The sequence below is a fragment of the Mesorhizobium sp. M0208 genome, from assembly GCF_040322015.1.
In the GTDB taxonomy this organism is placed as follows: Bacteria; Pseudomonadota; Alphaproteobacteria; order Rhizobiales; family Rhizobiaceae; genus Mesorhizobium.
Window position 1 is genome coordinate 1 of the sequence record NZ_JAMYSP010000039.1, and the last position, 54,489, is coordinate 54,489.

Here is a 54,489-nt window from a genome sequence, read left to right on the forward strand (position 1 = left end):
CCCCCCCCCCCCCCCCCCCCCCCCCCCACCCGCCCCGCCCCCCCCCCCCCCCCGCCCGGGGGGGGGCGCCGCCCGGCGCGGCCCCCCGCCCCGCCCGGGCCGGGGGGGCGCGCCCCAGGACCGGTCCGCAAGCGGCGGATGGCGATGCCGGCGACAGCCAGCTCGTGGGCGGCCCGCGATGCCGGCGGCAGCGGCGAGGGATCGAAGCCGTCCAGCCTGCGCTCGGCTTCGTCGAGATGGCCGATCAGCAGCAAGCGCCGGACTTCGAGGTTGCGCGCATGTGCGGCATTGACGCGGTCGCCATGCCTTTCAAGCGTCGCCCGCGCGGCGTCGAGTGTCTTGGCCGGCCAGGCGAGGTCCCGCGAGACGAGCGCGATCTCGGCCTCGGCGACTATACACCTCGCGCGGGCCACGGCCTCCCTCGGGCTGAATGCGTGTGCCGCCCTTTTTAGAAGAACCTTCGCCCGAACCAGGTCGCCAAGCTGCGCCATTGCGATACCGCGCAACGCCAGTGCCGGCGCATCGTCGCGCAGCGCAACCCGCTTCAAGGCGCCGAGCGGATCGCCCGCCGCAAGCGCATGCGCCGCGGCCGTGATCAGCGAGTCCATCGGAATCCCGTCACACTTGTCACTCCCATGGCTTCGACATCCGGCGCTAAGTCCATCTCACCAACCAGTCGTATCGACAACGGCGACTGTAGCCAACCTGAGTTGCGGCGCGCCAACCTTGAGTCGCGGCTAGATTGTGCACTGGGCTCGAACGCAACGATAAGCACTAGGAGAGACGCAGTGAAGATCGAAGGTACAGCCATCCTGGTGACTGGCGCCAATCGGGGCATCGGTCGGGCACTGGTCGAGGAAGCCCTGAGCAGAGGCGTAAAGCGCGTCTATGCCGCAACTCGCCAATCCATGGCCCACCCGGACCGGCGTGTGACGTCCCTGACCATGGATGTGACCGACGTTGCGCAGATCCGGGAGGCCGTCGAGAAGATCGATGCTCTCGATATCCTCATCAACAACGCCGGCGTATCGCCCTTCGATGACCTCAGCGACCGTCGTGTGCTCGAACAACAGCTCGCCGTAAACCTCTTCGGCTCGTACGACGTTACCCAGGCTCTGCTGCCGTTGCTGGCCCGGTCGCGGGGAGCCATCGTCAACATTCTGTCGCTGGCCTCGATTGCCGCCGTGCCGTTCAGTCCGGCTTACTCGATCTCCAAGGCGGCCTCGTTCTCGCTGTCGCAGTCGTTGCGCACGCTCCTGGCCGGACGGGGTGTCAGCGTCCACAGGGTCCTTCCCGGCCCGGTGGACACGGACATGACACGGGGCCTGGACATCGCGAAGGCTTCTCCGGAGTCTGTCGCGCGGGCGATCCTGGACGGCGTGGAGAATGGCGAGGAAGAGATCTTCCCCGATCCCATGTCGGAATCCGTGGCGGAGGGCTGGCGCAGCAGTGCGGTCAAGGCGCTTGAGCGCCAGTTTGCAGCCTATGCGGAAGCAAGTCCGTCAAGTGAAGCAAGCCCGTCAGGCAGTGGGCATGAAAGAAGCAGCGAAACGATTGCCCGCGAGCCCCATCCTTGCTGCTCGGCCTGAAACTGCGGACGCTTATGCAGGGGTCGCGGCATCGCCGCCCCTCGGCGCCGCCCCGACCCCTCACGGCGCGCAGAGATGCCTCCTGATGTCCGGAGCAAGTTGACCGATCAGTTGCGGTCGTCGGGGAAACTTGGAATAGGCAAGAATTCGACGCCATCCTCGGCGAGGCTCTTGGCCTCCTCCAGCGTCGCCTCGCCATAAATGCCGCGCGGATCGCTCTCGCCAAAATGGATCTTGCGCGCTTCCTCGGCAAATTTGTCGCCAACATAATCGGCGTTCTCGCGCACCTTCTCGGCAAGCGCCTTGAGCTGCGCCAGCGCCTGCTTTTGTGCCTCGCCCATGGCCAGCGCGATCTTCTCCTGGCCGCGCCCGGTCGAGACGGCAGGCGCCATCAGCGCCTTCTCGACCTTGTGCGAGCCGCAGGCCGGGCAATCGATGAAACCGCGCCTCTTCTGTGTGTCGAAATCGTCGTTGCTGCGGAACCAGGCCTCGAATTCGTGCTCGTGTTCGCAGATCAGGGAAAAGCGGATCAAGAGGCGGCACCCCTGAGCGGCATTGCCTCCGCCGAACCGGCGTTTACGGCAAAATCGCGTGCGTTTTTGAGATTCGGTATCTTCTTGCGCGCGGCGACTGACTGCACCGGGTCGATCTCGGCGACAATCACCGCCGGCTCGTCATGCGCCGCCTCGGCGACGATGCGGCCCCAGGGATCGACGATCAGCGAATGGCCATAGGTTTCGCGGCCGTCCTCGTGCACGCCGCCTTGCGCCGCGGCAACCACATAGGCGCCGTTCTCGATGGCGCGCGCCCTGAGCAGCACATGCCAATGCGCTTCGCCGGTCTGGCGGGTGAAGGCGGCGGGCACCGAAAGCAGATTGGCGCCGGCCAGCGCCTCGGCACGGAACAGCTGCGGAAAGCGTAGATCGTAGCAGACGGCAAAGCCGAGCTTCACGCCATTGATTTCGGCGACGACGGGCTCGGTGCCAGGCTCATAGGCGGCGGATTCGCGCCAGCTCTCGCCATTGTCGAGATCGACATCGAACATGTGGATCTTGTCGTAGGTGGCAATCGTGGCACCGTCCGGCCCGAACAGAAGGGCGCGGTTGGCAAGCTTGCCGTCGGCGCGCAGAATGGCGGTCGAGCCGATATGCAGGAAGATGCCGAGCTCCTTGGCCAGCCTCCGCGACGTCGAGACGACGATGTCCTTGTCTTCGGAGGTGAAGGAAGCGGCCCGCGCTTGGCTGTCGCGGATCAGCGCGCCGGTCATTTCCGGCGTCTGGACATAGGACGCGCCAAGACCTGCCGCCTCGCGGACCAGCCGTTCCAGATCGACCGCATTGCGCTCCGGACTGGTTCCCGAACGCATCTGGATCGCCGCGGCCTTGAAAGCACCCATCGTCATGTCCTTACCTGGTCGAGCCGTTGGCGAGCAATCCGTCCAGCCGTCCTTCCGCCTCCAATTCGTGGAGATCGTCAGAGCCGCCGACATGCGTGTCGCCGATGAATATCTGCGGAAAGGTGGAACGGCCATGGGCCCGGGAAATCATTTCCTGGCGCAGTTCCGGCGAGAAGGAGGCGTCGTGCTCGGTATAGGCGACGCCCTTCCTGTCGAGCAGCCGTTTGGCCGCGGTGCAATAGCCGCACATCATCCGCGTGTAGATCGTCACATCGACCATCGGTCAGCAATCCTGCCTCGTTCTGCTGTCATATAGGCTATATAGGCGCCGATTCGTCGGCCCGAAAGTCCCCCGGCAGCACGCGCGCGAAGGTCAGTACGTCGACCGCGCCGGCACCGCCCTTCGTCAATGCCCTGGCAACCGCGCGGACGGTGGCGCCGGTGGTGTAGACATCGTCGATCAGCAGCACCCGGCGGCCGGCGATTTCGATCTCCGCCTCATCAGGCACTTTGAATGCGGCGCGAACATTTTCCTCGCGTTCCCGCCGCTCCAGCCCGACTTGCTGGCGCGTGAGTTTGACGCGCTTGATGGCTGATGGCGCGAAAGGCCGCTCCCCGAGCTGCGCCACCGCCCGCGCCAGTTCCGCGGACTGGTTGAACTGCCGTCGGAAGAAACGCCGCCAGTGCAGCGGCACCGGCACGACCACGTCGGCCTCGGCGATGAGCTCGGCACCGGCGCGAAGCATCCAGCGCGCCATCCACGGCGCCAGATCGGTGCGGTCCTGGTATTTCAGCCCTTGCACCATCTGGCGGGCAACGCCGGAATAGGCAACCGCCGCTCGCGCGCGTTCGAACGGCGGCGGGTCGGCTATCGCCTCCGCCGACAGGAAACCCTCACCCATACTGTGGGTGAACGGCGTGCCCATCACCGGGCACCACGGCCGTTCCAGCAGCCTGAGTTTCGGCCAGCAGGCGCCGCACAACACGCCGGGCTGCGAGACATGGCGGCGGCAGCCGGCGCAGACCGGCGGGAACAAGAGGCGCGCTGGCCAGCCCAATGCCTTGCGGGCAATGCTCTTGATCGCAATACGCTTGATCTCTGGCATGGGATCGGCCACGTGGTTGGTCCTTCGCATCACTATATCAGAGAGCGAAGCACAAGGACCTGCCCATTGCAGCCTGTAATCGACACCTCGCTCTGGCTGGCGCGCAAGCGCCGGGCACTGGCCCGTCCCATCGTCGGCGCGGATTTCCTCATGCGGCGGGCGGCCGAGGATCTTGCCGACCGGCTCGACGCCGTCGAACGCAGGTTCGGCAAGACGGCCTCATTGTTTTGCCAGACGCCGGCAGCAGCAGAGGTGCTCGCTGAAAGCGGCAAGGTGACGGAAAACGTGCGCGTCGAGGCCGACGCCGCTTTCCTGGCCGGCCAGCCAGGAGTGGTAGCGCCGTTGGAAACCGTGCCATTCGAACCGGAAAGCCTCGACCTCGCAGTCTCGCTGCTGTCGCTGCAGGCGATGAACGACATTCCCGGCATGCTCGTGCAGATCCGCCGGGCGCTGAAGCCGGACGGGCTTTTCCTCGGCGCCTTCGCCGGCACAGGCACGCTCTCCGAACTGCGCGAAAGCCTGCTTGCCGCCGAGACCGAGCTCTATGGCGGCGCTAGCCCGCGTGTGATCCCGTTCACCGACGTCCGCGACGCCGGCGCGCTGCTGCAGCGCGCCGGCCTGGCACTGCCGGTGGCCGACGTCGAGACGATCACGGTGCGCTACGATTCGCTATTTGGCCTGGTCGCCGACCTGCGCGCCATGGGCGAGACCAGCGCGCTTGTCGACCGCAGCAGGCGGCCGGGCACGCGAGCGCTGTTCGCGCGCGCCGCCGAAATCTATGCGGAGCGGTTTTCGGATGCCGATGGCCGCGTCAGGGCGAGTTTCTCGGTGGTCTGGATGTCAGGCTGGGCGCCCGATGCCTCTCAGCAAAAGCCGCTGAAGCCGGGCTCCGCAAAAATATCGCTGAAGACAATCCTGGAAAACCCCGGCGGCCCCTGAGCGTATCCTTGCGCAAAAGCTAAGCGTATCCCATCAAAGCTAAGCGGGTCACTGCGCAAAAGCGTTGGCAAGCCTGCTGCTGTTGTCGCTGAACAGCCACTGAATCGCATCGGCAGCCTGGCCAATACCAGCGACAATGGCAAGCGACAGCACGGCGACGATCAAACCATATTCGATAGCCGTCGCACCCCTCTCGTCTTCTAGAAATCGTTGCAGCAAGATTTTCATGGGCGCCCATCCCTCTTGCCCGAACCTAGCGCCGACCCGTTAAGAAAGGTTAATGCGACAGGCTTAACGCGCGGTGAACCAGCTGCATTCTAGGAAACAGCCGAATCCTAGAGATCTGTTGAGGAGTCAGCAGTCGCCGCTGCTTCTGCCATCGGCCCGTATAACGCAGACCGAACTGGGCAGCGGCTGCAGCACGCTCTTGCGTAGCGTATAGCTATCGCGCTGGCCGATCGAGCCGGTGCTCATCGTATCAAGCCCGTCGCGGGCAAACTGCGAGCGGGTCCGGCTGTCGAGGTAGGGCGTCGCGATCAAGGCCAGAGCCACCGCGGCCGAGCCGAACAAGAGGGCGATGCGCAATATTCCCATGCCGGCATTGGCGGCGCCAGGAAGGCGGTCGGGCCAAGGCGAGTCCCAGTCCTTTTCAAGGCTCATGCAAATCGCTCCCCAGCGGTGGAATCGGCGTAACCGCCTAGCGTCAATTTTTCACGGTCAGATAAATCTTTCATTAACGCTGCTGCCAGCGCGTTGCGGCGCTGCCCGATTTACGGCAGGTCGGCCGTTACAGCAGATCGATGAGGAACTGGATCAGCGGGGCATCGGCCGGCGGCATTGGAAAATCGCGCATCTGGCGCGGCCGCACCCATTTCAGCACTTGGCCTTCCTTCGGCTGGGCAATGCCGCGGAATCGACGGCAGACGAACAGCGGCATCAGCAGGTGAAAATCATCGTAGGAATGGCTGGCGAAGGTGAGCGGCGCCAGACAAGGGATGTCGGTCTCGATGCCGATCTCCTCGTACAATTCGCGGATCAGGCATTGTTCCGGCGTCTCACCGGGCTCGACCTTGCCGCCTGGAAACTCCCACAGGCCGGCGAGTTGCTTGCCTTCGGGCCGCTGCGCCAACAGCACGCGCCCGTCGGCATCGACCAGCGCGCAGGCCGCGACCAGGAGCAGGCGTTTGCCGACCGTATCCAAGCCGCTCATGCGCCTTGTGGCCGGCGATAGTGATAGCGATAGACTTCGTCGAATCCGAGCGAACGGTAGAGCGCCAGCGCCGGCGCGTTGTCCGCCTCGACCTGCAGCCAGGCTTCCCGCGCCCCGCGCAGCCGCGCCCATTTCAGCGCCGACCGGATGAGATGGCGGCCATGGCCCTGGTTGCGCACCGATCTGTCGGTGGCAATCTCAAACAGGCCGGCAAGATCGCCGTCATGTACGCAGATCAACGTTGCCAGCGGCTCGCTGCCGGCCTCCAGCGCAAACAGTCCGGCCTCCGGCTGGATGGCGCCGATGATCTCCGACAGGCCCGGCCGCAGCGACACATCCGAGCCGCTCACCTTGAGTGCGGCACCGATGAAACGGCTGATGTCCTTCAACGGAATCTGGTCCATGGCGTCGTCGAGCGTGGCGTCCGCCAGCGGCAGCCGCATGACCAGCGATTCGGCGAATATGCTCCAGCCCTCGCTGTCGAGGTACTTTGAAAGATCCGGGCCCGACAGCGGCGAGATGCGAAAGGTCAGCGGCCTGCCATAGGCGTCGAAGCGGCGGCTGGCGCGACCGATGCGCTCAGCAATGTGCTGGATGTCGCCCGGATCGAGCGGATTGACCGAGTTCAGCCGCTTGGCCGGGTGGCCGGCCGTCAGCCGCACCACCCAGGTGCCGTCATAATGGACGGCGGCCGCCGGCCAGGCGCGAAAGCCGGCCGCCTCATAGCGGCGCACGATCGCCAACACGCTTGCCGGATGTCTGGAAGCCAACGCCATCAGCTCCGATAATCGCCGTTTATGGCGACATATTCCTTGGTGAGATCGCAGGTCCACACCGTCGCCTTGCCGCGGCCGATGCCGATGTCGGCGCGGATGCGGATCTCGTCGCGCTTCATATACGCCGAAGTCGCCTCCTCGGAATAGGCGGCGTCGCGCTCGCCCTGATAGGCCAGGCGGTTATCGCCGAACCAGATCGACAGAAGGTCGCGGTCGGCCGGTTCGCCGGCCTTGCCGACAGCCATGACGACGCGGCCCCAATTGGCGTCCTCGCCGGCGACTGCCGTCTTGACCAGCGGCGAATTGGCGATCGACAGCGCGATGCGCTTGGCCGAGCGGGCCGATTTGGCTCCGGTGACGGTGACCTCGACCTGCTTGCGGGCGCCCTCGCCGTCGCGCACCACCTGTAGTGCCAGCGATTTCAGCACCTTGCCGAGGGCACGGCGGAACGCGCCGAGGCGCGCATCCTTGGGGTCGGAAATTGCCGGCGAGCCGCGCCTGGCGGCAGCACCCGTGGCGAACATCAGCAGCGTGTCGCTGGTCGAGGTGTCGCTGTCGACGGTAACCGCGTTGAAGGTCTTGGCCGTGCCGCGCGACAGGAGGTCCTGCAGCACCGGTGCTGCGATCGGCGCATCGGTGGCGATGAAGGAAAGCATCGTCGCCATGTCGGGCGCGATCATGCCGGCACCCTTGGCGATACCGTTGATGGTGACGTCGGCATCGCCGAGCTTGACCGTCGCGGTCGCCAGTTTGGGATAGGTGTCGGTGGTCATGATCGCCTTGGCGGCTTCGGTCCACAATTCCGGCTTGCCGTCCTTGACCAGCCCGGCCAGCAGATGGCTGAACTTGCCGGCGTCGAGCGGCTCGCCGATCACGCCGGTCGAGGCCAGGAACACCTCGCCCGCTGTGCAGTCGGCCGCTTTCGCCGCCACCTCGCCCGTGAGTGCCGTCGAGGCGCGGCCCTTCTGGCCGGTAAAGGCATTGGCATTGCCGGAATTGACCACCAGCACGCGTGCCTTGCCAGCCACGAGGTTCTGCCGGCAGAAATCGACCGGCGCCGAAGGGCATTTCGACCTGGTGAACACGCCGGCGACGGTGGTGCCGGCGTCGAACACCATGGCCAGCAAGTCGGTGCGGTTCTTGTATTTTATGCCGGCCTCGGCGGTGGCGATGCGCGCGCCCTCGATCACCGGCATCTTGGGATATTTCTTCGGCGCGAGCGGCGAAACCTGTGTGGACATGGAAGACCCCGGGCGGGAAAAATCGCGAAAGGAACGCCGGTTTGCCCGATAGCACGCGCTGGCGCAAGGCGTTTCACAGCCGTTACGGGTGCCGGAAGCCTGACACCGCCTCATGCAGCAAGCAGGCTGTTGCAAATTTGTTGGCGTCGCTGCGACCGATAGCGCTATGATCCTGCCCCATGGGCAGGCTTGTGGTCTTGGCACTGGCGTTTCTGGGCTTTCTGCTGCTGCGCGCCGATGCGCAGACGGCGCGGCGCGTCGCGCTTGTGGTCGGCAACGGCAGCTACGCCGAAGCCGGCACGCTGGCCAATCCCGTCAACGATGCGCTCGACATCGCCGACAAGCTGCGCGCCATCGGTTTCGAGGTGATCGAAGGCAACGATCTCGGCAAGCGCGAGCTCGAACGCAAGATCGGCGAATTCTCCGATGCGCTGCAAGGTGCCGGTGCCGGACTGTTCTACTATGCCGGCCACGGCCTGCAGGTCGACGGGCGCAACTTCATCGTGCCGGTCGACGCCCGGCTGGACATGCCGGTCAAGCTGCAGCTCGAGGCGGTGCCGATCGACGAGGTTCTCGACATCATGGAGCAGCAGACCAAGGTCAGCCTGGTCTTCCTCGATGCCTGCCGCAACAACCCGTTTGCCCGAAGCCTCAGCCGCAGCACCATCACGCGCTCGGCGACGGCTCTCGCCGGCCTCGCCCAGTTCGAGTCGACACGCGGCTCATTCATCGCCTTCTCGACTGCGCCCGGCGCCGTCGCAATGGACGGGACGGGGCGCAACTCGCCCTTTGCGGCGGCTCTTTTGCGGCATATGGCCGAGCCCGGACAAAGCATCAACGACATGATGATCGCGGTGCGCCGCGACGTCGTTTCGGCAACGCGCGAGGCGCAGCGTCCCTGGGAGCAGGGGTCGCTGCTCGAGCGTTTCGAATTCGTTCCGGGCGCAGACACTGCCCGGCAACCGAAACCGGCTGTCAGCCCGGCTCCCGCGTCGCAGGTGGCTGCGCTCGAACGCTCCGTCGGCGACAAGGGCGCCATCGAGCAGTTTCTGCGCCAGGACTATCTGGCGCTGGATGCCAAGAGGATGCGCGAAACCGTCAAGCGGCTTTACGGTGCGTCGGCCACCATCTACGGCACGCGCTACGACAGCGAGGCGATCGTCAAGGTCAAGACCGACTGGTTCGCGCAATGGGCGTCATGGTCGTTCGCTCTCGAGCCCGGCAGCCTTGAGGTGACGCCGCACGGCAAGGACCGTGCCGACGTGGTTTTCGCCATGCGCTACGACTATGTGCCGAAAGACAAATCGGCGCAGCGCCTGACCGGCAAGGCGCGGGTGACGCTGGAACTCGTGCTGGCCGATGGCGCGTGGCGCGTTGCGTCGGAAACGTCGCAAGCGCTGGAATGAACATCAGCGGACCGCTGGGTTGATGAACCCGCGAAACGCCCGCTGCACGCCCGGAATCAGTCCCCAGATCATGATCGAGACCATCAGCGGCGCGATGACCAGCGTACGCTGCCAGATTTGCCATTCCTGCATCAGCGGAAAAACCACATACAGAATGGCAGTGATCAGCGGATACACGCCGAGCAGCACAAGCAGGGCGAAGCGCAGGCGCGAAAAGCGGGTCACGGCGGTCGAGTTCATCAAACTCTCCTTATCGTTACGGAACGTTCCGTTACATATAAAACGGATCGTTCCGTTTCGTCAAGAGTTGTATATGATGGCTGCTGAAACCGCGGGTAAGGAAGAAAAGATGGGCGAAATCACCGATCCCGGGCGCAAGTCGGCTGGCGCACGGCGCAGCCCGGAAAGCGCCGATGCCATTCTCGATGCCGCCGAGGCGGTACTGGTCGAAGCCGGCTATTCCGGCTTCTCGATCGAGGCGGTGGCGCGCCGCGCACGCGCCGGAAAACCGACGATCTATCGCTGGTGGCCAAGCAAGGCCGCCTTGCTGCTCGACGTTTACCAGCGGCAAAAGCGCGTCGACAATCCCGACACCGGGAACCTTGCGGAGGATCTCGTCGGCTTCCTGAAGAGCTTGTTCGCGCATTGGCGCGAGACGTCGTCGGGTAGCGTGTTCAGATCGCTGATTGCCGAGGCGCAGTCGGACGAAAAAGCCGCCGCCGCCCTCGCCGAATACGCAAGAGGCCGTCGCATCCACACCGGCCAGATGGTCGAACGCGCCAAGGCAAGGGGAGAGGTGACAGCCGATGTCGATGCCACTGTCGTCGCCGACCTGATCGCCTCGTTTGCCTGGGCGCACCTTCTGACAGACCGCCTGGACGAGGACGAGGCGATCTTGCGCAGGGCGGTCGGCTATGTCTTGAAAGGCATCGTCGCTGAGGATGCCGGCAACGCCACGGCGGTCCGGCGGCGGCGTTAACGCATCATCGCTCGCCCTACCAAATAGAAGCGACAGGGCGGCAGCGCGCCCTGTCGTAGCCCAATCTGGCCTATTTGGCGCTTTCCAGCGCGTCGACCGTCTTCTTCAGGTTCGCATCGGGGATGTCGACCTTGGCGTTGGCGCGCAGCGACTTGACCAGCGCGAAATACTTGTCGCGGATGACCGCCTGGCGCGCCTGGTCCTTGACCTGGTCGAACGCCGGCGGCTGCTTGGTGCGCTTGTCCTCAACCTTGATGACATGCCAGCCGAACTGCGACTGCACCGGCTGCTCGGTGTATTTGCCGACCGCCAGCGCAAACGCCGCCTTGTCGAACTCCGGCACCATCTGGCCAGGTCCGAACCAGCCGAGATCGCCGCCGCTGGTCTTGCCGCTCGGATCGCTGGTGTGCTCGTTGGCGAGTTTCTGGAAGTCGGCGCCGCCGTCGAGCTGCTTGATGATGGCGTCGGCCTCTTCCTTCGTCTTCACGAGGATGTGACGGGCGTGCACCTCGTTGGTGGGCGGCGTGTTGGCGATTTCCTGGTCGTAGCGGGCGCGGACCTCGGCATCGGTAACCTTGTCGATGACGCCCTTCTCGACCATTTCGCCATGCAGCGCGCGCTGCTGCAGGAAGGCCATGCGGCGCTGGAAGTCGGGATCCTTGTCGAGGCCGGTGGTCACCGCCTGAGCCGCCATGACGCGGATTTCAATCGCCGCCGACAGTGCCGCCGCGCGGCGCTGCTCGGGCGGAAGCTGCGCGAACTGCTGCGACAGCTCGCCCTCGGCAAGCCCAAGGTCTGCCTCGGTCAGCGTCTGGCCGTTGACGGTGGCGACCACGGCGTTCGGATCGACCGGCTTGGCCGCCGGGGCGGGTGCTGCCGGCTGGGCAGGGGCGGCTTCCTGTGCCATCAGCGGCGACAGCGAGAGGGCCGACAGCCCGAATGCCAGACCAAGGCTGGCGAGCGACGCACGGCGGAACAACAAGGACATTACGATTATCTCCAAAGCGGGGTAGCTAGAGCGGAATGGCTTCCAGACCAGCAGGATTGTGGCGGAATTTGGCGCGGTCGACAGGGCGAGCGCGGCGTTGACATCGAATGAGCCCCCTCTTATCTGTCCAACGACTTTGCGTCCAGAACCGTTTTCCGGGCGCTTTTTGCGTTTGTCCGCGTTCACGTGGATTTGATGGGGCCAGCCGGCGCCTGTCGCAACGACTTGGAATGCTATCGAAAGGGCCATTGGATGGTCAGTCTCGGCGGTCTCGCCCGTAAGGTTTTCGGCTCCTCCAACGATCGTCGGGTCAAATCGACCCGGCCCCGCGTCGAGGCGATCAATGCCATGGAAAACGAGATGCGGGCGCTCTCCGACGCCGAGCTTCAGGCCCGCACCGACAAATTCCGCCAGGACATCGCCAACGGCGCCAGCCTCGACGACCTTCTGGTGCCGGCCTTCGCTACCGTGCGCGAGGCCGCCCGCCGCGTGCTCGGCATGCGCCCGTTCGACGTGCAGCTGATCGGCGGCATGGTGCTGCACAATGGCGGTATTGCCGAGATGCGGACCGGTGAAGGCAAGACGCTGGTGGCGACGCTGCCGGTCTATCTCAACGCGCTCGCCGGCAATGGCGTCCATGTCGTCACCGTCAACGATTATCTGGCCACGCGCGACTCCGAATGGATGGGCCGCGTCTACAAATTCCTCGGCCTTAAGGTCGGCGTCATCGTCCATGGCCTGTCCGACGAGGAGCGCCGGGTCGCCTACGCCGCCGACGTCACCTACGCCACCAACAACGAGCTCGGCTTCGACTATCTGCGCGACAACATGAAATACGAGCGCGCCCAGATGGTGCAGCGCGGCCATAGCTACGCCATTGTCGACGAGGTCGATTCGATCCTGGTCGACGAAGCCCGCACGCCGCTGATCATTTCCGGTCCGCTCGAGGACCGTTCGGAAATGTACAACACCATCGATACCTTCATCGTCCAGCTGCAACCGCAGGACTACGAGATCGACGAGAAGCAGAAGACCTCGATCTTCACCGAGGAAGGCACCGAGAAGCTGGAGAACATGCTGCGCGATGCTGGCCTGCTCAAGGGCGAGTCGCTCTATGACGTCGAGAACGTCGCCATCGTTCACCACGTCAACAACGCGCTGAAGGCGCACCGGCTGTTCCAGAAGGACAAGGACTATATTGTCCGCAACGGCGAGATCGTCATCATCGACGAGTTCACCGGCCGCATGATGCCCGGCCGCCGCTATTCGGAGGGCCTGCACCAGGCGCTCGAAGCCAAGGAGCATGTGGCGATCCAGCCGGAGAACCAGACGCTCGCCTCGGTCACCTTCCAGAACTATTTCCGCCTCTACAAGAAGCTCGCCGGCATGACCGGCACGGCGCTGACCGAGGCCGAAGAATTCGCCAACATCTACAATCTCGACGTCACCGAGATCCCGACCAACCTGCCGGTCATCCGCATCGACGAAGACGACGAGGTCTACCGGACGGTCGAGGAGAAATACAAGGCGATCGTCAAGGAGATCAAGGAAGCCCGCGCCAAGGGTCAGCCGACGCTGGTCGGCACGACTTCCATCGAGAAATCCGAGCAACTGGCCGAGCGCCTGCGCAAGGAGGGTTTCAAGGATTTCGAGGTGCTGAACGCCCGCCACCACGAGCGCGAGGCGGCGATCGTCGCCCAGGCCGGCAAACCCGGCGCCATCACCATCGCCACTAACATGGCCGGCCGCGGCACTGACATCCAGCTCGGCGGCAATGCCGACATGCGCATCGCCGAGGAGCTTGGCGACATGCCAGCGGGCCCCGAGCGCGAGGCCCGGGAAAAAGAAATCCGCGACGACATCGCCCGGCTGAAGGAAAAGGCGCTCGCCGCCGGCGGCCTCTATGTGCTTGCCACCGAACGCCATGAATCGCGCCGCATCGACAACCAGTTGCGCGGGCGCTCAGGCCGTCAGGGCGATCCCGGGCGGTCAAAGTTCTTCCTGTCGCTGCAGGACGATCTGATGCGCATCTTCGGTTCCGAGCGCATGGACGGCATGCTGCAGAAGCTCGGCCTCAAGGAAGACGAGGCGATCATCCATCCATGGATCAACAAGGCGCTGGAAAAGGCGCAAAAGAAGGTCGAGGCGCGCAACTTCGACATCCGCAAGAACCTGTTGAAATATGACGACGTCTCCAACGACCAACGCAAGGTGGTGTTCGAGCAGCGCCTCGAATTGATGGACGGCGAAGGCCTATCCGAGACCATCACCGAGATGCGCGAAGGCGTCATCGAGGAGATCGTCGCCAAGAACATTCCCGAAAACGCCTATGCCGAGCAGTGGAACGTCGCCGGGCTCAAGGCCGAGATCGCCGAATTCCTCAACCTCGACCTGCCGGTAGAAGACTGGGTCAAGGAAGAAGGCATTGCCGAAGACGACATCCGCGAGCGCATCAGCCAGGCCGCCGACGCCGCCGCCAAGGAGCGCGCCGAGCGCTTCGGCCCCGACGTGATGACGTATGTCGAGCGCTCCGTGGTGCTGCAGACGCTCGACCACCTGTGGCGCGAGCACATCGTCAATCTCGACCATCTGCGCTCGGTCGTCGGCTTCCGCGGCTATGCGCAGCGGGATCCGCTGCAGGAGTACAAGAGCGAGGCGTTCGAGCTGTTCCAGGCGATGCTGGGCAATCTGCGCCAGGCGGTAACGGCGCAGCTGATGCGCGTCGAGCTGGTCCGCCAGGCGGCGGAAGCGCCGCCGCCAGAGGCGCCCGACATGTTCGGCAGCCATATCGACGGCTCGACCGGCGAGGACGATTTCGAAGGCGGCGACACGGCCGTCCTGGTCCGCCAGGAGACCAACGCCATCGTCGCCCCCGAAAACCGCGACCCGAAGAACCCGGCCACCTGGGGCAAGATCGGCCGCAACGAAGCCTGCCCCTGCGGGTCAGGCAAGAAGTACAAGCATTGCCACGGGGCGTTTGCGTAAGGCGCTGCTTTGCTTCGCCCCGTTCGCGGGGAGAAGGTGCCCAAAGGGCGGATGAGGGGCAGCGGAGGCGTTGGCAATTAGCCAATCTCCGCACCTGAGCGGGAGATGGCCGGCAGGCCAGAGGGGGCGCTCAGCCTTTTTGGCGATTTTAGGGCGACGCTCTGGCGTCATATTCTCGGTCCGCTTCGGGCCGCCTTTCGCGCCCAGCGCTTTCGCGGCAGGTCTTTACCGTCGTCAACCACGTCATCGGATTCCTCGCCTGTAGCAATACGCATGACGTGGACGGCATTGCCGATCACGTCGGCAGGACGCTTCTGGCCTTTAGGTCCGGTTGGCATTCCTAGTTCTCGGCATGGCTAAAGACGACAGCGCCGTTGTCCTTACGAACTTCAACGGACACGATTCCATCGTCACCCTTTCGGGTTTGAAACATGGAGGTTGCATGATCTTTCGCGGTCTTCTCGTCGTCGAAGATCACCTTGTCGACGATGCCCTGCCTTCCATACCAGATGACAGTGTAGACCATTGTTGCTGCCGTGCGTTCCGCTCAGCATATAGGCGTTTCGCATATGGGGCAAACGGGATAGGCGTTTCCGCGGATTTCAAACTGAGACACTCCCGAGCAGGTTGAAGGGTTGCGCGAATGATGAATATGAAGCAGCCAGCGCCGCCCCTCATCCGCCTGCCGGCACCTTCTCCCCGCATAGAGACGGGCGAAGGAAAGCCCACCCAACCGTTTCTTAATGTGTCTCCGCTACACCCAGCCCCTGTAAATTGGCGGAAAACGGAGTGTGATCGGGGTGCGCTTTTCCGCGGCGACGACAGCCGGGCGGTTCCTGCCGCAGCGCCTTGCGCTGCGCATCAGGCCGCTGCTTGGCCTGATCGATGCCGTGCTGTTCAGCGCCGGCGCGCGCGGCGAGGCCGGCCGCATGTCGCTGATCGCCTTTTCGGTCCGCATCGTCAGCGCCGTCATCGCCTTCGTCAGCCAGGTTTTGATGGCGCGCTGGATGGGCTCGTTCGAATACGGCATTTTCGTGCTCGTGTGGGTGACGATGGTCATCGTCGGCAATCTCGCCTGCCTCGGCTTCCACACCTCGATCATCCGCTTCATTCCCGAATATCGCGAGCGCGGCATGATGGCCGAACTGCGCGGCATCGTGCGGGCCAGCCGGCTGTTCGTGCTGGTTGCCTCGACGCTGATCGCCGGCCTCGGCGCGCTCGGCGTCTGGCTGCTGTCGGCCTATATCGAAAACTACTATGTCGTGCCGTTCATCCTCGGCATCATCTGCCTGCCGATGATCGCCATGTCCGACCTTCTGCAAGGGCTGGCGCGGGCCAATTCCTGGGCGCTGTTTGCGCTGTCGCCGACCTTTCTGGTGCGGCCGCTGCTGATCCTGGCGTTCATGGCGCTGATGCTGCTGGCGGGCTACGCGCCCGATGCCAGAACGGCGATCTTCGCCGCCATCGCCGCCACCTACGCCACCACGCTCGGTCAGCTCGTCGGCGTCACCTCGCGCATCGACAAAAGAATTCCGGCCGGGCCGATGAAGCTGCATTTCGGCCAATGGTTCATCGTCTCGCTGCCGATCTTCCTGGTCGAGAGCTTCTTCTTCCTGCTCACCAATGCCGACGTGCTGATGGTCGGCGCCTATCTCGATCCCAACGACGTCGCCGTCTATTTCGCCACCGTCAAGACGCTGGCGCTGGTGCATTTCGTCTATTTCGCGGTCAAGGCCGGCGTCGCCCAGCGCTATGCGCAGTTCACCCATGGCGAGCCGCAAAAGCTCGCCGCCTTCGCCCGCGAAACCGTGTCGTGGACCTTCTGGCCGTCGCTGGCGATGGCGCTGCTCGTGCTGGCCCTGGGCGAGCCGATGCTGACCCTGTTCGGCCCGGAATTTTCCGCCGGCTATCCGCTGCTGTTCCTGCTGGTGCTCGGCGTCGTCGCGCGGGCCGCCGTCGGCCCTTGCGAAAGCCTGCTCACCATGAGCGGCAACCAGAATATCTGCGCCGCCGTCTACGCCATGACGCTGGCCTTCAACATCGCGCTTAGCGTCGTGCTGATCCCGCTCTTCGGCCTGTGGGGCGCGGCGATGGCCACCGTCTTCGCCATGATCTTCGAGGCCAGCGCGCTGTCCTTCACGGTCTGGCGCAAGCTTGGCATCGTCATGGTCATTTTCGTGCCCGCCAAAGGAGCCGCCTGATGGCTGCCGTCCCCTTGCTCGAGGAAACCAGCGGCGGCCCGGCCGGCGCCATGGTGTCCGGCCTTGCCGGGCTTGCCCGCGAAGCCGATCCCGCCCATGTCGAGATCCTCGCCAACAACCGGCCCGAGCGCAAGCTTGCCATCTATCCGGCCTCCGCCGGCTTCGACCTGGTCGAGGAGCTCGACTATCTCTGTACCCGCACGATCGAGCCCAACGTCTTCTTCAATCCGCGCTTCCTGGCGCCGGCCATGCCCAGGCTCGAGGACCGCGAGGTGCGGCTGGCCGTCATCCGCGACGGTGACCAGTATCGCAACCGGCTGCGCCTGCTGGTGCCGTTCTCGGTCGAGCGACCGGTGATGCCGCTCGGGGTTCCCGTCATGCGCACCTGGTCGAGCCCGTTCGGCCCGATCGGCACGCCGTTGGTCGACCGCGACGATCCGATCGGCGTCATCGAGGATTTCTTTTCGATGCTGTCCAGGCCGCATCTCAAGCTGCCGAAGGTCTTCGTGCTGCCCGACATAAGGCTGGATGGCCCGGTGGCGAGCCTGCTCGCCAGCGTCGCCGAAACGCGCGGCCTGACGCTGGTCACCACCGGCAAGGCCGAGCGCCCGGTGCTCGAAAGCGCGCTCGACGGCGAGGAATATCTGAAAGCTTCGCTGCGCGCCCACCATTATCGCGAGTTCCGCCGCCTGAAGCGCCGCCTCGCCGACCTCGGCCGGCTGCAGCATGTCGTGGCGCGCGGGCCTGACGAGATCCGCCACGCCATCGAAAATTTCCTGACGCTGGAGGCTGCCGGCTGGAAAGGCCGCGAGCGCACCGCCATGGCCATCGACCGCTACCGCGCCGCCTTCGCCCGCGAAGCGGTGCACCGGCTGGCCGAGCAGGATCTCTGCCGCATCCATTCGCTGACGCTCGACGGCCGCACCGTCGCCTGCCTGATCGTCTTCGTCGAGGCCGGCGTCGCCTACACCTGGAAGACCGCCTATGACGAGACGCTCGCCGCCTATTCGCCGGGCACGCTGCTGATGATCGAGGTGACCAGACAGCATCTCGACGACCCCAACATCATGATGACCGATTCCTGCGCGGTGCCCGACCATCCGGTGATGAGCCGGCTGTGGAGCGAACACAGGCCGATGGGCACGCTGGTGATCGGGCTGACGCCGGATGCCGACCGCCCCGCCCGCCAGGCCGCGTCGCAGCTTCACCTCTATCGCGAGACCCGCAACATGGCGCGCCTGCTGCGCAACCGGATGAGGAGCCTGCTGCGCCGGCGGTAGACTTGGGGTCCAAAGTGGGCCCGACCGTCCGTCTCTGCACCGTCGGCTCTCTCGGGCCTAGGTCGTCAGGGTTAATTCTCCCGATCAGCGGAAAGGATTAGCATCGACGCAGTCCCAACCGGGATGAGGCGATCAATTACGGCCGCGCGTCCAGCATCACTGCCGCCTCGGTCCTGCACGGCCAGAAGAAAAAAATCTGGGAGGAATGCATGATGAAAACAACTCACCTCAGGCGTGTCGGTATCCTCACCTTGGCAGGTCTCATTGGCGCGTGTCTGAACGCCGCCGCTCCCCGGGCGGCCGAACCCGACAAAGCCGAGATCGATGCCCTGCGTAAATCGCTGTCCAGGTATGAAGACTACAAGGTTGCCATTCGCGAGCTTTATCTATCGACGGTAGGATGCGTTTTCTACAGCGGCGAAAAGGTAGAGGGGGCGATGGACTACCCGAAGGGCGCGATGGGCATCCATTTCGTCAACGTCACGACTGTCGGCCCGACCGCGGATCCGACGCGCCCCAATGTGCTGATCTATGAGCCGGTCGGCGGCGAATTGCGCCTGGTCGGCGCGGAATGGCTCGTGCCCTTGACGCCGGACACAAAGGAGCCGCCGAAGCTCTTCGGCCAGACATTCCAGGGGCCGATGGAGGGGCATTACCCGCTCATCCCGAAGGAGTTCCACCACTACGACCTTCACGCCTGGCTGTTCAAGGACAACCCGCTCGGAATGTTCAGCCCGACGAACCCGGACGTGAAATGCGACAACTATCCGTTTCCGATGCCTGAGCAGCCGACCAAGATGGTGCCGGGGCCGATGTAATAGCGGCCGGGCTACGATCCGAGCCTACCAGGAAAGGCAGCCGGACCTCAAAGGCGTTATCCCGGAGGACGCTCCTGGGATAACGTCCAACCAAAAGCCCGTTCCCGGAACCTTCGGACTCGTTTCGCCGTTTGGCAATCACGACTCGACCCTGCCGCGGGTTGACAAAAGGCGTTCCAAGGAGCCGACCGCGAAACGACGGAGGACCAAGTGAAAAGCCTGATCCAGACAGGATTGTCCGCAGCCGTTTCGGGTACGATCGTCAGCTTCGCCACGACAGCTGCGCTGGCCCTGCTTGCAAGGCGGGAAGGCAAAGGCGCCCTGCAGCCCACGAATGCGACCAGCCACTGGCTCTACGGCGAACAGGCCGCGTCCGTGCGGCGCGGTGATGTGGCGCACACGCTCGTCGGCTATGGCACGCATCACGCTTCCTCCATCTTCTGGGCATTCCTTTTCGAACTATGGCTCGCCTCGAGGCCGCCGCGTCCGTCGCTTCTGATATTTCGCGATGCGTTGGCGGCAGCGGCCATTGCCGCGGCAACAGATTATGGCTTCGTGCCGAAGCGGTTGACGCCAGGTTGGGAGACGGTGCTGCCGAAGCGATCTATCGCGGCGACTTTTGCGGTGATGGCGATCGGTCTAGCGATGGGCGGCATGATCAACAAGGAATTGCGCCGGCAGCATTAGGGACAGGGATTTGAGACAGATGCTTCGCACGGCGCGTTCACATCATTGTGACGGGCGGATCGCCGCGCTCGTCCCATTCTGCGGCATCTCCACCTCATCGGGAACCTTTCTCAAGGGACATGGTTCCGAATGTGCGGCGAAAGCGTGCTGCTCATTCCTGCTATCGCCAAGGAGATTCGACCATGAAGCTTCGCGAGTTGTTGGACCAAGTAAAGGACCTGCCGCCGGACACCTTGGTCTGTGCCGCCGAAATCGATGAAGCCTTTGCAGTCAACGTTGTTGGCGTTGAAGCTGTCGAGAGCGCCAGAATCCAAAGCCGCAAACCGGATGGCACCGAAGCTGTCGAACTCGCCAACGGGACCGACAAAGTCATCGTGATCCGCTGGTGAAAACCGGGGAAGTTGCGTTCAACAGCATGACGTTCCGCTCCACTGTGGGACGCTGAATTGCAAATGCTGGCAGCCTATCGATGGCGGCGGTCGCCTATGGCTTGGTGGGCATGGCTTGGACGAAAGCCGCCATTTGGCGTTCGAGCGCTTTGAACGCGCTGCCGCGCCAGCTCTCGGCCATGGATGCCGATTTTGGATCAGGGAAAATTTCCTCCTCCCCTCGCGCCATGCCGTCCAGGATACCTTTCGCGACGCTCTCCGCGGAGCTCTTCGGTATATCGGCGTCTCTGCTCATGTCGGTGTCTATGGGACCGGACAGGACTGCATGAACGCTCACGCCACGAGCGCCGGCGAGAGCACGTAGCGATTGCGTCATGGAAAACGCGGCGGCCTTCGACAGTGAGTAAGACGGAATAATCGGGAAGGGAACGAGAGCCGCTTCCGACAGGATGTTGACCACGGCGCCGCGCGAATGCGTGAGCAGCGGCAGGAATGCGTGGGTTACGCCATGCACGCCGAGCAGGTTGACGGCGAGGTGTCGCTCAAGCGCGGCGCGATCGCCAAGATCGTCGTAGAGCCCGATGCCGGCGTTGTTGATGAGGATATCGAGAGACCCGATCCGCTCGACAGCCGCCCCAATCTGCACCGCATCGGTCACGTCCAGGATCAGCGGCGTGACGCGCCGATCCGCGTGGGCGAGCGGTTTGCGCGCGCCGGCATAGACGCGCTTGGCACCCCGTCTCAATATTTCCTCGACCAGCGCCTTGCCGAGGCCGCGGTTGGCTCCGGTCACGAGAACGGCTTTGTTTGTGACTTCCATCGATTTCGGCACGGCGATCTCTCCTCCTCTTGCATGAATGCAAGCCATTCGTTCTTGCATCATGCAAGTAGGCTATGGTTTTCTGTTCCACGCTTGGACGCCGTCTCCCCCGTGCATTGCTCCAGGGCAGCCGGCGCTATCGCCGGGCGAACCCTTGCAACTAGGACCCGACTTCCAATGTCGTGTAGGAGATCGGCGAAGGCCGCTCCAGGAAGGCGCCGGTGATGGCCGAAACGAAATTCTTCGCGTCCGCCGAGCGTAGAAAAGCGTCGCGCTCCTGCTTCGATGCCCAGCGCTCGACGCAGATGGTAACGTTGGGCTCTGCCTCCGAGCAAAAGACGCTATAGTCGATGCACCCGCTTTGCTTGCGGGCCGCCCCCGCTACGTCGCGCAGGGCATTCCGCACCTTGCTTTCGATGCCGGGCTTCGCCGCTGCCGTCGTCATGACGATCATCTCGGCGCCATCGCCTGCCGCCTTGCGCTCGACGGCGCCGAGGTCCTCGTTTTGCGGCACAACCGTTGGGTTGGCGTTCTCTTCGCCCTTGTTGGGTTGCCCCTTGCCCGTCGAAATCAGGTCGCGAAGACTCGCGACATAGAAGCGCCACGAGTCATGGCAGACATCGTAGCATTCTTCACTCGGCTTCAGCCCGACATGGGTGAAACGCAGTTCGGTCCCCTTATCAGTCGGCGCGATCTCGAAGACCACGTCCGTGCCGGTCCACTCGGTCGCATCCTTGACGAAGTTGAAGTAGTTCTGGACGACGTGCCAGACGACCTTCTTGCCAGGCACGAGCTCCGTGACCTTGAATGTGCCGCGGTGGATATCCTTGAAATGATAGTAGAATATCGCACCTAGCTTGTTGGTATCGCCATCGATGTCTTCCGACCACCAGGCGCGCGGATTGATAACCGCGGCAAAAACCTCTTCCGGGCTTTGCTCGACGACAAATGACGTCGTGTAATCTTCTTCCTTTTTCATGACATATCTCCTGTCTGGATCTGATTGGTTGATGGACACCCGAAATCTCGGGCGATGAAGTGGAGCGACGCTCTCTCGACCTCTGTCGCTTGCATCATGCAAGCACAATGCATACTTGCATGATGCAAGTCAATAGGGTATGTTCACTCCATGCTTGGTCGTCTCTATGAAAAACAAAACTGCTCGGCCTCACGCGCCCTGGAACTGGTCGGCGAGCGCTGGAGCCTGTTGATCCTGCGCGACGCGATATTCGGCGGCTGCACGCGCTTTTCGCAATTCCAGAAGAGCCTGGGGATCGCCACCAACATCCTGGCCAAGCGCCTCGAGGATTTCGTCGAGGCCGGCCTGATGGACCGTCGCCCGGGTGCCGCCGGCGAGCAGGCCGACTATGTCCTGACCCGGAAGGGGCTGGAATTCAAAACGGTCATTATCGCGCTGACCGAGTGGGGCGACAAATGGGTGCGGCCCGGACCCATCGTCTACTGCGACCAATCCGACGGCAAGCCGGTCGAGGTGCAATTGCGTCGCGCCGGCAATGGCAAGCGGGCCGACTTCGCCGACGTCGTGGCGGCCCTGCGCTAGGCACGGCGGCGGCTCCGGCCCGCAGCACGATCCAAGACGAAGCTGTTTCGCATCGTGCCATAATGTTACCGCATATCTCACCTCCCGAGGTTGCATCTGTGGGCCGGGTCTGGTGGGTAGTTCGCGGGAGGAAACATGTCTGTCGGGCAGCGATCGACTTTGCGGCAACGTCTTTTTGCGGGACCGCGGCACGCCTGATCGCGTGCGGTGAGGAACGCCAGATTGCGCTTGGGGCTGGTCCGCGCACCGTTCAGCGGAAGCTTGGGCAGCTTGCGGCAACAGGCAAGACGCAACCATTCGGTGGCCGTCGAGGGCGTCGCGGACGATCCCACCCACGCCATTAGGTTTAATAAGAAGCCGCGTCGGAATTTAAAAAGTGGTGCCCCTAGCCGGGATCGAACCAGCACTCCTTGCGGAACTCGATTTTGAGTCGAGCGCGTCTACCAATTCCGCCATAGGGGCTCAGGCCGGGCGGCCTGGATGGGCGCGGACTATACGGTTGGAGGCCTGTTCGTCAACTGGCCAAATCCCGACATCTGGGCTCGCTCAAGCCTCAGCCTTTCGATTTCGTGAAGCAGCTGCCATTGTGCAGCGCGGAAAATCTTTCTAGACAGGCGGCGCATGTCATTGAAGCGCACCTTGTCCGACGAGGTTGATGCGGGGCGCTTCCAAGTCTTGTTTGTACATGTCGTGATCCCAAGACCACTTCTGGTTTGGGCGTGCATTAGGAGTGCCGATGCTTCGCGGACTTTACGACTGGACCTTGTCGCTGGCGGCGAGCAAATCCGCCGAATGGTGGCTGGCCTTCATCGCCTTCGTCGAGAGCTCGGTGTTCCTGGTGCCGGCCGACGTCCTCTATCTGCCGATGGCGCTGTCGCGGCCGGATCGCGCCTATCGTTACGCGCTGGTCGCCACCGTCGCCTCGGTGCTGGGCGGCATCGCCGGCTGGTTCATCGGCCATTATGCCTATGATGCGGTGGCGCGGCCGATCCTCGAATTTTATGGCAAATATGACGAGTTCGAGGCGATGCGCGTCTCATCGGGTGTCGGCTTCATCATCCTGATGCTGGTCACCTCCGGCCTCGCCCATCTGCCGCCGATCAAGGTTGTGACGATCCTGTCGGGCGTCATCGGTGTTCCTTTGCTGCTGTTCATCGTGCTGGCAATCGTGGCGCGCGGTGCTCGCTTCCTGTTTCTCGCGTGGCTGTTGCGCCGCTATGGCGAGCCGATCCGCCACTTCATCGAAAAGCGCCTTGGCCAGATTGCGGGCGCCGGCGCCGCTGCCCTGATTTTGCTCTATATCGTCGTCAAATACGCCGTCTGAACCGAACGGACTGAGCCCGATGACAGCGACCGTGAATGCCGATACCGGACGCCAGCGGCTGCGCACCGCCCTGTTTCTCGCCGTCGCCATGACCGCCACGGTCGGCTCGGCGCTGGCCTTCCAGTATCTCGGCGGCTACATCCCCTGCAAGCTCTGCCTCGAGCAGCGCACGCCTTACTACGTCGGCGTGCCCTTGATGCTGCTGGCGGTGCTTGCGTCGGCGCTTCGGGCGCCAGCCTGGGTAAGCCGTGGCCTGCTAGCCATTGGCGGCCTGCTGATGCTCTACGGCGTCTATCTCGGCGTTTATCACTCCGGCGTCGAATGGGGGTGGTGGCCGGGCCCGACCGATTGCAGCGCAGCCGCCGGGCCGGTGGACACCGGCGGCAAGGGCGTGCTCGACGCGCTCGACAAATTCGTCCCGCCTTCCTGCGACAAGGCGGCGGTTCGCATCCTCGGCCTGTCGCTGGCGGGCTGGAATGCCATCGCCAGCTTTGTCCTCGCCGCCGTCGCGTTCCGCGGCGCCTTTGCCCGCGACTGAGTGGCACAACGCAGAATTCGTTCAGAAATTCGTCAGGCCGGAGTGCACTACCACGCCACGACCGCTCATGAATGCTTCGGCCGGCGAAGGCCGGAAGCGCAGAAAGCTGCGTCAGGCGACCGGCATGGCGGATCTCTGCCGAACTCTATGGTTCGAGTTCGACATCCCAGTACAGATAATCCATCCAGCTTTGGTGCAGATGGTTGGGCGGGAACAGCCGGCCGTTATTATGCAAATCATGCACCGTCGGCTGGTAGGGCTTCTGCAGCGGCCACATCTTGGCGTGGGCCGGCATCATGCCGCCCTTCCTCAGATTGCAGGGGGAACAGGCAGCGACGACATTCTCCCAGGTCGTGGCGCCGCCGCGATGGCGCGGAATGACATGGTCGAACGTCAGATCGTCCGGTGTGCCGCAATATTGGCACTGGAAACGGTCGCGCAGGAAGACGTTGAAACGGGTAAACGCCGGATGCCTCGACGGCTTCACGTAAGCCTTCAGGCTGACGACGCTCGGCAGCTTCATCGAAAAGGTCGGCGAAGAGACGGCGTGTTCGTATTCGGCGACGATGTTCACCCTCTCGAGGAACACCGCCTTGATGGCATCCTGCCAGGACCAGAGCGACAGGGGATAATAGCTGAGCGGACGGTAATCCGCATTCAGCACCAGCGCTGGAAGCCCATCCGGAGATACGGCAACCGTCACGTCGTTGACCTCCTTCACCCTAGAACCGGTCGACGCGGATACTGTAAGCCCGACATGACAGGGATGTGAAGCGGATTGTCGATCATGCCGGGTCTCAAAAACGCATGATTTCAATGCTTTTTTGCGGATTCAGGCCGGAGGCGCGGCATCCCTGCCCTTCAATTCGCGATAATAAGCCCAGAAAAGCCGCGATGCGACACCGCGCCACGGGCTCCATGATTCGGCAAGCCGGATCAGCATTTTCTCCGGCGGACGCGGGTCGATGCCGAGCGCATGGCCGACCGCGCTCTGCAATGCAACGTCGCGCGCCGGAAAGATGTCCGGGTGTCCGGCGGCAAACAAAAGGTAGACTTCAGCCGTCCACGGGCCGATGCCCGGCACCCTGGTCATGGCCGCGATAGCCTCGCTTGCATCGAGCCGGCAGAGGTGATCGAGGTCGAGCCCGTCGGCCACCGCCTGGGCGACGGCAATCAGTCCGCGCTGCTTGGGCCGCGATAGTCCCGCGTTGCGAAAGATCGCCTCATCGGCGGCAAGGATCGCCTGCGGCGTCAGCGGATCGAGCAGTTCCGTCAGGCGGCCGAAGATGGCATCGGCGCTCGCGCGGGACACTTGTTGCGAAACGACGATGGAAGCAAGGCTCCTGAACCCCGGCTCCGACAGCCTGAGCGGCACCTCGCCGGCCATGCCGCGCACTTTTTCCAGGCGTGGGTCGAGCAAGCATAGCCTATCCAGCCCTTGCGCAATGTCGTCGAGGCTGGCGATGCGTTGCATGTCTGCTTATTCCAAAATCAAAAGTGCCGCACGTTCGTCACGTGTCCCTCTGGACGCACGACGCTGCCGGCGCAAAGTAGCAATTGGCGAAAGCGCCGCACAACCCGATTGCCCGCCGGACAATGACACTGCTGACATTCCGCTTCGCGCCGAGCCCGAACGGCGAACTGCATCTCGGCCATGCCTATTCGGCGCTGCTCAATCAGAAATTGGCAAAGGCGGTGGGCGGACGCTTGCTGCTGCGCATCGAGGACATCGACACGACGCGCTGCACGCCGGAATTCGAGGCAGGCATTTTTCGCGATCTGAAATGGCTGGGGCTTGGCTGGGAGGAGCCGGTGCGCCGCCAGTCCGAGCATTTTGCCGAATATCGGGCGATGCTCGAGCGGCTGATCGAAGCGGAGCTTGTCTATCCGGCCTTCATGAGCAGAAGTGAGATCCGCGCCTTCATCGCCGACAGCGAAAAGCGCGGCCGCGACTGGCCGCGCGACCCGGACGGCGTGCCGCTCTATCCCGCCGCCGACAAGGCGCTGCCGCCGAGCGAACGCAAACGGCGCATCGCTGAAAATGTGCCATTTGCCTGGCGGTTGAACATCGATGCGGCAATAGAGCGCGCCGGCAAGGACCTGTCATGGGCCGAATACACGGACGAGACGCTCTCCGCCGCGCGTCGTGTCGAAGCCCATCCGCAGGAGTGGGGCGATGTGGTCGTGGCGCGCCGCGAAATCCCGACCAGCTATCACCTCGCCGTCACCGTGGATGACGCGCTGCAGGGCGTCAGCCATGTCGTGCGCGGCCAGGATCTTTATTCCGCGACCAGCGTGCAGCGGCTGCTTCAGCAGCTGCTTGGCCTGCCGCAGCCGGCCTATTTTCACCATCGCCTGATCCTCGGCCCGGACGGACGAAAACTCTCGAAGAGTCTTGGCGATACCAGCCTTGCCGCCCAGCGTGCGGCGGGCGCCTCGCCCGACGATGTTAGGCGGCTGGTCGGTCTCTAGCTAGACCGGCGAGCTGACGGCCATCAATGGCGCTCCTTCAATTCAAATGACTCTATGGATCAACCGTTTGGTTTTGCTTGCCGGCCCGAACGGCATTAAGCAGTCGCCGCAGTCGATCCCTCACCCGAATTCACCGCGGCCTCCTGAAAATGCACAGCCTCAAGCGGTTCATCCCCGCCTCTTTCGTCGTCCTGTGGGCGACCGGCTTCATCGGCGCGCGCTATGCCATGCCGTGGGCGGAGCCCTTTACTTTCCTGGCCGCGCGCTTTGTCCTGGCCGCAATCCTGCTTGTCGCTTTGATGGCCGCACTTGGTTCGAGCCGCGCCACCCGCGACGAGGCGCTGCACGCGACCGGCGCCGGCATCCTGATGCATGGGGTCTATCTCGGCGGCGTGTTCTGGGCCATCCACCGGGGCATGCCCGCTGGGCTTTCAGCCTTGATCGTCGGCCTGCAGCCGCTGATCACGGCAGTGCTCGCCGGTCGGCTTCTGGGCGAGGCCATCCTGCCGCGCCACTGGGCCGGTCTCGGCCTCGGGTTGATCGGCGTGGTGATCGTGCTCTGGCCGAAGCTCGGCGCGCTCGGCGGCGGGGTGACGGCCGAAACATTGGGCGCCTCGCTGGTCTCCGTGCTCGGCATGAGCGCCGGCACGATCTGGCAGAAGCGCTTCGCCTCCGGCGGTGATCTGGTGGCTGCCACGTTCTGGCAATATGTCGGCGGCGCATCGGTGATGGTCTTGGCCTCGCTCGCCTTCGAGACCCGAACGGTCATCGTCAACGGCGAACTGATTTTCGCCATGGCCTGGCTCGTGCTGGTGCTATCGATCGGCGCCATCTTCCTGTTGATGGTGATGATCCGCGACGGCGAGATATCGAAGGTCGCCTCGCTGTTTTACCTCGTGCCGGCCGTCACCGCGGTTATCGCCTGGGCGTTGTTCGGTGAGCAATTGAGCCCGCTCCAGATCGCCGGCATGGCGATCGCGACGCTCGGCGTCGGGCTGGCGACCGCTCAGCCGCCAAAAGCATGATCCCAAAAAGTGGGAACCGGTTTTCGGAAAAGATCATGCTTAACTCAGCCGACTCTCGCACGCGCCTCTAAATAGCGGCTGATCGCAGCGTTGAGCTCGCCACCGAGGATGAAAATCGCCGAGACGATATAGAGGAATACGACGGCGATCATAATCGAGGCGAGGCCGGCATAGGTCGTCACATAGGACGAGAAATGATCGAGATAGGCGGCGAAGATGGTCGATCCGATAAGCCAGCCGATCAGCGTGAAGATGATGCCCGGCACGATGGAGACGAAGCGGCGCTTGCCGGCCGGCAACCAGAAATGCACGGCGAACAGGCCGCCGATGATGACGACCGAGGCGATGACGTAACGCCACAGCGTGATCGTGCCCATATAGGGTTTTATCCATTCGAAATGCGACTCGGCCAGCCGGGCCAGCAATGGCGCGAAGACCAGCAGCACGCTGATCGCCAAAAACCCCGCCGTCGCGATCAGCACGAAGATGATACTCTGCACCCGCCGGTAGATGATGCCCCGCGTTTCCGAGACACGATAGGCACGGTTGAGCGAAGTCCGCAGCGCCTCGATGCCGTTCGAGGCGAAGTATCCGGCAAGCACGATACCGTACGTCAACAGGTCGCTGCGCCTAACGGTAAGCACGTTGAGCACTTCGCGCGCGATTGGTTTGGCGATCTGCTCGGGCCATGTGTCGAACACAAGGTGCACGGCGGTGTCGGCGAAAGCCTGCGCGCCGAAAAAACTCGCCAGCGTCGTAGCGAAGATCAGGAAAGGAAAAAGCGCCATCAGCGCGGTGATCGCCAGATGGCTGGCCATTGCCCAGCCGTCGTCGGTGTTGAAATGGCCGAGCGCGTCATAGAGGACGCGTTTAAGGGCTACGATCTTCCGCAACAAGAACCGCGTTCCCTTCGATTGTCCGGACGCCGCGAATATGGGAAGGGTTTGCAGTAAATGACAACCCTAGGTCAAACCACCATTCCTCCCGGAAAAGAGTTGCGCACCATCATTGTCACAGGTGCCTCTTCCGGTATAGGCGCCTATTGCGCCCATGCTCTTAAGAAGGAAGGCTGGCGGGTGTTCGCAACGGCCCGAAAGCCCGAGGATATCGCCGCGCTCGAGGCCGACGGCATTGAGGCCTTCTATCTGGACTATACCGAGCCCGGATCGATCGAGGCGCTGGTGACGTCGGTGCTGGAACGGACCGGCGGCCGGCTCGATGCGCTCTTCAACAACGGCGCCTACGGACAGCCCGGCGCCGTCGAGGACCTGCCGGTCGAGGCTTTGCGGCAGCAGTTCGAGGCCAATGTCTTTGGCTGGCATGATCTCACTCGCCGCGTCGTACCGGTGATGCGCCGCCAGGGCCATGGTCGTCTCGTTCATTGCTCATCGATCCTCGGCCTCGCGCCGGTGCCTTTTCGCGGCGCCTACTCGGCATCGAAGCACGCTATCGAAGGGCTGATGCTGTCCCTCTATCAAGAACTCCGGGGTAGCGGCATCCATGTTTCGCTGATCGAGCCGGGGCCGGTAAAATCGAAGATCGCCAGCAACAGCCTCGCGTGGTTCCTGGCGAATATCGATCACGAGAATTCCGTTCATCGCCTCGCCTATGCGGCGCAACTCAAACGGCTGCGGGCCGGCGGCAGCACATCGCGGCTGAAGCCCGGGCCGGAGGTGGTTTATGCCGCCTTGCACCATGCGCTTCTGTCGCGGCGCCCGCGCCCGCATTATGTGGTAACAGTGCCGGCCAGGATCGGCGCGATCCTTAAACGCATCCTGCCGGCATCTGCACTCTACCGTCTGCTCGCCAAACGCGCCTGAACGCAATCCAACTGGAACACACCATGGCAACCGTCTTCAACATCCTCGCCGTTCTTGTCATGGTCGCAGTGGTGATCGTGCTGATGCGCGGCCTCATCAACATGATGCGCGGCGGCTCCAGCATGACCTCCAACAAGCTGATGCAGACGCGCGTGCTCCTGCAGTTCGTGGCCTTGGTGCTGATCATGCTGGCGGTGTATTTCACCCGTAAGTGACGCAGCACCAGTCGGGAGGTACCCCGTGGTCAAGCTCAACAAGATCTACACCCGCACTGGCGACGACGGCACCACCGGTCTCGGCTCCGGCGAGCGGCGGCTGAAATCCGACCTTCGGATCGACGCCTACGGCACGGTCGACGAGGCCAATGCCTGCATCGGCATGGCCCGCATCCATACAGCGGCAGTAAATCCGGCGATCGATGCGATGCTCGGCCGCATCCAGAACGATCTTTTCGATCTCGGCGCCGATCTGGCAGTCCCCGATAATGGCAAGCCGCTGGACTACGAGCCGCTGCGCATCGTAGCCTCGCAGACCGACCGCGTCGAACAGGACATCGACCTCCTCAACAAAAATCTGCAGCCGCTCAAATCCTTCGTGCTCAATGGCGGCACGCCGGCCGCCGCCGCCCTTCACCTCGCCCGCACGGTCGCGCGCCGCGCCGAGCGCATCATGGTGGCGCTGTCGCAAGACCCAAACGAGCCCGTCAACCGCGAGGCAATAAGGTACATCAACCGCGTCTCGGACTTCCTGTTCGTTGCCGCGCGCGCGGTCAATGACAACGGAAACGCCGACGTGCTATGGGTTCCTGGCAAGAACCGCTGAAATCCGCCGAGTTGGGGACCCGATGTTCATCCCGCTTTACGACACCAACAGGCTGCGGCACATCAAGCTGCAATATGTGACCATCGGCCTGATCGCGCTCAATGTGTTGATCTACCTTGTCACCACGCTTGGCGGTGAGGACTTCTCCAACGCCGCGGTGCTGGGCCTCGGCTTCATCCCGTCGGTCGTGCATGACAGCGTCGAGCTCGATCCGCAATTCGTCGTCATTCCCGAGAGCCTGAGCTACCTGACTTATTCCTTCCTGCACGCGGATATCTTCCACCTCGGCGGCAACATGCTTTTCTTGTGGGTATTCGGCGACAATGTCGAGGATGCACTCGGCCACATCCGCTACCTCATCTTCTACCTGCTTTGCGCCATTGCCGGCGCTTTCTTCCAGGGTCTGGTGGCCTGGGATTCGCAAGTGCCGCTGATCGGCGCGTCGGGCGCCATCGCCGGTGTCGTCGCTGCCTATCTGATCCTTTATCCGCGCGTGAAGGTGTGGGTGCTGGCCTTCGCCCGCATCCCGTTGCGTATCCCGGCTTTCATCCCGCTCATCCTGTGGATCCTGTTCCAGATCTTCATGTTTGCCCAAGGAGGCGAGGATCAGGTTTCCTGGGCCTGCCATATCGGCGGCATCATCGCCGGAGCCGTGCTGGTGCTTGTCTTGCGCAGCCGCGGCGTGCCGCTGCTCGCCGCTGCGGATGAAGAGACTGTGGTGGTCGCCGGCCATGTGCCCGTTGCCGTAGAGCCGGCGCCAAGCGAACCACAACCTGCGCAGCAGGCGCCGCGCTGGGGCCGGGGAAGCGTTTCCGGTCCGGACTGAACTGATTTGAGTGCTTCGCCGAGGATCCGAGTGCGCCCGGATATTGACGCGCGGCGTCGCCGCAACTACGCAAGCGCCACCCTACTGGCGTGGCGAAGACCAGAATTCCGTCCGGAATGTCGGCTTTCGACAACTCTGAAGAGGTGCACGCTGCTATAGCGCGTCCGACGCGCGTGAGAGACTATCGTGAAAGAGGTGACAGGCAAATGAAGATCCTTGTGCCCGTGAAGCGGGTTGTGGATGCGAACGTCAAGGTCCGGGTGAAAGCGGACGGTTCGGCGGTGGAACTCGCCAACGTCAAGATGGCGATGAACCCGTTCGACGAGATCGCGGTGGAAGAGGCGATCCGGCTGAAGGAAGCTGGTAAGGCCGAAGAGATCATCGTCGTGTCGATCGGGCCGCAGCAGGCACAGGAGACCTTGCGCACGGCGCTCGCCATGGGCGCCGACCGCGCCATCCTGGTCAAGACCGACGAGCAGACTGAGCCGCTGGGCGTCGCCAAGGTGCTGAAGGGCGTCGTCGAGGCAGAACAGCCCGGCCTTGTCATTCTCGGCAAGCAGGCGATCGACGACGATTCCAACCAAACCGGCCAGATGCTGGCCGCACTTCTCGGCTGGGCGCAGGGCACCTTCGCCTCCAAGATCGTGCTCGACGGTGAAAAGGCCACGGTGACGCGCGAAGTCGATGGCGGCCTGCAGACGCTGGAACTGAAGATGCCGGCAATCGTCACCGCCGATTTGCGCCTGAACCAGCCACGCTACGCGTCGCTGCCCAATATCATGAAGGCCAAGAAGAAGCCGCTCGACGAGAAGAGCCCTGCCGACTACGGCGCCGACGTCAAGCCGCGGCTGAAGGTGATCAAAACCGAGGAGCCGGGCGGCCGCAAGGCGGGCGTCAAGGTCAAGAGCGTCGCCGAACTGGTCGACAAGCTGAAGAACGAAGCCGGCGTGCTGTAGGCCAGGAAGGGATAAAAAATGACAATTCTTCTGATTGCCGAACACGACAACGCTGCGCTTTCCGACCAGACCGCCAAGGCGCTTTCGGCGGCGCTGCAGATCGGTTCGGACGTGCATGTGCTAGTTGCCGGCAAAGATGCCAAGCCGGCAGCGGACGCAGCCGCCAAGCTCAAGGGCGTTACCAAGGTGCTGCTCGCCGACGCTGACGAACTGACCGAGCGTCTCGCCGAACCGCTGGCGGCACTAGTCGTTTCGCTTGCTGAGCCATACGAGACGATCATCGCGCCGGCGACCTCGTCGGGCAAGAACGTCGCGCCCCGCGTGGCGGCGCTGCTCGATGTCGCCCAGATATCGGAAATCATCGAAGTCGTGTCGCCCGACACCTTCAAGCGGCCGATCTATGCCGGCAACGCCATCCAGACGGTGCAGTCGAGTGACGCTAAGAAGGTTATCACGGTGCGCACCGCTTCCTTCCAGGCAGCACCCGAGGGTGGTTCCGCGCCGGTCGAGACGGTTCAGGCGGCGGCCAATCCCGGCCTGTCGAGTTTTGTCGAGAACAAGCTCTCCGAGACCGACCGTCCAGAGCTGACCTCGGCCAAGATCATCATCTCGGGTGGCCGTGCGCTGGGCTCCTCCGAGAAGTTCCAGGAGGTCATCCTGCCGGTCGCCGACAAGCTCGGTGCGGCGGTTGGCGCATCTCGCGCCGCCGTCGATGCCGGCTATGCGCCGAACGACTGGCAGGTGGGCCAGACCGGCAAGGTGGTAGCGCCCGACCTTTATATTGCCGTCGGCATCTCCGGTGCCATCCAGCACCTTGCTGGCATGAAGGATTCGAAGGTGATCGTTGCCATCAACAAGGACGAGGAGGCGCCGATCTTCCAGGTCGCCGACTACGGTCTCGTCGGCGATCTTTTCGTCATTCTGCCGGAACTGCAAAAGGCGCTTTGACGCCTTCTGCCAAAGCGTATTAAATTCTGAGGGGTGGGGTAGACGAAGTCGCCCCGCCCTTTTAGTTTGCACTGCACAAAAAACGGGCCGCAAAGGCCTCGACGGGATCGGGTAATGAGCAAGATCGAGACGATCGGCATCATCGGCGCGGGCCAGATGGGCGGCGGCATCGCCCATGTGTCGGCGCTGGCGGGCTATAAGGTGCTGGTTTACGATATTTCGCCCGACCGCATCGAAAAGGGCATCGCTACGATCAGCGGCAACATGGCCCGTCAGGTCGGCTCCGGCAAGCTCGAGGAAACGCTGCGCAATGAAGCGATGGCGCGCATTTCGGCGGCGCCGGCCATGGCCGACCTTGCGGGCGCCGATCTGGTGATCGAAGCGGCGACCGAGGACGAGACGGTCAAGCGCAAGATTTATGCCCAGCTCTGCCCGCAGCTCAACCCCGAGGCCATCCTGGCGACGAACACATCATCGATCTCGATCACACGGCTGGCTTCGCAGACCGACCGGCCGGAACGCTTCATCGGCATACATTTCATGAATCCGGTTCCGGTGATGAAGCTGGTCGAACTGGTGCGCGGCATCGCCACCGAGGACCAGACCTTCGAGGCGGCAAAAACCTATGTGAAGCAGCTCGACAAGACGATCACCGTCTCGGAGGATTTCCCGGCCTTCATCGTCAACCGCATCCTGCTGCCGATGATCAACGAGGCGATCTACACGCTCTATGAAGGTGTCGGCTCGGTCGACGCCATCGATACCGCCATGAAGCTCGGCGCCAACCATCCGATGGGGCCGCTGCAGCTTGCCGATTTCATCGGGCTCGATACCTGCCTGTCGATCATGCAGGTGCTGCATGACGGACTGTCGGATTCGAAATACCGCCCCTGCCCGCTGCTGGTCAAATATGTCGAGGCCGGCTGGCTCGGACGCAAGACCGGGCGCGGCTTTTACGACTATCGCGGCGAGCATCCCGTTCCGACACGCTGATTCTTATCGCTACCAGCGCACAAAAAGTCGTCCGCCGAGCGCCCCGAGCACGGCAAGGATGGCGACCGCAATCGTGTACCAGGTGGCGACGAAAAGCGGCGAATCGTCGAAGCAATGCGCCGCATAGAAGGTCGCCGCCAGCCCGCCGGCAAGCAGGCCCGCGGCCGCACCGGCAAGCACCGGCCTTGTCGGCGCGCCATGGCGCAGGACCGCGAGAAAGACGGCAAGCGGGCCGATCCCGATCAACGGAATGAAGGTCAGGCAGATGACCAGGTTCGTGCCGACCAGGCGTGTGCCCCAGTCGGACGCAGGCACGGCGAAGAGTTCGAGAATCACGGCCACAATCACCAGCAGCGGGGCGGCGATCATCCAGCTTGCCGCTCGGCGGGTCGATGCACCGGGCGTCGACAGCGCATGCACCAGGGCAAAGGCGCTGACCGAAAGAGCGATCGTGAAGACGAATTTGGACAGGAACCGCATCGTGTGCATGGCGATCGCAATGTCGGGGCGCGGGCCGATCGTCAGCCAGAAAATCGCCGCCGCGATCACCATGGCCGAACCGGCGGCAAGCCACCAGGCGGCGCCCAGCGGCAGCGCCTTGCTGCGGGCATCGGCGTCGAGCGCCTTGATGAGATCTTCAGTCCTCATTTTTATTCCCGCCCCGCCCCGAACCGTTTGGCAATGGCGGCAAGCCCGCGGTGCAGTGACACCCGCACCGCCGTCTCGCTGATGCCGAATTTGGCCGCCGTCTCGCCGATCGAACGGCCTTCGACCGATACGGCCGAGACGACGGAACGCTGTGCCGGCGACAGGCTGTCGAGCGCCCGGTTGACGTCGCGCTCGCTCACCGTCTCCGATTCCGGCTCGGCAAAGGTCTCGGCGATTTCGTCGATCTCGACCTCGATCCGCCGGCCGCGCCGCCGGAATGCGTCGATCAGCTTGAAGCGGGCTATTGCATAGACCCAAGGCAGCACCGGCGCATTATGGCGCCAGGTGTGTCGTTTCACATGAATGGCCAGCAAGGTTTCCTGCACGACATCCTCGGGATCCACCCCACCCTGCACGATCTTGCGCCGGGCAAAGCCACGAACGAGCGCGGCGATCCGGTGCAGAAAGTCGGCATAGGCCCTTTCGTCTCCAGCGATCGCGGCCCGCAGCAGCCGTGAAAGCTCGGCTTCGTCCTTGCCGCTCACAAGAGTTCACTCCCCGATATTCGCGTCTCGGCGCTGATTTGTTACGGGGCCGGCGAAATAATGTCCAAGGCAAATTAGCTGAGCATCACGAAAGTTTGCCCTTTTGAGCAATTGAGTGGGCCAGCAATGTTGACTGCGCTAGTCATGTATTGGTAGGTGCAGCGTGCCAAGCCAACGACCATCGAAATCGAGGACGACGCCATGAAATACGCTCTTTCCGCCCTTGCCGGTGCGACAGCACTTGCAATCAGCCTGATCGCCGGCCCGGCAATAGCAGAGGACGAGGGCATCGTCGTCTACAACGCCCAGCACGAAAACCTGACCAAGGCCTGGGCGGAGGGATTCACCAAGGAAACCGGCATCAAGGTTACCGTCCGCAATGGCGGCGACAGCGATTTCTCCAATCAGATCGTTGCGGAAGGCACCGCTTCGCCCGCCGATGTATTCCTGACGGAGAATTCGCCGGCCATGGCATTAGTCGAGGCGGCCGGCCTGTTCGCACCGGTCGACACCGAGACGCTGGCCCAGGTTCCGCAGGAGTACCAGCCGGCGAGCGGCAAATGGGTCGGCGTCGCGGCGCGCAGCACGGTCTTTGCCTACAACAAGACCAAGCTGGCCGCCGACCAGCTGCCCAAATCGCTTCTCGATCTCGCCGATCCGAGCTGGAAGGGCCGTTGGGCCGCTTCGCCCTCCGGCGCCGATTTCCAGGCGATCGTCAGCGCGTTTCTGCAGCTCAAGGGTGAGGCAGCGACGGCCGAATGGCTAAAGGCGATGAAGGAGAATTTTACCGCCTATAAGGGCAACAGCACGGTGATGAAGGCGGTCAATGCCGGCGAGGTCGAAGGCGGCGTGATCTATCACTATTACTATTACGGCGATCAGGCCAAGACCGGCGAGAACAGCAAGAACGTCGAGCTGCACTATTTCAAGCACCAGGATCCCGGCGCTTTCGTCTCGGTTTCCGGCGGTGGCGTGCTGGCGTCGAGCAAGCACCCGAAGGAAGCGCAGGCTTTCCTGAAATGGGTCACCGGCAAGGGCGGCCAGGACGTACTGAAGACAGGCGATTCGTTCGAATACGCAGTCGGCAAGGGCGCCGAGTCCAATCCGAAGCTGGTGCCGCTAGCCGATCTGCAGGCGCCGAAAGTCGACCCGACGACGCTGAACTCGAAGAAGGTGACCGACCTGATGACGGCGGCCGGCTTGCTTTAGCCGGCGTTCGTCCTAAAAGGGCAACCGACTGCGCTCCTGTGGAATTCGCTTTCCGCGGGAGCGCTCTGTTTTCAAGATGGCATTTGTCCATGACCACAAGCTGCTCGCCGCATTCGCCGACGATTGTTTCCGCCTTCGGGCGGAAACGGCACAACGTCTGATCTGATGCAGTCGGCGATCGATCTCGCACCTTCAGGCTTGCCAGCCGATACCACGGCCGTGCGGGCACGTCGTTGGTCGGTCTCATGGATTGCGCTGGCTGCCGTCTTTGTCTCGCTTTTCGCGCTGCTGCCACTTGCCTTCATCGTCTGGGTGGCGGTGCAGACTGGCTGGGAAACAGTGGTGGCGCTGGTGTTCAGGCCGCGCGTCGGCGAACTTCTGGTCAACACCAGTCTGCTGGTGGTGCTGACCGTGCCGATTTCGATCGTGCTGTCGGTGGCGCTGGCCTGGCTCACCGAGCGCAGCGATCTGCCGGGGGCCCGCCTATGGGCCTGGTTGTCGGTGGCGCCGCTCGCCATTCCCGCCTTCGTCCACAGTTACGCCTGGATCACCATGGCGCCCAGACTGCACGGCCTGTGGGCCGGCGTGCTTGTATCCGTCATCGCTTATTTCCCGTTCCTCTATCTGCCGATAGCGGCAGCTTTGCGCCGGCTCGATCCCGCTCTCGAAGATGCAGCAGCGGCCCTCGGGCTTGGCCCATGGCGCGTGTTTCGGCGTGTCGTGCTGCCGCAGCTCCGACTCGCCATTTGCGGCGGCTCGCTGCTGGTCGGCCTGCACCTCCTGGCCGAATACGGGCTCTATGTCTTCATCCGCTTCGACACCTTCACCACCGCGATCGTCGACCAGTTTCAGTCGACCTTCAACGGTCCCGCCGCCAACATGCTGGCCGGCGTGCTGGTGACCTGCTGCCTTGTGCTGCTCGGGCTGGAGGTGCTGGTGCGCGGCGAAGAGCGCTATGCCCGCGTCGGTTCGGGTGCCGCGCGCCAGCAGCAGCGCACGAGCCTTGGGCGCGCCACCATTCCTTGCCTGCTGCTGCCTGCCATTACCACGCTACTGGCGCTCGGCGTGCCGTTCGCCACCATCGGCCGCTGGCTCATGGCCGGCGGCGCCGATGTCTGGCGGCTCGACGAGATCGGCCTGGCGCTTGGCCAAACGCTGTTCCTGGCGATTGCCGGGGCGCTGCTCGCCACCGTCGCGGCAATGCCGATGGCGTGGATTTCGATCCGCGCACCGGGGCGGCTGCAACGCGTCCTGGAGGGCTGCAACTATATCGTCGGCGCGTTGCCCGGCGTTGTCATCGCCCTGGCGCTGGTCACCATCGCCGTGCGTGTCGCCATGCCGCTCTACCAGACCCTGTTCACCATCCTGGTCGCCTATGCGCTGATGTTCCTGCCGCGCGCCCTGATTAGCCTCAGGGCGTCGATAGCACAGGCGCCAGTCGAGCTCGAACGCGCCGCCTCCAGCCTCGGCCGGTCGCCGCTCAAGGCGCTGTGGTCGACGACCATCCGCCTGTCGGCGCCGGGCGCCGCAGCCGGCATGGCGTTGGTTGCCCTTGGTATCATGAACGAATTGACCGCAACCCAAATGCTGGCGCCCAACGGCACCCGCACGCTGGCCATGGCGTTCTGGTCCTATAGCGGCGAGATCGACTATGCGTCGGCGGCGCCTTATGCCCTGATCATGGTGGCGATGTCGCTGCCTTTGACCTGGCTGCTCTACGTCCAGTCGAAGCGGATGGCCGGGCGATGAGCTTTCTCGAGCTGAGCGGCATCCACAAGCACTACGGCCCCGTCGCAGCACTTGCCGGCGTCGACCTCAGCGTGGCCAGCGGCAGCCGTACGGCAATTGTCGGGCCATCCGGTTGCGGCAAGACCACGTTGCTGCGGCTGATCGCCGGCTTCGAGGCGCCGGACCAGGGCCGCATCGTGCTCGATGGCGAGATGCTGGCCGATGGCGACACGGCCGTGCCGGCGCATCGCCGCGGCATCGGGCTGGTGGCGCAGGACGGCGCTCTGTTCCCGCATCTGAGCATCGCCGCCAATATCGGCTTCGGCATGGGGCGTCACGAGGAAAAGCGCAGCGAGCGCATCGCCGAGCTCGCCTATGTCGTCGGGCTGGACAAAGGTATCCTGAAGCGCCGTCCGCACGAACTCTCCGGCGGCCAGCAGCAGCGCGTCGCGCTCGCCCGCGCCATGGCCATGAAGCCGCGGCTGATGCTGCTCGACGAGCCGTTCTCGGCGCTCGACACCGGCCTGCGCGCCTCGATGCGCAAGGCCGTGGCCGAGCTCCTTGAAACCGCCGGCATCACCACCATCCTGGTCACCCATGATCAGGCCGAGGCGCTGTCATTCGCCAGCCAGGTCGCGGTGATGCGCGACGGCAAATTCTCGCAGATCGGCACGCCGCGCGAGCTCTATTTCAGGCCGAAGGACAGGATGATCGCCGAGTTCCTCGGCGACGCCATCGTCTTGCCGGCCAGGATCGCCGATGGCTTCGCTACCTCGCCGCTCGGCCGCATCGCCGTCGACAGCACCGAGCGGCGCGACATTGCCCGCATCATGCTGCGGCCCGAGCAGGTGCTGCTGAAACGAACCTCGCGTGAAGGCATGTCGGGCACGCCGGACATGCTGTTCGGCGAGGTCACGGAATCCGAGTTCGCCGGCTCGATGTGCACCATCGCCGTGCGTCTCTTGAACAGTCCCGATCCGCCCGACGCGGCCGCCATCGGCAACACGCCATTGATCCTGCGCAAGCCGGGCATGGACGCGCCGGCGGTCGGCGAGATCGTGCGGCTGACCGTGTCGGGCAAGGCGCATGTGTTTGCCTGAACGGTTTTGCGCAAGGCCGATTTCAATCGACCCGTTTGCCCGCCTGATCGAACCAATGCAGCGTTTCGGACCTGGCCACGACGCGCAATCGGTCACCTGGCTTGGCGTTGGCGCGGCCTGAGACGCGCACCACGATGCGGCTGCCGGCTGCCACGCAATGGAGAAAGCTTTCGGCACCGACCGGTTCGACCGCTTCCACTGTCGCAGGCAGCGCGAGCGCGCCGGCCGGCGCCTCTGCCGCGAAGGTGATATCGGCGTCCTCCGGACGAAAGCCTAGTGTCACCACCTTGCCCTGTCGAGGCGCCAAGCCAATCACCGTACCGTCGGCCAATACCGAGCTTGGGGAGGCCCCTGTGAGCGCCAGCAGATTCATCGGCGGTGCGCCTATGAACGAAGCGACGAAGGTCGAAGCCGGTTTCTCGTACACATCAAGCGGAGCGCCGGTCTGCTCGACCAGTCCGGCGTTCATGACGACGAGGATGTCGGCCAGCGTCATCGCCTCAAGCTGGTCGTGCGTGACATAAACCGAGGTGACGCCAAGCGAGCGCTGCAGATTCTTGATCTCGATGCGCATCTGCCCGCGCAATTTCGCATCGAGGTTGGACAGTGGTTCGTCGAACAGGAAGACCTTCGGGTTGCGCACGATGGCGCGACCCATGGCGACGCGCTGGCGCTGACCGCCTGAAAGCTCGCGCGGGCGCCGGTCGAGCAGCGCCGAAAGCTCCAGCACCTTGGCCGTCGAGCGTACCCTGCTATCGATCTCGTCCTTCGGCGTGCCGCGGTTGCGCAGGCCATAGGCCATGTTGTCATAGACCTTCATATGTGGGTAGAGCGCGTAATTCTGGAACACCATGGCGATGTCGCGCTCGGTCGGGCCGATGGCGTTGACCACCTTGCCGTCGATGGCGACTGTACCGGCCGAAATGGTCTCCAACCCGGCGATCATCCTCAGCAGCGTGGACTTACCGCAACCTGACGGCCCGACCAGCACGCAAAGCTCCTTGTCGGGAATGGCGATGGAGACGCCCTTCACGGCTTCGACGCCGCTGGGATAGACCTTCTTCACGTCCTTCAGATCGACGGTCGCCATCAGAGTCTCACTTTTCGGATTCGACCAGGCCGCGCACGAACCAGCGTTGCATCATCACCACGACGAGGATCGGTGGCACGATGGCCAGCATTGCCGTGACCATCACGAGGTGCCATTGGGTGTCGGCGTCGGCGAACGAAACCATCTTTCTCAGCGCGATGACGATGGTGTTCATGTCGTTGCTGTTGGTGACGAGCAGCGGCCAAAGATACTGCGTCCAGCCATAGATAAAGAGGATCACGAACAGCGCGGCGATGTTTGTCCGCGACAGCGGCAGGAGGATATCGAAGAAGAAGCGCCATGGCCCGGCACCGTCGACACGCGCCGCCTCGACCAATTCGCCCGGTATGGTCATGAAGAACTGGCGAAACAGCAGCGTTGCGGTGGCTGAGGCGATCAGCGGGACGATCAGGCCGGCATAGGTGTCGATCATGCCGAGATCGACCATCACCTTGTAGGTCGGCAGGATGCGCACCTCGACTGGAAGCATCAAGGTGATGAAGATCAGCCAGAAGAAGGTCATGCGCAGCGGAAAGCGAAAGAACACGATCGCGTAGGCCGACAGGATCGAGATGAAGATCTTTCCGACCGCAACGCCGAGCGCCATGATCGTGGTGTTGAGGAGCAGCCTGCCGACGCTGACCCCGCCGATACGGCCGATGCCGCCGAACAGCGCCTCACTGTAGTTGTTCCATAGCTGGCCGCCCGGCAAGAGCGGCAGCGGCGGCCTGAGGATCGTTTGCAGCGTGTGCGTCGAGGCAACGAAGGTGTAGTAGATCGGAAAAGCCACGATCAATATGCCGAGGATGAGCACGGCATGGGCGATGAAGGTGCGGAGCGGGGACTGGCCGATCATCGCTGCCCTCAGCCGTAGTGGACTTTGCGTTCCACATAGCGGAACTGGATCGCTGTGAGCGCGATGACGATAGCCATCAAAATGACCGACTGCGCCGCCGAGTCGCCCAGGATCAGATTGACAAAGCCGTCATTGTAGACCTTGTAGACCAGCGTCTCGGTCGTCTTGCCCGGCCCGCCGCCGGTGACGGCATGAACGATGCCGAACGTGTCGAACAGGGCATAGACGGTGTTGACGACCAGCAGGAAAAAGGTTGTCGGCGCAAGCAGCGGGAAGACGATGGTCCAGAAGCGCTTGGTTTCGCCGGCGCCGTCCATGGCCGCCGCTTCGATCAGCGTTTTCGGCACCGCCTGCAGGCCGGCGACGAAGAACAGGAAATTGTAGCTGATCTGCTTCCAGGCAGCCGCCGACACCAGCAGGATCATGGCGTGGGTGCCGTTGAGCAGTGGGTCCCATGCGATGCCGAGGCTTCTCAGCAAATAGGCCAACGAGCCTATCGAAGGGTTGAACAGAAACAGCCACAGCATGCCGGCAATCGCCGGCGCCACGGCATAAGGCCATATCAACAGTGTGCGGTAGAGGCCTTTGCCGCGCATGGCCTTCTCGGCCATAACCGCGAGCAGCAGGGCCGCAACCATGGCAACGATCGCGGTCGCAAGCGAGAACACCACCGTGACCTTGATCGAGTTGAGATAGGCCGGATCGGCCAGCACCTTCCGGAAATTGGCAAACCAGACGAACCTGCTCTTCAGCCCGAACGGGTCTTGCCTGAGCATCGACTGGTAAAGCGCCTGACCGGCCGGCCAGTAGAAGAAAACCAGGGTTATGGCGAGCTGTGGCGCCACCAGCAGGTAGGGCAGGATATTGTTGGGAAAGACGACGCGTGGAGACAGGCTGATTTCCCTCGCTATCCAGGCATCGCCCACACGCGCGCGCGTGGGCGATATTCCAACCGACTGACCGAGACGATCTCGTTAGTTGTCCAGGGCTTCCTTGATTGCGGCGTCGCCGCGCGCGACCGCATTGTCGAGGGCCTGCTGGGCGGTTTGCTGGCCGGCCAGCATCTTCTCCAGCTCCTCGTTCTGGATATCGCGCACCTGCGGCAGATTCGGCAGGCGCACGCCCTTCGAATTGTCGGTCGGCGGCTTGCCGATCATCTGCAGGATGGGTGTCTCGCGGCCGGGGTTCTTTTCATAGAAGCCTGATTTCTTGGTCGCCTCGTACGCGGCGAGCGTCACAGGCAGGTATCCCGACTTCTGGTGCAGGTATTCCTGCACATCAGTCTTGGACAGATAGGCAAAGAAGGCGGCAACGCCCTTGTATTCCTCGTCCGACTTGTTGCCGAACACCCATAGGCTGGCACCGCCCGGCGTTGTGTTCTGCGGGGCACCCTTGGCGTCACTGTCGTAGGGAAGCTGGCCGATGCCATAATTCATGCCGGACTTGACGATATCGCCGAGGCCGCCCGACGATTCGGTGAAGATGCCGCATTCGCCGGCGAGGAATATCTGCTTGGCTTCGGAGGTGCGTCCGCCATATTTGAACGTGCCGTCCTTGGCCAGGTCGGCGAGCGCCTGGAAGTGGTTGACGAAAATCGGCGCATTGATCTTGAGTTCGACGTCGCCGCCGGCCAGGCCATTCTGCTGGGTCGCCCAAGGCACGTCATTCCACGCCGCGAAATTCTCCAGATGGATCCAGGTCAGCCAGGTCGAGGTATAGCCGCAAGAGGCGGCGCCGCTCGTTTTGATCTTCTTGGCGGCTTCCCAAACCTCGTTCCAGGTCTTGGGCGGATTGTTCACGTCGAGGCCTGCCTTCTGGAAGATGTCCTTGTTGTAGTAGAGGATCGGCGAGGAGGAGTTGTAGGGGAAGGACAGCATGGTGCCGTCCGGCTTGGAATAATAGCCGACGATGCCGGGCAGATACTGGCTCTTGTCGAAAGTCATCCCGGCGCCGGTCATCACATCGGCCACCGGCTTTATCGCACCCTCGGCCGCCATCATCACGCCGGTGCCGACGTCGAACACCTGGAGGATATCGGGCGCTTGCCCGGCACGAAAGGCAGCGATGCCGGCATTCAGCGTCTCCGGATAGGTGCCCTTGAACACCGGAACGAGCTCATATTCGCTCTGGCTGGCGTTGAAATCCTTGGAGATCTTGGCGACGACCTCGGCGTTGGCGCCGGTCATGGCGTGCCACCAGCTGATCTGCGTGACGGCGAAGGCGGAGGTGGTGGAAAGCAGGGTCACGGTGGCGGCGATACCGGCCGCAAAGCCGAAGAACTTCATGTTTCATCTCCCGTTTGTCATTGGCGAAAGGGGCACCTCCGCAAAGCCAATATGTGGCGCTGATGACAATCGGACAACGGTTTTGTTGCCGATCAATGAACACCATTCCTTCCTAAAGTGCACTCGCTACCGAAACCGGGCGTCAGAAACGACATCACCGCCTTTTCGGCGCAGCGGCATCGGTTTTCCCCCGAAAAGACCCGCCTCATGGCCTACGGGTTAACTATTCGTTAAAATCTCCAAGAGCTAATCCGTCACACCTCCCCTGTTAGTTTTGACCGAGTGAACCAGGATGCTGACGGTCTATAATTGTATCGTAAATCAGCACGACCTGAGACTGGTTGCGCTCGCCGCACTCGTCTGTGGAATTTCTTGTTTCTCAGCAGTTAATCTCCTTAAGCATGTCGGCCGATCGACCGAGCGAAACCGGCTTGTCTGGCTGATGATCGCCGCGGCCTCGACCGGGTTCGGCATATGGGCGACGCATTTCATCGCCATGACCGCGTTTACGCCGGGAATACCGAACGCATACAATCCGGGATTATCCGCCTTTTCGCTTGCCGCCGCCGTCATCCTGACCGCGCTTGGGATGTGGGTCGCCACCTTGCGCCGCGGCATCGACCATTTCCTCGTCGGTGGTGCCATTCTGGGCGGCGCCATCGCGACGATGCACTACATCGGCATGGCGGCTTTCGAGGTCGAAGGCCGGGTCGTATGGAACCTGCTCCTTGTCGCGATGTCGCTTCTGGCCGGCGTGACCCTTGCGGCACTGGCACTCCTGGTCGTTTTGCGCCGCCCGTCAGCAGTCGCGACTCTCGGCGGCGCCGCGCTTTTGACGCTGGCCATTTGCAGCTTGCATTTCATCGCGATGGCCGCGGTGTCGATCATTCCGGATTCCTCGATTGAAATATCCGAACATTCCATCGAGCCCATTTCCCAGGCCTTTGCCGCAGCGGTCGCCAGCCTTGTAATCCTTGTGCTGTCAGGTGCCGCGCTGTGGATCGATCTGCGCTTTCGCCACCAGAAGCTCGAGGCCGAGCGCATGCACGATCTCGCCAATGCGGCGGTGGAAGGTCTGATCGTTTGCGATGGCACCCGCATCGTCAGCGCCAATGACAGTATGGCGAAGCTGACCGGAACAGCGACAGCCACCCTGAACACGATGCAACTCGGCGAGCTTTTCGACGGACAGAGCGCAGCCGCTATGTCCGGCTTCGGCGAACAGGCGCAGGAAGCGAAATTAAGGGGCAGCGACGGCGCGAGAATTCCTGTCGAGCTGATCGCCAGGAAGATCACCTACTGCGGCAGGCCTCATACGGTGCTTGCCGTTCGCGACATCCGTGAGCGCAAGAAGGCAGAAGAAGAGATTCTCCGCCTCGCGCATTTCGATCCGCTTACCGGGCTTGCCAATCGGCGGAGCTTTTCTTCCCGGCTGGAAGCAGAAGTCGCCTCGATGGATCGTGGCGGCAAGGATGGATATCTGGCGCTCCTGCTGCTTGACCTCGACCGGTTCAAGCAAGTCAACGACCTCTACGGCCACAGCGCCGGTGACGCGATGCTGCAGAAGCTCGCGCACTGCATCTCCGGCATCCCGCGCAACGGACAGATGCTCGCGCGTCTCGGCGGTGACGAATTTGCCATCATAGCTCCGAACCTCCCCGACCCCTTGGCCGCAGGCCGGATAGCCGAGGACTTGCTGGCGGCGATCCGCGAGGAAAACAGGGTTTCGGTCGGCTCCGGCCTCGTCTCGGCCAGCATCGGCATCGCCTTCTTTCCGCTGGATGCCGAAGACCAGGCCGGCCTGATCAGCCATGCCGACACGGCACTCCATCGCGCCAAAACCGAAGGCAGGGACACTTACCGGTTTTTCGAGATAGCCATGGGCACCGCGGCCCGCGACAAGCGCGTGATGGAGCATGAATTGCGCCAGGCCATCGCCCGCAAGGAGTTCCACCTCGTCTACCAGCCTCAGAAGGAAATCCGCGGCGGCAGGATGATCGGCTTCGAAGCCCTGGTCCGGTGGCAGCACCCTGAGCGGGGTGATATTTCTCCGGCTGTTTTCATCCCCGTGGCCGAGGACAGTGGCGCGATCGCCCAGATCGGCGACTGGGTGCTGACGACGGCTTGTAACGATGCTGCTCGCTGGACAAATCCGCTGATGGTCGCCGTCAACGTCTCCGCCGTGCAGCTTCACAATCCGAACTTCAGCCGCAAGGTGCATGATGCACTGGCGAGGTCCGGCCTGGCACCCGGCTGGCTGGAACTGGAGATCACCGAAACAGCCCTGGTGAAGGATATGCCCCGCGCGCTGGCGGCCTTGAGGCAGGTCAAGGCGCTTGGCGTGCATGTAGCGATGGACGATTTTGGCACCGGCTACTCTTCGCTGTCCAACCTTAGCGCCTTTCCCTTCGACAAGATCAAGATCGACGGGTCGTTCATCAAATCGGTCGACAAGAACGCCCAGTTCGCGGCGATCGTCCGCGCCGTGCTGGGGCTTGGACGCGGTCTCGGCCTACCGGTCCTTGCGGAGGGCATCGAGACGCCGGGTGAATTGCAGTTCTTGGATGCCGAGGCTTGCGAGATCGGGCAAGGCTATTACCTCGGCAAACCGGCTCCGATCGAGACGTTCGGCGAACTGACGGGCGTGGCTGCTCCGGCAATCCGCACAGCCAGCCGACGCGGCGCAAGCATTGCCGTGCTCAAGCCGCGCCTGCGCACGGTCTGAGCCTATCCCGGCTGAAGCGCCGCCTCGACCAGACGCTTGGCATCCGGCCCCGACCATTCGGCCGGGCCGTTCATATGGGCGATGAGGCAGCCTTGCCCATCGATCAGCATGGTGACGGGCAGACCTAGCGCCAGGCCGCGCGTCTTGACGTCGTTGAACAGCGACATCGTGGCATCGCGATAGTAGCCGAGCGACTTGACGCCGGTGTCCTCCAGGAATTTCTTCGGTTTGGCATCGTCGCCGGCATCGACGTTGACGGCAACAACCTGAAACGCATCGCTGCCCATCTCCTTCTGCAGCGCATCGAGCGCCGGCATTTCGGCGCGGCAAGGTGCACACCATGTCGCCCACAGATTGAGCAGCACCGTCTTGCCGGCATGATCGGCGATCGTCGTCGGCTTGCCGTCGGGGCCGTTGAAGGCAAGGCTTTTCAGCGATTGCGGCGGATCCGCCGGCAAAAGCGCGGCAACCTGGCCGGTAGCAGCGGCGGCGATCTTCTTGGCACGGTCGGTCTTGGCGACGCAGGCGGCGTCGTCCTTGCCGCCGCCGGCGGCCACTTGCGCGGGCGCCTTGTTGCCAGAACTGCTTTCCCTGACATATACCGCGACCGCGCCGGCCAGCACGCCCGCAACCAAAGCGGCGAGGATGAGACGCAAAGCCGGGAAGAATCTATTGCCGTCTGCCATTTTTTAAAAACTGCTCCGGAGCACGGGTTATAGCGATGAACGACAAGAAGGCCAGCAACCAGATGTGGGGCGGACGTTTTGCCTCGGGTCCGGCCGCAATCATGGAAGCGATCAACGCGTCGATCTCGTTCGACCGCAAACTCTATGCGCAGGATATTCGCGGCTCGATCGCCCATTGCCAGATGCTGGCGCAAACGGGCATTATTTCGGCGGCCGATCAAGAAAAAATCACTCACGGGCTGAACACGATCCTGGCAGAGATCGAGACCGGCACATTCGAGTTCTCCACCAGGCTGGAAGACATCCACATGAATATCGAGGCCCGTCTGGCCGATTTGATCGGGCCCGCAGCTGGCCGCCTGCATACCGCCCGCTCGCGCAATGACCAGGTGGCGGTCGACCTCAGGCTGTGGGTCAAGGACGAGTGCTTTCGCGTCGCCGAGGCGCTGAAGGGCCTGATCACGGCGTTCCTGGATCGCGCCGAGGAGCATGCGGCAACGGTGATGCCGGGCTTCACCCACATGCAGGCGGCGCAGCCGGTGACCTTCGGCCATCACTGCATGGCCTATGTCGAGATGTTTGCGCGCGACCTGTCTCGCGTCCGCGATGCGATTGAGCATATGGATGAAAGCCCGCTCGGCGCTGCCGCCCTTGCCGGCACCAGCTTTCCGATTGACAGGCACGAGACAGCGAAGGCGCTTGGCTTCCGCGAGCCGATGCGCAATTCGCTCGACAGCGTTTCGGATCGCGATTTCGCGCTCGAGTTCCTGGGCGTAGCAGCGATCTGCGCGACGCATCTGTCGCGACTGGCTGAAGAGATCATCATCTGGTCGACGCCGCAATTCGGCTTCGTCAGGCTGTCGGATAGTTTCTCGACGGGTTCGTCGATCATGCCGCAGAAGAAGAATCCCGACGCTGCCGAACTGGTGCGCGGCAAGACCGGCCGCGTCACCGGGCACCTCGTCGGCTTGCTGACAGTAATGAAGGGCATGCCGCTGACCTATGGCAAGGACATGCAGGAAGACAAGGAATCCGTCTTCGACGCGGCCGAGACGCTCGACCTGATGCTGGCGGCAATGACCGGCATGGTGCGCGACATGACGGTGAACACCGCGGCGATGAAAAAGGCTGCCGGCGCCGGCTATTCGACTGCGACCGACCTCGCCGACTGGCTGGTGCGCACGCTCGGCCTGCCGTTCCGCGAGGCGCACCATATCACTGGCCGGGCGGTGGCGCTGGCCGACGACAGGAAGATCGGGCTCGACAGGCTTTCGCTGGAGGATCTGCAGTCCATTCACCCCGGTATCAGCGCCGACGTGTTTTCGGTTCTTGCCGTGCAGAATTCTGTAAAGAGCCGCACGAGCTTCGGCGGCACCGCGCCGTCCGAGGTGCGCAAGCAGATCCGCTACTGGAAAAAGCGGCTCGCCAAGGCGTAAGACGCGGGGTGCAATGGCCGCAAAACTCGGCTAGAAGCGGCTGCGGGCAACAGTTTCGGACGGATGGCACGATGACCGGAAGCAGGATTTTGGTGACGCTGACGCTGTTGGCAGCAATGGCCACCGTTGCGGCCTGCGGCAGGAAGGCTGCGCTCGATACGCCCTACGCGGCCGCCGTGCAGGCCCGCAAGGACGCCGAGAAGGCCAAGCAACCTTTGCCGCCGGAGCCGGAAAAACCTGTTGAGGACAAGAAATTCATCCTCGACCCGCTGCTCTGATTTTTCGGACCAATCTCGTGAACCATTTCGACTACCGCGACGGCGCGCTGCATGCCGAGGACGTGGCGATATCAGACATCGCCGCCAGCGTCGGCACGCCATTCTATTGTTATTCGACGGCGACGTTGACCAGGCATTTTCGCGTCTTCACAGAGGCCTTTGCCGGGCTCGACGCCCTCGTCTGCTATGCCATGAAGGCGAATTCGAACCAGGCCGTGCTGAAGGTGTTGGCAAGACTCGGCGCCGGCGCCGACGTGGTCTCGGAGGGCGAATTGCGCCGCGCTTTGGCGGCCGGCATTCCGGCAAGCAAGATCCTGTTTTCGGGCGTCGGCAAGACCGCGCGCGAAATGGATTTTGCGCTCTCGGCCGGCATTCTCTGTTTCAACGTCGAATCCGAACCGGAGCTGGAGCTGCTGTCGGCCCGCGCGACCGCGCTGGGCAAGATCGCGCCGATCTCGCTGCGCATCAATCCGGATGTCGATGCCAGGACGCACAACAAAATTTCGACTGGGAAGGCCGAGAACAAGTTCGGCATTCCCTGGCAGCAGGCACGAAAGGTTTATGCCCGCGCGGCTGAGCTGCCGGGCATCAAGGTCACCGGCATAGACACCCATATCGGCAGCCAGATCACCGAATTGCAGCCCTTCGACGAGGCCTTTGCGCTGCTGGTGGAGCTGGTCGGCGCCCTGCGCTCCGACGGTCATGCCATCGAGCACATCGATCTCGGCGGCGGCCTTGGCATTCCCTACCGCGTCGACAACAACCCGCCGCCTTTGCCCGATGCCTATGCCCGGATCGTCAGAAAGCATGTCGCCGAGCTCGGGCTGAAAGTGATGTTCGAGCCAGGCCGGTTGATCGTCGGGAATGCCGGCATCCTGGTCTCGGCGGTGATCTTCGTGAAGGAGGGCGACGCCAAGAACTTCCTCGTCGTCGACGCCGCGATGAACGACCTGATCCGGCCGACGCTTTACGACGCTTTCCACGACATCAAGCCGGTGGTGCAGCAGCCGGCCGCAGCACCGCGCATGAAGGTCGACGTCGTCGGCCCGGTTTGCGAGACCGGCGACTATCTCGGGCTCGACCGTGACCTGCCCCGGCTGAAATCCGGCGACCTGATCGCTGTCGCCACCGCCGGCGCCTATGGCGCCGTCCAGGCTGGCACCTACAATACCAGGCTGCTGGTACCGGAAGTGCTGGTCGACCGCGACCGCTTCCACGTTGTGCGACCGCGCCAGACCTATGACGAGCTGATCGGACTGGACTCGGTGCCGGACTGGTTGGAGTAGAACTCTGCAGCTACAGGCGGTGCTGAATGAGCGCCCTGGTTTCGGCGATCCTGTTCTCGTTCCGGCGATAGAATGTCCACTGCTTGATGCGCTTGCTGCGCAAAAGCCCTGCCTGGGTCAGCACGCGCATATGTTCGCTGAGCGTCGCCTGGGTGATCCCCAGCTTTTCCGCGATCAGCAGCGCGCAGACTCCGTCGTCGACCAGATCGCCGTCCGCCTGCGGCGGAAAATGCGCGCGCGGGTCCTTGAGCCAGTCGAGGATCTGCAGCCTGCGCTCGTTGGCAATCGCTTTGAAGAGGTCGACCTCTTGCATTTAGCCACTTTGCCAAGTTACTAAGTAATGTCAACTCTGAATGTCAGCCCTGGGAGTGAAAGCATGCTGCACGGCCACACGATCACACGCGAGCGCATTGCGGCGATGGAACCACGCATCCGACCCTTCGTGCGCCACACGCCGGTGCTGCGCGTCGACATGGCCGATTTCGGCCGCCCGGCTCTGCCGGTCGACCTGAAGCTTGAGTGCTTGCAGCATTCCGGCTCGTTCAAGGCGCGTGGTGCGTTCACCAATCTCCTCGAACGGCCGGTTCCTGCGGCCGGCGTCGTCGCCGCATCGGGCGGCAATCACGGCGCCGCCGTCGCCTATGCCGCCATGCGACTCGGCCACAAGGCGACCATCTTTGTTCCCGAAGTGAGCCCGCAGGCCAAGCTGGACCGCATCCGTGGCTACGGCGCCGAGCTGATCGTCGGCGGCGCCCGTTATGCCGAGGCGCTGGCCGCCAGCGAGAGCTTCGCCGAAAAATCCGGCGCCCTGCAGATCCACGCCTTCAATCAGGAGGAGACGCTGGTCGGGCAGGGCACGCTCGGCCTCGAAATCGAGGCCGACCTGCCGAAGCTCGACACCCTGCTGGTCGCTGTCGGCGGCGGCGGCCTGATCGGCGGCATCGCCGCCTGGTTTTCCGGCCGCATCAGGATCATCGCTGTTGAGCCGGAGGGTGCGCCGACGCTTCATCGCGCGTTCGCGGCGGGCCGACCCGTCGACGCGCCGGCTGAGGGCGTCGCCGCCGATTCGCTCGCGCCAAAGCGTGTCGGCGAAATGATGTTTCCTATCGCCGAGGCATTCGTCGAGCGCTCGATCCTGGTCGGCGACGACGACATTGTCGCCGCCCAGGCGGCGCTGTGGGACCGCGTGCGAATCATCTCCGAGCCGGGCGGTGCGGCCGCCTTCGCGGCGCTCCTGTCCGGCCGCTACGCACCGGCTAGAGGCGAGCACGTTGCCGTACTGGTCTGCGGCGCAAACGCCAATCCGGCGAAATTCTGACAATATCCGGGGCATTATTGTTCACGTTTTGGGGAACCGCCTCGCCTTCGCCGTGTTTGTTGGTATCCTTAGGGCGATGTGCATCCGCTTGGACGCACGAAGTACGCGCTAAGATTTTAGGTCTTCGCATCGTGCTTCCCGGAAATCGACTTTTCGGGCCCATGCGATAGACTCGTGAGGCCTGGGCTATCCCGCCCGGCCAGGAAGGGCCGATGACGCAACGACCCATTTTCACCAGCGATCGCAGTCTGGCCAGGCGCCTTGCCTTGAGCCGGCTGGGGACGCAGGTCTCGATAATCGTCGAACGCGGCTGGCCATTGCTGCTGCCGCTGATCATCGTCGCCAGCCTGTTCCTCAGCATTTCGTGGCTCGGCCTGTTCCCATTTTTGCCCGATCTGGCGCGGATCGGTCTTATCACGGCATTCGGCGTCGCAGCGCTTGCCGCACTCTACCCGCTGCGTTTCTTCCGCACGCCATCCAGTGCCGAGGTCGACCGCCGCATCGAGGCGGCCAACCGGCTGCTGCACAGCCCGGTGCAGGTCCAGACCGATCGCCCGAGCGGCAAGGAAAGCATTTTTTCGCAAGCCCTGTGGCGCGAGCATCAGCGGCGCATGGCTGACCGGCTGGGCGAGCTTGGCGGCGACGTGCCGCGCACACGCGTGCCGGAACGCGACCCGTGGGCGTTGCGCGCCGTTGCCGCGCTTTTGTTGGTCACTGCCTTTGCCTTCTCCTTCGGGCCGTCGGGCGGCAGGCTGGGCGACGGCTTTGGTGCCCGTGCCGCCCGCGACGTCGTGCCGCCGCGCATTGATGCCTGGGTGACGCCGCCGGCCTATACCGGCAGGCCGCCGATATTCCTGAACGCCCCAGTCCTTGCCAACAACGCCACTCAAACGGCGCCGACCTTCACCGTTCCGGAGGGCAGCGATGTGTCGCTGCGCGTCACCGGCGGTTCGGGCGAGGAAACGCTGAGTTACGCCGACACCGGCGGCAACACCCGCGCCATCGATCCGACCGGGCCGCAAGCCGCCAAGACTGAGGCAGCTCCGGCAACGCCTTCCACCGTGCGCCAGTTCAGCGGCAAGTTGACGGCCGACGGCACGCTGACGCTGCAGTCCGGCGACGGCGAGCTCGGCCGCTGGGCCTTCGCCATAATTCCCGACAAGCCGCCGCAGATCCGCTTTGTCGGCGAGCCGAAGCGCGCCGTCAACGGCGCCTTCGAACTCAACTACCAGATTGACGACGACTATGGCGCGGCCTCCGCCAAGGCCGTTTTCGCATTGGCCGATCCGCAGGCACCCAACGCGCATCCGCTCTATGGCCCGCCGGAAATGCCGCTGACGTTGCCGCGCCGCGGCGGGAAGGCGAATGCCGCTAAGACGACGAAGGACCTGACCGACCATGTCTGGGCCGGTGGTAACGTCAAGCTGTCGCTTGTCGCCACCGACGGTGCCGGACACACGGCGACCAGCGAAACCAAGACGCTGGTGATGCCGGAGCGGCCATTCTCCAACCCGTTGGCGCGGGCTGTTGTCGAGCAGCGCCGCATGCTGGCGCTCGACGCCTATGCCAAGGACCGGGTGCTCGACCTGATGGATGCGATCACGCTCAGGCCCGAAGACACGTTCGACAACATGACGCACTACCTCGCCATCATGAGCGCCCGCACCCGGCTGAAGATGGCTGACAGCGACGACCAGTTGCGCGACGAGGTCGCTTACCTCTGGGAGATCGCGCTCGGCATCGAGGAAGGCAATCTGTCGGCGGCCGAGAAGCGGCTGCGCCAGGCGCAGCAGGCGCTGCAGGATGCGATCAAGAACGGCGCCAGCGACCAGGAGATCGAGAAGGCGATGAAGGAACTGCGCGAGGCGATGAACCAGTTCCTGCAGGAATTCGCTGCGCGGGCGCAGCAGAATCCGAATGCGCCACAGATGCAGCAGAACGGCCGGGAACTGCTTCAGAGCGACATCGACCGCATGATGGACCAGATCGAGAACCTGGCGAAATCCGGCAATCGCGACCAGGCGCAGCAATTGCTGTCTGAGCTGCAGGACATGATGAACAATCTGCAGGCAGGCCGCCAGCAACAAGGCGGTCAGCAGGACAGCGAGATGCGTCAGCAGATGGATAAGCTGGGCGAGATCATGCGGCGCCAGCAGGAGATGATGAACGACACCTTCCGCATGGACCAGATGCAGCGTGGCCAGCAACAGCGCGGGCAGAACCGCGACGAGCAGCTCGGCGAGAACGGTGAGCCGGGCCCGATGGACGAACAGGGCAAGCCCGGCCTGGGCGACGACCGCGATCCGCTCGGCCGGCCGGGGCAGATGACGCCGCAGGAATTCGCCGATGCGATGAAGCAGTTGCAGGAAGGCCAGGGCAAGCTGCAGAGCGAGCTCGATCAATTGAGGAAGAGCCTCGAAGGCATGGGCCTCGACTCCAATGAGGGGTTTGGCGAGGCCGGCAAATCCATGGGCAATGCCGAACAGGCGCTCGGCGAGGGCGAAGGCGACCAGGCCGTCGGTCACCAGGGCCGCGCATTGGAAGCCTTGCGCAGGGGCGCCAAGGACATGATGAAGCAATTGCAGGCAATGCAAGGCGACCAGGGCGGCAACGGCCAGGGCGGACGACAGCAGAATGCCGACCGTGACCCGCTCGGGCGGCCCCGCACCAGCGAGGGTCCCGATGACGGGAGTTCGGTGAGAGTGCCTGACGAGATCGACGTGCAGCGTGCCCGCCAAATCCTCGAAGCGATCCGCAAGCGGCTCGGCAATGCACTCAGCCCCGATATCGAGCGCAGCTATCTGGAGCGGCTGCTGGAGCTGAAGTAAGGCTGCCTGTATTCGGAAGATCGCCGCGCGCGGTGCTGGCCGCTACCGCCGGACTGAGCGGCATTCTTAACGGTTGGTGAACGCCTCGCGGATAGCCTCTTCCATGCCGTCGATAGCCTCGCCGGAAGCGTTCGGGTTGCGCCGCAGCACCACGTTCGAGGAATCGATGTCGCCGAACCCGTCGGCGGTCGTAAGCTCGCGGCAGCCGGCCGGGATGTTGCTGCGCGAGATCGGCGCAATCGCCAGCCCGGAGGTGACGGCGAGCCGCAGGCCGCCATTGGTATCGCTGGTGTAGGCGACACGATAGGCGAGATCGCGCTGTTCCAGCGACTTTATCGCGAAATCCTTGCACCAACCGGCACGGTTGTAGAGCGCG

At 63.4% G+C, this 54,489-nt stretch carries 57 protein-coding genes, 1 tRNA gene and 1 pseudogene (1 of these 59 only partly in view); 31 read left to right on the forward strand and 28 right to left on the reverse strand.

Annotated elements, in window-relative coordinates; genetic code table 11:
- Positions 1-608 (reverse strand): annotated as a pseudogene (locus NKJ17_RS27735) (hypothetical protein); the annotation flags it as partial.
- Positions 609-788: 180 nt separating this feature from the next.
- Here NKJ17_RS27735 and NKJ17_RS27740 point away from each other — a divergent pair.
- Positions 789-1,589: an SDR family NAD(P)-dependent oxidoreductase gene (locus NKJ17_RS27740; protein ID WP_352691002.1), complete on the forward strand. Its 801-nt coding sequence runs from the start codon at positions 789-791 to the stop codon at positions 1,587-1,589.
- A 107-nt stretch (positions 1,590-1,696) separates the two neighbouring features.
- Here NKJ17_RS27740 and NKJ17_RS27745 read toward each other — a convergent pair whose 3' ends face one another.
- Genes NKJ17_RS27745 through NKJ17_RS27760 form a run of 4 tightly spaced genes read right to left on the reverse strand, consistent with a single transcriptional unit; the run spans position 1,697 to position 4,103 of the window.
- Positions 1,697-2,122 carry a DUF1178 family protein gene (locus tag NKJ17_RS27745; RefSeq protein ID WP_352691004.1) on the reverse strand — a complete coding sequence of 142 codons (426 nt, stop codon included), beginning with the start codon at positions 2,120-2,122 and terminating at the stop codon, positions 1,697-1,699.
- Entirely contained in the window at positions 2,119-2,985 is an 867-nt protein-coding gene (locus NKJ17_RS27750) for a carbon-nitrogen hydrolase family protein (RefSeq protein ID WP_352691006.1), read from the reverse strand. The genes NKJ17_RS27745 and NKJ17_RS27750 overlap by 4 nt, the downstream gene beginning before the upstream one ends.
- A gap of 10 nt (positions 2,986-2,995) precedes the next feature.
- On the reverse strand, positions 2,996-3,265 hold the full coding sequence (grxC, locus tag NKJ17_RS27755) for a glutaredoxin 3 (RefSeq protein WP_254816699.1): 270 nt from the start codon (positions 3,263-3,265) through the stop codon (positions 2,996-2,998).
- Positions 3,266-3,302: 37 nt separating this feature from the next.
- The gene (locus tag NKJ17_RS27760; RefSeq protein ID WP_254816698.1) at positions 3,303-4,103 is read right to left on the reverse strand and encodes a ComF family protein; all 801 of its coding nucleotides are present in this window, start codon (positions 4,101-4,103) and stop codon (positions 3,303-3,305) included.
- Between the two features lie 54 nt (positions 4,104-4,157).
- Between NKJ17_RS27760 and NKJ17_RS27765 the strand changes: the two genes are divergently transcribed.
- The gene (locus NKJ17_RS27765) at positions 4,158-5,030 is read left to right on the forward strand and encodes a methyltransferase domain-containing protein (RefSeq protein ID WP_352505143.1); all 873 of its coding nucleotides are present in this window, start codon (positions 4,158-4,160) and stop codon (positions 5,028-5,030) included.
- A 48-nt stretch (positions 5,031-5,078) separates the two neighbouring features.
- Here the strand turns inward: NKJ17_RS27765 and NKJ17_RS27770 are convergent, their stop codons facing one another.
- From NKJ17_RS27770 to argJ, 5 genes are all read right to left on the reverse strand, one after another.
- The gene (locus NKJ17_RS27770) at positions 5,079-5,258 is read right to left on the reverse strand and encodes a Flp family type IVb pilin (RefSeq protein WP_352691008.1); all 180 of its coding nucleotides are present in this window, start codon (positions 5,256-5,258) and stop codon (positions 5,079-5,081) included.
- 126 nt (positions 5,259-5,384) lie between these two features.
- Positions 5,385-5,690, reverse strand: coding sequence for a hypothetical protein (locus NKJ17_RS27775; protein ID WP_023677980.1), 306 nt, complete (start codon positions 5,688-5,690; stop codon positions 5,385-5,387).
- A 127-nt stretch (positions 5,691-5,817) separates the two neighbouring features.
- The gene (locus tag NKJ17_RS27780; protein ID WP_352491816.1) at positions 5,818-6,240 is read right to left on the reverse strand and encodes a (deoxy)nucleoside triphosphate pyrophosphohydrolase; all 423 of its coding nucleotides are present in this window, start codon (positions 6,238-6,240) and stop codon (positions 5,818-5,820) included.
- On the reverse strand, positions 6,237-7,016 hold the full coding sequence (locus NKJ17_RS27785) for a GNAT family N-acetyltransferase (protein WP_352505140.1): 780 nt from the start codon (positions 7,014-7,016) through the stop codon (positions 6,237-6,239). Before NKJ17_RS27785 ends, NKJ17_RS27780 begins: the two co-directional genes overlap by 4 nt.
- Positions 7,016-8,257, reverse strand: a complete 1,242-nt coding sequence (gene argJ / locus NKJ17_RS27790; protein WP_352691010.1) for a bifunctional glutamate N-acetyltransferase/amino-acid acetyltransferase ArgJ — start codon at positions 8,255-8,257, stop codon at positions 7,016-7,018. Before argJ ends, NKJ17_RS27785 begins: the two co-directional genes overlap by 1 nt.
- Before the next feature lie 179 nt (positions 8,258-8,436).
- On the opposite strand from argJ, the gene NKJ17_RS27795 reads away from it, so the two are divergent.
- A complete protein-coding gene (locus NKJ17_RS27795; protein WP_352691011.1) occupies positions 8,437-9,663 on the forward strand; it encodes a caspase family protein in 1,227 nt (408 codons plus the stop codon).
- A gap of 3 nt (positions 9,664-9,666) precedes the next feature.
- Here NKJ17_RS27795 and NKJ17_RS27800 read toward each other — a convergent pair whose 3' ends face one another.
- A complete protein-coding gene (locus tag NKJ17_RS27800; protein WP_352691013.1) occupies positions 9,667-9,903 on the reverse strand; it encodes a putative antibiotic biosynthesis monooxygenase in 237 nt (78 codons plus the stop codon).
- A gap of 109 nt (positions 9,904-10,012) precedes the next feature.
- Here NKJ17_RS27800 and NKJ17_RS27805 point away from each other — a divergent pair, with 109 nt between their 5' ends.
- Positions 10,013-10,642 carry a TetR/AcrR family transcriptional regulator gene (locus NKJ17_RS27805; RefSeq protein WP_352691015.1) on the forward strand — a complete coding sequence of 210 codons (630 nt, stop codon included), beginning with the start codon at positions 10,013-10,015 and terminating at the stop codon, positions 10,640-10,642.
- A gap of 70 nt (positions 10,643-10,712) precedes the next feature.
- On the opposite strand, the gene NKJ17_RS27810 is transcribed toward NKJ17_RS27805, so the two are convergent.
- Positions 10,713-11,630: a peptidylprolyl isomerase gene (locus NKJ17_RS27810; RefSeq protein WP_352691016.1), complete on the reverse strand. Its 918-nt coding sequence runs from the start codon at positions 11,628-11,630 to the stop codon at positions 10,713-10,715.
- Positions 11,631-11,882: 252 nt separating this feature from the next.
- Between NKJ17_RS27810 and secA the strand changes: the two genes are divergently transcribed.
- Positions 11,883-14,615: a preprotein translocase subunit SecA gene (secA, locus tag NKJ17_RS27815; protein ID WP_352691017.1), complete on the forward strand. Its 2,733-nt coding sequence runs from the start codon at positions 11,883-11,885 to the stop codon at positions 14,613-14,615.
- A 340-nt stretch (positions 14,616-14,955) separates the two neighbouring features.
- Here the strand turns inward: secA and NKJ17_RS27820 are convergent, their stop codons facing one another.
- Positions 14,956-15,141, reverse strand: a complete 186-nt coding sequence (locus tag NKJ17_RS27820) for a hypothetical protein (protein ID WP_031194557.1) — start codon at positions 15,139-15,141, stop codon at positions 14,956-14,958.
- A 274-nt stretch (positions 15,142-15,415) separates the two neighbouring features.
- Here NKJ17_RS27820 and NKJ17_RS27825 point away from each other — a divergent pair, with 274 nt between their 5' ends.
- The 5 genes from NKJ17_RS27825 to NKJ17_RS27845 all read left to right on the forward strand — a co-directional run bounded on the left by NKJ17_RS27825 (position 15,416) and on the right by NKJ17_RS27845 (position 19,990).
- On the forward strand, positions 15,416-16,816 hold the full coding sequence (locus NKJ17_RS27825) for a lipopolysaccharide biosynthesis protein (protein ID WP_352691049.1): 1,401 nt from the start codon (positions 15,416-15,418) through the stop codon (positions 16,814-16,816).
- A complete protein-coding gene (locus tag NKJ17_RS27830) occupies positions 16,816-18,096 on the forward strand; it encodes a GNAT family N-acetyltransferase (RefSeq protein WP_352691019.1) in 1,281 nt (426 codons plus the stop codon). Before NKJ17_RS27825 ends, NKJ17_RS27830 begins: the two co-directional genes overlap by 1 nt.
- A 209-nt stretch (positions 18,097-18,305) precedes the next feature.
- Complete coding sequence (locus NKJ17_RS27835) at positions 18,306-18,914, forward strand: hypothetical protein (protein WP_352646629.1); 609 nt, start codon at positions 18,306-18,308, stop codon at positions 18,912-18,914.
- A 210-nt stretch (positions 18,915-19,124) separates the two neighbouring features.
- Positions 19,125-19,601, forward strand: coding sequence for a hypothetical protein (locus NKJ17_RS27840; RefSeq protein ID WP_352691021.1), 477 nt, complete (start codon positions 19,125-19,127; stop codon positions 19,599-19,601).
- A 182-nt stretch (positions 19,602-19,783) separates the two neighbouring features.
- A complete protein-coding gene (locus NKJ17_RS27845; RefSeq protein ID WP_023677964.1) occupies positions 19,784-19,990 on the forward strand; it encodes a hypothetical protein in 207 nt (68 codons plus the stop codon).
- A gap of 94 nt (positions 19,991-20,084) precedes the next feature.
- Here the strand turns inward: NKJ17_RS27845 and NKJ17_RS27850 are convergent, their stop codons facing one another.
- Both NKJ17_RS27850 and NKJ17_RS27855 read right to left on the reverse strand, forming a co-directional pair.
- Positions 20,085-20,822: an SDR family NAD(P)-dependent oxidoreductase gene (locus NKJ17_RS27850; protein ID WP_352456666.1), complete on the reverse strand. Its 738-nt coding sequence runs from the start codon at positions 20,820-20,822 to the stop codon at positions 20,085-20,087.
- A 148-nt stretch (positions 20,823-20,970) separates the two neighbouring features.
- A complete protein-coding gene (locus NKJ17_RS27855; protein ID WP_352691023.1) occupies positions 20,971-21,789 on the reverse strand; it encodes an antibiotic biosynthesis monooxygenase in 819 nt (272 codons plus the stop codon).
- A 150-nt stretch (positions 21,790-21,939) separates the two neighbouring features.
- Here NKJ17_RS27855 and NKJ17_RS27860 point away from each other — a divergent pair, with 150 nt between their 5' ends.
- Positions 21,940-22,371: a winged helix-turn-helix transcriptional regulator gene (locus NKJ17_RS27860; RefSeq protein ID WP_352456668.1), complete on the forward strand. Its 432-nt coding sequence runs from the start codon at positions 21,940-21,942 to the stop codon at positions 22,369-22,371.
- Between the two features lie 377 nt (positions 22,372-22,748).
- On the opposite strand, the gene NKJ17_RS27865 is transcribed toward NKJ17_RS27860, so the two are convergent.
- A tRNA-Leu gene (locus NKJ17_RS27865) sits at positions 22,749-22,833 on the reverse strand.
- 274 nt (positions 22,834-23,107) lie between these two features.
- On the opposite strand from NKJ17_RS27865, the gene NKJ17_RS27870 reads away from it, so the two are divergent.
- Both NKJ17_RS27870 and NKJ17_RS27875 read left to right on the forward strand, forming a co-directional pair.
- Positions 23,108-23,695 carry a YqaA family protein gene (locus NKJ17_RS27870; RefSeq protein WP_023721063.1) on the forward strand — a complete coding sequence of 196 codons (588 nt, stop codon included), beginning with the start codon at positions 23,108-23,110 and terminating at the stop codon, positions 23,693-23,695.
- 19 nt (positions 23,696-23,714) lie between these two features.
- Entirely contained in the window at positions 23,715-24,233 is a 519-nt protein-coding gene (locus NKJ17_RS27875) for a disulfide bond formation protein B (RefSeq protein ID WP_352691025.1), read from the forward strand.
- A gap of 145 nt (positions 24,234-24,378) precedes the next feature.
- On the opposite strand, the gene NKJ17_RS27880 is transcribed toward NKJ17_RS27875, so the two are convergent.
- On the reverse strand, positions 24,379-24,936 hold the full coding sequence (locus tag NKJ17_RS27880; protein WP_254816681.1) for an HNH endonuclease: 558 nt from the start codon (positions 24,934-24,936) through the stop codon (positions 24,379-24,381).
- Positions 24,937-25,065: 129 nt separating this feature from the next.
- Positions 25,066-25,707 carry a DNA-3-methyladenine glycosylase family protein gene (locus NKJ17_RS27885; protein ID WP_254816680.1) on the reverse strand — a complete coding sequence of 214 codons (642 nt, stop codon included), beginning with the start codon at positions 25,705-25,707 and terminating at the stop codon, positions 25,066-25,068.
- 122 nt (positions 25,708-25,829) lie between these two features.
- Here NKJ17_RS27885 and gluQRS point away from each other — a divergent pair, with 122 nt between their 5' ends.
- Entirely contained in the window at positions 25,830-26,705 is an 876-nt protein-coding gene (gene gluQRS, locus NKJ17_RS27890) for a tRNA glutamyl-Q(34) synthetase GluQRS (protein ID WP_352691027.1), read from the forward strand.
- Between the two features lie 149 nt (positions 26,706-26,854).
- On the forward strand, positions 26,855-27,730 hold the full coding sequence (locus NKJ17_RS27895) for a DMT family transporter (protein WP_352691029.1): 876 nt from the start codon (positions 26,855-26,857) through the stop codon (positions 27,728-27,730).
- Between the two features lie 44 nt (positions 27,731-27,774).
- Here NKJ17_RS27895 and NKJ17_RS27900 read toward each other — a convergent pair whose 3' ends face one another.
- A complete protein-coding gene (locus NKJ17_RS27900; RefSeq protein WP_254816677.1) occupies positions 27,775-28,626 on the reverse strand; it encodes a YihY/virulence factor BrkB family protein in 852 nt (283 codons plus the stop codon).
- 57 nt (positions 28,627-28,683) lie between these two features.
- On the opposite strand from NKJ17_RS27900, the gene NKJ17_RS27905 reads away from it, so the two are divergent.
- The 7 genes from NKJ17_RS27905 to NKJ17_RS27935 all read left to right on the forward strand — a co-directional run bounded on the left by NKJ17_RS27905 (position 28,684) and on the right by NKJ17_RS27935 (position 34,095).
- The gene (locus NKJ17_RS27905) at positions 28,684-29,550 is read left to right on the forward strand and encodes an SDR family oxidoreductase (protein ID WP_352691031.1); all 867 of its coding nucleotides are present in this window, start codon (positions 28,684-28,686) and stop codon (positions 29,548-29,550) included.
- A gap of 23 nt (positions 29,551-29,573) precedes the next feature.
- Positions 29,574-29,765 carry a twin transmembrane helix small protein gene (locus tag NKJ17_RS27910; protein WP_352505113.1) on the forward strand — a complete coding sequence of 64 codons (192 nt, stop codon included), beginning with the start codon at positions 29,574-29,576 and terminating at the stop codon, positions 29,763-29,765.
- Between the two features lie 25 nt (positions 29,766-29,790).
- Positions 29,791-30,372 carry a cob(I)yrinic acid a,c-diamide adenosyltransferase gene (locus NKJ17_RS27915; protein WP_254816675.1) on the forward strand — a complete coding sequence of 194 codons (582 nt, stop codon included), beginning with the start codon at positions 29,791-29,793 and terminating at the stop codon, positions 30,370-30,372.
- A 22-nt stretch (positions 30,373-30,394) separates the two neighbouring features.
- On the forward strand, positions 30,395-31,198 hold the full coding sequence (locus NKJ17_RS27920; protein ID WP_352691033.1) for a rhomboid family intramembrane serine protease: 804 nt from the start codon (positions 30,395-30,397) through the stop codon (positions 31,196-31,198).
- A gap of 206 nt (positions 31,199-31,404) precedes the next feature.
- A complete protein-coding gene (locus tag NKJ17_RS27925) occupies positions 31,405-32,154 on the forward strand; it encodes an electron transfer flavoprotein subunit beta/FixA family protein (protein ID WP_352476294.1) in 750 nt (249 codons plus the stop codon).
- A gap of 18 nt (positions 32,155-32,172) precedes the next feature.
- Positions 32,173-33,102: an electron transfer flavoprotein subunit alpha/FixB family protein gene (locus NKJ17_RS27930; protein ID WP_352505111.1), complete on the forward strand. Its 930-nt coding sequence runs from the start codon at positions 32,173-32,175 to the stop codon at positions 33,100-33,102.
- Between the two features lie 114 nt (positions 33,103-33,216).
- Positions 33,217-34,095: a 3-hydroxybutyryl-CoA dehydrogenase gene (locus tag NKJ17_RS27935; protein ID WP_352476291.1), complete on the forward strand. Its 879-nt coding sequence runs from the start codon at positions 33,217-33,219 to the stop codon at positions 34,093-34,095.
- A 9-nt stretch (positions 34,096-34,104) separates the two neighbouring features.
- On the opposite strand, the gene NKJ17_RS27940 is transcribed toward NKJ17_RS27935, so the two are convergent.
- Together NKJ17_RS27940 and NKJ17_RS27945 are read right to left on the reverse strand one after the other, a co-directional pair.
- Positions 34,105-34,743, reverse strand: a complete 639-nt coding sequence (locus tag NKJ17_RS27940; protein ID WP_352505109.1) for an NrsF family protein — start codon at positions 34,741-34,743, stop codon at positions 34,105-34,107.
- Between the two features lie 2 nt (positions 34,744-34,745).
- Complete coding sequence (locus tag NKJ17_RS27945) at positions 34,746-35,288, reverse strand: sigma-70 family RNA polymerase sigma factor (protein ID WP_352476289.1); 543 nt, start codon at positions 35,286-35,288, stop codon at positions 34,746-34,748.
- 201 nt (positions 35,289-35,489) lie between these two features.
- Here NKJ17_RS27945 and NKJ17_RS27950 point away from each other — a divergent pair, with 201 nt between their 5' ends.
- The 3 genes from NKJ17_RS27950 to NKJ17_RS27960 all read left to right on the forward strand — a co-directional run bounded on the left by NKJ17_RS27950 (position 35,490) and on the right by NKJ17_RS27960 (position 39,325).
- Positions 35,490-36,497, forward strand: coding sequence for an iron ABC transporter substrate-binding protein (locus NKJ17_RS27950; protein WP_352505108.1), 1,008 nt, complete (start codon positions 35,490-35,492; stop codon positions 36,495-36,497).
- Between the two features lie 165 nt (positions 36,498-36,662).
- Complete coding sequence (locus NKJ17_RS27955; protein WP_352505107.1) at positions 36,663-38,246, forward strand: ABC transporter permease; 1,584 nt, start codon at positions 36,663-36,665, stop codon at positions 38,244-38,246.
- Positions 38,243-39,325: an ABC transporter ATP-binding protein gene (locus tag NKJ17_RS27960; protein WP_352505106.1), complete on the forward strand. Its 1,083-nt coding sequence runs from the start codon at positions 38,243-38,245 to the stop codon at positions 39,323-39,325. The genes NKJ17_RS27955 and NKJ17_RS27960 overlap by 4 nt, the downstream gene beginning before the upstream one ends.
- 22 nt (positions 39,326-39,347) lie before the next feature.
- On the opposite strand, the gene ugpC is transcribed toward NKJ17_RS27960, so the two are convergent.
- From ugpC to ugpB, 4 genes are all read right to left on the reverse strand, one after another.
- A complete protein-coding gene (gene ugpC, locus NKJ17_RS27965; RefSeq protein WP_352691036.1) occupies positions 39,348-40,415 on the reverse strand; it encodes a sn-glycerol-3-phosphate ABC transporter ATP-binding protein UgpC in 1,068 nt (355 codons plus the stop codon).
- Between the two features lie 7 nt (positions 40,416-40,422).
- Complete coding sequence (gene ugpE, locus NKJ17_RS27970; protein ID WP_254816666.1) at positions 40,423-41,271, reverse strand: sn-glycerol-3-phosphate ABC transporter permease UgpE; 849 nt, start codon at positions 41,269-41,271, stop codon at positions 40,423-40,425.
- A gap of 8 nt (positions 41,272-41,279) precedes the next feature.
- Positions 41,280-42,164 (reverse strand): sn-glycerol-3-phosphate ABC transporter permease UgpA, encoded by an 885-nt coding sequence (ugpA, locus tag NKJ17_RS27975; RefSeq protein WP_352691050.1) that lies wholly within the window; start codon positions 42,162-42,164, stop codon positions 41,280-41,282.
- 81 nt (positions 42,165-42,245) lie between these two features.
- The gene (gene ugpB, locus NKJ17_RS27980; RefSeq protein ID WP_352691037.1) at positions 42,246-43,556 is read right to left on the reverse strand and encodes a sn-glycerol-3-phosphate ABC transporter substrate-binding protein UgpB; all 1,311 of its coding nucleotides are present in this window, start codon (positions 43,554-43,556) and stop codon (positions 42,246-42,248) included.
- A 292-nt stretch (positions 43,557-43,848) separates the two neighbouring features.
- Here ugpB and NKJ17_RS27985 point away from each other — a divergent pair, with 292 nt between their 5' ends.
- Complete coding sequence (locus tag NKJ17_RS27985) at positions 43,849-46,281, forward strand: bifunctional diguanylate cyclase/phosphodiesterase (protein WP_352691039.1); 2,433 nt, start codon at positions 43,849-43,851, stop codon at positions 46,279-46,281.
- 2 nt (positions 46,282-46,283) lie between these two features.
- On the opposite strand, the gene tlpA is transcribed toward NKJ17_RS27985, so the two are convergent.
- Positions 46,284-46,967 (reverse strand): thiol:disulfide interchange protein TlpA, encoded by a 684-nt coding sequence (gene tlpA, locus NKJ17_RS27990; RefSeq protein ID WP_352691040.1) that lies wholly within the window; start codon positions 46,965-46,967, stop codon positions 46,284-46,286.
- Between the two features lie 35 nt (positions 46,968-47,002).
- Here tlpA and argH point away from each other — a divergent pair, with 35 nt between their 5' ends.
- From argH to lysA, 3 genes are all read left to right on the forward strand, one after another.
- Positions 47,003-48,403, forward strand: a complete 1,401-nt coding sequence (argH, locus tag NKJ17_RS27995; protein ID WP_352691041.1) for an argininosuccinate lyase — start codon at positions 47,003-47,005, stop codon at positions 48,401-48,403.
- Between the two features lie 71 nt (positions 48,404-48,474).
- Positions 48,475-48,681 (forward strand): hypothetical protein, encoded by a 207-nt coding sequence (locus tag NKJ17_RS28000; protein WP_023677931.1) that lies wholly within the window; start codon positions 48,475-48,477, stop codon positions 48,679-48,681.
- 17 nt (positions 48,682-48,698) lie between these two features.
- The gene (gene lysA, locus NKJ17_RS28005; protein WP_352691042.1) at positions 48,699-49,967 is read left to right on the forward strand and encodes a diaminopimelate decarboxylase; all 1,269 of its coding nucleotides are present in this window, start codon (positions 48,699-48,701) and stop codon (positions 49,965-49,967) included.
- Between the two features lie 10 nt (positions 49,968-49,977).
- Here lysA and NKJ17_RS28010 read toward each other — a convergent pair whose 3' ends face one another.
- The gene (locus NKJ17_RS28010; RefSeq protein ID WP_352691043.1) at positions 49,978-50,280 is read right to left on the reverse strand and encodes an ArsR/SmtB family transcription factor; all 303 of its coding nucleotides are present in this window, start codon (positions 50,278-50,280) and stop codon (positions 49,978-49,980) included.
- A 63-nt stretch (positions 50,281-50,343) separates the two neighbouring features.
- Here NKJ17_RS28010 and NKJ17_RS28015 point away from each other — a divergent pair, with 63 nt between their 5' ends.
- Together NKJ17_RS28015 and NKJ17_RS28020 are read left to right on the forward strand one after the other, a co-directional pair.
- Positions 50,344-51,285, forward strand: a complete 942-nt coding sequence (locus NKJ17_RS28015) for a threonine/serine dehydratase (protein WP_352691044.1) — start codon at positions 50,344-50,346, stop codon at positions 51,283-51,285.
- 212 nt (positions 51,286-51,497) lie between these two features.
- Positions 51,498-54,113: a TIGR02302 family protein gene (locus tag NKJ17_RS28020; RefSeq protein ID WP_352691045.1), complete on the forward strand. Its 2,616-nt coding sequence runs from the start codon at positions 51,498-51,500 to the stop codon at positions 54,111-54,113.
- 66 nt (positions 54,114-54,179) lie between these two features.
- On the opposite strand, the gene NKJ17_RS28025 is transcribed toward NKJ17_RS28020, so the two are convergent.
- Positions 54,180-54,489: the end of a LysR family transcriptional regulator gene (locus tag NKJ17_RS28025; RefSeq protein WP_352649318.1), read on the reverse strand. Its footprint extends 548 nt past the window's final position; the window shows 310 of its 858 coding nt (coding positions 549-858); the start codon falls outside the window, past its right edge; it ends in the stop codon at positions 54,180-54,182.

What these genes read in the sequence shown, in the direction of transcription:
- NKJ17_RS27870 (WP_023721063.1), top strand. Translation starts at nt 23,108, where the DNA reads ATGCTTCGCGGACTTTACGACTGGACCTTGTCGCTGGCGGCGAGCAAA.
- ugpE (WP_254816666.1), bottom strand. Translation starts at nt 41,271, where the DNA reads ATGATCGGCCAGTCCCCGCTCCGCACCTTCATCGCCCATGCCGTGCTC.
- tlpA (WP_352691040.1), bottom strand. Translation starts at nt 46,967, where the DNA reads ATGGCAGACGGCAATAGATTCTTCCCGGCTTTGCGTCTCATCCTCGCC.
- NKJ17_RS27910 (WP_352505113.1), top strand. Translation starts at nt 29,574, where the DNA reads ATGGCAACCGTCTTCAACATCCTCGCCGTTCTTGTCATGGTCGCAGTG.
- argH (WP_352691041.1), top strand. Translation starts at nt 47,003, where the DNA reads ATGAACGACAAGAAGGCCAGCAACCAGATGTGGGGCGGACGTTTTGCC.
- NKJ17_RS27860 (WP_352456668.1), top strand. Translation starts at nt 21,940, where the DNA reads ATGCTTGGTCGTCTCTATGAAAAACAAAACTGCTCGGCCTCACGCGCC.
- NKJ17_RS28010 (WP_352691043.1), bottom strand. Translation starts at nt 50,280, where the DNA reads ATGCAAGAGGTCGACCTCTTCAAAGCGATTGCCAACGAGCGCAGGCTG.
- NKJ17_RS27950 (WP_352505108.1), top strand. Translation starts at nt 35,490, where the DNA reads ATGAAATACGCTCTTTCCGCCCTTGCCGGTGCGACAGCACTTGCAATC.
- NKJ17_RS28015 (WP_352691044.1), top strand. Translation starts at nt 50,344, where the DNA reads ATGCTGCACGGCCACACGATCACACGCGAGCGCATTGCGGCGATGGAA.
- ugpB (WP_352691037.1), bottom strand. Translation starts at nt 43,556, where the DNA reads ATGAAGTTCTTCGGCTTTGCGGCCGGTATCGCCGCCACCGTGACCCTG.
- NKJ17_RS27925 (WP_352476294.1), top strand. Translation starts at nt 31,405, where the DNA reads ATGAAGATCCTTGTGCCCGTGAAGCGGGTTGTGGATGCGAACGTCAAG.
- NKJ17_RS28020 (WP_352691045.1), top strand. Translation starts at nt 51,498, where the DNA reads ATGACGCAACGACCCATTTTCACCAGCGATCGCAGTCTGGCCAGGCGC.
- NKJ17_RS27780 (WP_352491816.1), bottom strand. Translation starts at nt 6,240, where the DNA reads ATGAGCGGCTTGGATACGGTCGGCAAACGCCTGCTCCTGGTCGCGGCC.
- NKJ17_RS27955 (WP_352505107.1), top strand. Translation starts at nt 36,663, where the DNA reads ATGCAGTCGGCGATCGATCTCGCACCTTCAGGCTTGCCAGCCGATACC.
- NKJ17_RS27960 (WP_352505106.1), top strand. Translation starts at nt 38,243, where the DNA reads ATGAGCTTTCTCGAGCTGAGCGGCATCCACAAGCACTACGGCCCCGTC.
- NKJ17_RS27935 (WP_352476291.1), top strand. Translation starts at nt 33,217, where the DNA reads ATGAGCAAGATCGAGACGATCGGCATCATCGGCGCGGGCCAGATGGGC.
- NKJ17_RS27805 (WP_352691015.1), top strand. Translation starts at nt 10,013, where the DNA reads ATGGGCGAAATCACCGATCCCGGGCGCAAGTCGGCTGGCGCACGGCGC.
- gluQRS (WP_352691027.1), top strand. Translation starts at nt 25,830, where the DNA reads ATGACACTGCTGACATTCCGCTTCGCGCCGAGCCCGAACGGCGAACTG.
- NKJ17_RS27920 (WP_352691033.1), top strand. Translation starts at nt 30,395, where the DNA reads ATGTTCATCCCGCTTTACGACACCAACAGGCTGCGGCACATCAAGCTG.
- NKJ17_RS27845 (WP_023677964.1), top strand. Translation starts at nt 19,784, where the DNA reads ATGAAGCTTCGCGAGTTGTTGGACCAAGTAAAGGACCTGCCGCCGGAC.
- NKJ17_RS27940 (WP_352505109.1), bottom strand. Translation starts at nt 34,743, where the DNA reads ATGAGGACTGAAGATCTCATCAAGGCGCTCGACGCCGATGCCCGCAGC.
- argJ (WP_352691010.1), bottom strand. Translation starts at nt 8,257, where the DNA reads ATGTCCACACAGGTTTCGCCGCTCGCGCCGAAGAAATATCCCAAGATG.
- NKJ17_RS27820 (WP_031194557.1), bottom strand. Translation starts at nt 15,141, where the DNA reads ATGGTCTACACTGTCATCTGGTATGGAAGGCAGGGCATCGTCGACAAG.
- NKJ17_RS27930 (WP_352505111.1), top strand. Translation starts at nt 32,173, where the DNA reads ATGACAATTCTTCTGATTGCCGAACACGACAACGCTGCGCTTTCCGAC.
- NKJ17_RS27810 (WP_352691016.1), bottom strand. Translation starts at nt 11,630, where the DNA reads ATGTCCTTGTTGTTCCGCCGTGCGTCGCTCGCCAGCCTTGGTCTGGCA.
- NKJ17_RS27770 (WP_352691008.1), bottom strand. Translation starts at nt 5,258, where the DNA reads ATGAAAATCTTGCTGCAACGATTTCTAGAAGACGAGAGGGGTGCGACG.
- NKJ17_RS27885 (WP_254816680.1), bottom strand. Translation starts at nt 25,707, where the DNA reads ATGCAACGCATCGCCAGCCTCGACGACATTGCGCAAGGGCTGGATAGG.
- NKJ17_RS27875 (WP_352691025.1), top strand. Translation starts at nt 23,715, where the DNA reads ATGACAGCGACCGTGAATGCCGATACCGGACGCCAGCGGCTGCGCACC.
- NKJ17_RS27905 (WP_352691031.1), top strand. Translation starts at nt 28,684, where the DNA reads ATGACAACCCTAGGTCAAACCACCATTCCTCCCGGAAAAGAGTTGCGC.
- NKJ17_RS27775 (WP_023677980.1), bottom strand. Translation starts at nt 5,690, where the DNA reads ATGAGCCTTGAAAAGGACTGGGACTCGCCTTGGCCCGACCGCCTTCCT.
- NKJ17_RS27830 (WP_352691019.1), top strand. Translation starts at nt 16,816, where the DNA reads ATGGCTGCCGTCCCCTTGCTCGAGGAAACCAGCGGCGGCCCGGCCGGC.
- secA (WP_352691017.1), top strand. Translation starts at nt 11,883, where the DNA reads ATGGTCAGTCTCGGCGGTCTCGCCCGTAAGGTTTTCGGCTCCTCCAAC.
- NKJ17_RS27800 (WP_352691013.1), bottom strand. Translation starts at nt 9,903, where the DNA reads ATGAACTCGACCGCCGTGACCCGCTTTTCGCGCCTGCGCTTCGCCCTG.
- NKJ17_RS27795 (WP_352691011.1), top strand. Translation starts at nt 8,437, where the DNA reads ATGGGCAGGCTTGTGGTCTTGGCACTGGCGTTTCTGGGCTTTCTGCTG.
- NKJ17_RS28000 (WP_023677931.1), top strand. Translation starts at nt 48,475, where the DNA reads ATGACCGGAAGCAGGATTTTGGTGACGCTGACGCTGTTGGCAGCAATG.
- NKJ17_RS27750 (WP_352691006.1), bottom strand. Translation starts at nt 2,985, where the DNA reads ATGGGTGCTTTCAAGGCCGCGGCGATCCAGATGCGTTCGGGAACCAGT.
- grxC (WP_254816699.1), bottom strand. Translation starts at nt 3,265, where the DNA reads ATGGTCGATGTGACGATCTACACGCGGATGATGTGCGGCTATTGCACC.
- NKJ17_RS27985 (WP_352691039.1), top strand. Translation starts at nt 43,849, where the DNA reads ATGCTGACGGTCTATAATTGTATCGTAAATCAGCACGACCTGAGACTG.
- NKJ17_RS27895 (WP_352691029.1), top strand. Translation starts at nt 26,855, where the DNA reads ATGCACAGCCTCAAGCGGTTCATCCCCGCCTCTTTCGTCGTCCTGTGG.
- NKJ17_RS27785 (WP_352505140.1), bottom strand. Translation starts at nt 7,016, where the DNA reads ATGGCGTTGGCTTCCAGACATCCGGCAAGCGTGTTGGCGATCGTGCGC.
- NKJ17_RS27855 (WP_352691023.1), bottom strand. Translation starts at nt 21,789, where the DNA reads ATGAAAAAGGAAGAAGATTACACGACGTCATTTGTCGTCGAGCAAAGC.
- NKJ17_RS27835 (WP_352646629.1), top strand. Translation starts at nt 18,306, where the DNA reads ATGATGAAAACAACTCACCTCAGGCGTGTCGGTATCCTCACCTTGGCA.
- ugpC (WP_352691036.1), bottom strand. Translation starts at nt 40,415, where the DNA reads ATGGCGACCGTCGATCTGAAGGACGTGAAGAAGGTCTATCCCAGCGGC.